Here is a 41467-nt window from a genome sequence, read left to right on the forward strand (position 1 = left end):
AGAAAGCCATGATGATTGGTGACAGTCGCTATGATGTATTGGCTGCGGTAGGAGCGGGTGTGCAATCTGTCGTGCTGGAGTGGTATGGACAAGAGAAATGGCTCTACGCTTCTCCGGATTACCGCTACGCCGATTTCGAGGCATTTGTTACGGAAATGCTGGCCGCAAAAGCACAAGGAGGGAAATAAAAACAGATGGCACGTGTGGTGTTGGAGCAGGTAACGAAAGCCTTTCAGAATCAAAGTGTGGTCAAAGGATTGGATTTGGTCATTCCAGACGGCTCCTTTACGGTTCTGGTAGGTCCGTCCGGCTGTGGGAAATCAACCACACTCAGGATGATCGCTGGCTTGGAAACAGTGACGGACGGCAAAATCATGATCGGTGATCAAACGGTGAACCAATTGCCACCTGGCAAGCGTGATATTGCGATGGTTTTTCAAAATTACGCCCTCTACCCAACAATGAACGTGTATGACAATATCGCCTATGGCTTGAGAAACCGTGGAACATCGAAAAAGGAATGTCAGGTGCTGGTAGAGGAGATTGCGGAAATCGTCGGGCTATCCGATTATCTCAAACGCAAGCCTTCTCAGCTCTCAGGTGGTCAAAGGCAACGTGTTGCACTCGCTCGGGCTATGGTGAAAAAGCCAAAGGTCTTCTTGATGGACGAACCGCTCTCCAATCTCGATGCGAAGCTGCGAAATCAGATGCGTGTGGAATTGACCAGCCTGCACAAGCAGCTAGGCAGCACCTTCATCTACGTGACACATGATCAGGTAGAGGCGATGACCATGGGCGATCAGATCGTCGTCATGAATGACGGACACATTATGCAAGTAGCGACCCCGATGGATTTGTATCAGGAGCCGGAAAATCTGTTTGTTGCCCAATTTATCGGTTCTCCGCCGATGAACATTGTTTCTGCGGAGGGCAAGAGTGAGCACGTATGGGGATTCCGCCCGGAAAAAGCAGTGTTGCTGCCTTCTGCTGTCTCTGCCATTACGAGCGAAGAGATGTGGAACGCACGAGGTCAGGTCGTATCCAGAGAAATTCTTGGCTCAGACACGCTCCTGCATGTAGAGACGGAAAAAGGCAGGGTCATCGTCAAAGCGGACTCGGAGGTAGCGATGCAGGTCGGCTCCTCGGTCACGGTCACTGTACCGTGGGAGTACATATATGTGTTCGAAAAAGGAAGCGGAAAACGAGTGGGTCGCATGAGTGGACGAGAGCCTGTATCGACACGTGCAGGAGGGGATAGCTGATGCGAAAAGCGGCAACTGTACAGGAGTTGCCGGGTGTAAGCCAGTCGAAAACAGAAGTGCGTCCGTCGGCATTTGCATGGTCTGAGCTCTCATCCCGACTGCGTCCGTACTTGTATCTGGCACCCGCATTGATTTGCTTTGTCCTGTTCTTCTTTTACCCGATTGGCTCGATCATATATTTGAGCTTTCAGGACTGGTCATTGATCAATTTGGAGCAAATGGAATGGGTAGGCTTGCAAAACTATCAGGACTTGATGGTAGACGGAGATTTTCATCAAGTATTGGGAAATACCGCGGTCTTTACCATTGCGACAGTGGGGATCGGCCTGACGCTATCCTTCCTGCTCGCACTCTGGCTGAACAAAAAGGCGAAGGTTTACGGCATTATTCAGGCGACTGTTTTCAGTCCTCACATCATTTCGCTGGTATCTGTCTCGATGCTGTGGATGTGGCTGATGGACCCGCAGTTTGGCCTGTTGAACGCAGGACTGGAAGCGGTCGGATTGCCTGCGTATACGTGGCTGACTGACCCAAAAAGCTCCTTGTTGTCACTGATTATCGTCAGCATTTGGAAAGGTGTCGGCTATAACACGCTCATTTTCATCGCAGGCTTGCAAAGCATCCCGGGCGATATATACGAGGCAGCAGCGCTCGATCAATCGCCGTGGTGGCGAACACTGAGGCGGATTACCATACCGATGCTGTCGCCGACGATTTTCTTTTTGCTCATTATCAATACGATCTCATCCTTTCAAGCGTTTGACACGATTGCCATTATGACGCAGGGTGGTCCAATCAATAGTACGAACATGCTTGTCTACTACATTTACGAGCAGGGCATGGACTTCTACAATGGCGGAATTGCTTCGGCTGCCTCTGTCATTTTGCTGATACTGGTAGGGATTTTAACAGCTTTACATTTCCTGGTGATGTCCAAGCGCGTGCATTATCGCTGATGAACTCGTGAGAAAGGAGGAGCAGCATGTATCGAGTGGTTTTGGCTTCACGCAAGACCGTGGAATGGATTGGGCTTTTGATCGTGGCTTTCCTGTTTGTTTTCCCGTTTCTGTGGATGGCATCGACGGCTTTCAAAACGATGCCAGAGGTCCGGCAATTTCCCCCGACGCTTTTGCCTGAAACGTGGGAGTGGAGCAACTTCGCCCAAGCGTGGGAATCAGGTCCGTTCCTTATGTATACGTGGAACAGCATTCTGGTTGCAGTAGGCATTTTGATCCTGCAATTTTTAACGGCGGTGCCTGCGGCTTACGCTTTCGCACGCTACAAGTTTCCCGGTCGCAATCTGTTGTTTGGTCTTGTCTTGATTGTCTTGATGATTCCCGGACAAGTCATCTTTTTGCCGATTTACGTGCAATTGAGTGGCTGGGGACTCGTCAACACACTATGGTCGCTCATCCTGCCGTACGCAGCCAGTGCATTCGGAATCTTCCTGCTCAGGCAAGCATTCATGCAGGTGCCCGATGAAGTGATCGAGGCAGCGCGTCTGGATAATGCGTCCGAATGGAAGATCATGTGGACGATCATGGTGCCGATGGCGAAGCCTGTGCTGGTCACTTTTGGACTATTCAGCTTTATTTACCACTGGAACGACTATTTCTGGCCGCTGATTATGACCAACAGCGACGAGGTGCGCACCTTGCCGATCGGAATATCCAGCTTGCACATGTCCGACGGCGGCACATTGTGGAACGTCATGATGGCGGGCAACATGATCCTCATTCTACCGATTCTCGTCATTTTCTTCGTGGCACAACGGCATATTATCAAAGCGTTCATCTATCAATCCAAATAATAAAAGAGAGCTCTTAGGGAGGAAATCAAACCATGTTTTCAATGAAAAAGACTGGTACGATTCTATGTGCATTGACTATCGGTTTGTCAGGTGTATTGGCTGGATGCGGATCATCTGGAAAAGATCAGTCTGCAAGTACAGGCAGCACTTCTCAGCCAGCAGCGTCTACAGCATCCAGCGGCCCTGTCCAAATTGATTTCTGGTATGCGTTGGGTGGCGTTCGTGGGAAAACCATCGAGGATATGGTCAAAAAATTCAATGAAACACATAAAGATATTATCGTCAAACCAGCCTACCAAGGTGCGTATCAAGAGAACCACTCCAAAGTACTGGCATCTGTAGCAGCGAGTAACAATCCTGATGTCACGATGGTCGAGATCGCTTCGATCGCGGCATTTGCGGATGCAAAGGTTTTGGAAGATCTGACTCCCTACTCGCAAGGGGATGAAAAGAAGTACATTCCAGGTCTCATGAAAAACTCTTATTGGAATGACAAACTGTACGCAGTACCATTTAACCGCTCCACTCCACTGCTGTACATCAACCGTGATATGTTAAAAGAAGCAGGACTTGATTCAAACGGTCCAAAAACATGGGATGAGCTCGTCAGCTTTTCTCAAAAGCTGAGCAAAAAAGAGGGAGACAAAATTACCCGGTACGGCTTCTCGACGCCAGTTGATATCTGGTTCTACGAAGCGCTTGTTTTCCAAGGCGGGGGCAACATCCTGAGCGAGAACGGCAAGGAACTGACGATCAACAACGAAGCAGGAAAAGCACCGCTTGAGCTCTGGTCCAAAATGGTGAAGGAAGGCATTATGAAAAACCCTCCAGGGGAGAACTACAATGCGTGGGATGTAGCGGAGCAAGACTTCCTGAATCAAAAAGTGGGCATGATTTTTACCTCGACAGGTTCCTTGACGGAATTGAAGAAAAATGCCAAATTTGACATGGGTGCAGCTTTCTTGCCAGCCAATAAAACGTTGGGTACGCCAACGGGCGGTGCGAATCTCGTGATGCTGGCGAAGTCGACCGATGCGGAGAAAAAAGCAGCGTGGGAGTTCATGAAGTGGATGACAGATACCGAGCAAACAGTTCCGTGGTCAATCGCTTCCGGTTATATGCCTGTCACGACAGAAGCAATTGATTCGGCTGAAATGAAGGCATTCTACGAAAAAGAGCCAAACTTCAAGGTCGCGGTAGATCAACTGCAATACGGCTATCCTCGTCCAATGGCTCCAGGCTACAAAGAATTGCAGGATGTGATTCAAAAAGAACTGCAGCGTGCGATGCTCGGCCAAGCGACTGTAGATGAAGCGATGCAGGCGGCGACGGAAAAAGGCAGCAAGCTTTTGAAAAAATAACAGAATCGAAGCGATAGAGGAGCTGGCGAAATGAACATTTGTATGGCACATCGCGGGTGGTCAGGCAAAGCCCCGGAGAATACAATGACAGCGATTCGACTGTCTTTGGCAGAGCCAGCTATCAAAGCAATGGAAATTGATGTTCAACTGACGCGTGACGGTGTTCCGGTGCTGATTCATGACTTTACGCTAGAACGCACGACCAATGGCCGCGGTCTGGTCATGGATCATACCTTGGCAGAGCTGCGTGAGCTGGATGCAGGGAGCTGGTTTGGCGACAAGTTTGCGGGCGAGCGAATCCCTACACTAGAGGAAGTCCTGGTCGCAGTAAAAGGTCGCTGCACGCTAAATATCGAGTTGAAAGCAACAAGTGACATGTACCCTGGTATCGCAGAAAAGGTGCTCGCGCTATTGGAAAAGCATGAGATGAAGCAAGCGGTGCATGTGACTTCATTTGACCATGATTTGATCCGTCACGTCCGCACGCTCGATCAAGAAGTAGAGACAGGCCTGATTGTATATGGCCGCCCAGTACTCATGCTGGAACAGATGGAGGCAGCAGGTGCTACGATTCTCTCCATGGGATATCCGTTCCTGACTCGTGAGCTAACCGTAGCCGCGATCGAAAAAGGCTTCAAAGTCATCGCGTGGACGCTGGATGATCCGAAGCATATCCGCGAAGTCATTTCGTGGCATCCTCAGGTTCAAATTTGCACGAACCATCCTGACCGGATGTGGGAGTTTGTATAAGCGCAAGCAGGAAAGAGCCGCTGGGCAACATGCCAGGCGGCTTTCCTTGTTTTTGTTGTTTGGACTATATCTTGAATTTGCTTACATGCGATTGCAGTTCTTCGGCTATTTTTGCCAGAGAAGTAGCTGATGAATTGACTTCTTCCATAGCTGCCAACTGTTCTTCTGTGGCGGCCGACACGCTTTGTGTTCCGTCAGCAGAATTCTCCGCTACTCCTTCAATGACACTGACCAATTCTACCACCTGTTTGGTGCCAAAAGACATTTGCTCAGAATAAGCCTTTACTTCTTGAATTTGGCTTGCCACCTGCGTGACAGCATCTTGGATCTGTTCGAAGGACTTGCCTGCATTGTTAACAACCGTAAGTCCAGTGGCGACCTCTTTGGTGCCCTGTTCCATCGAAAGGACAGCCTGGTTTGATTCAAGCTGAATCGTCGTAATCAACAGTTTGATTTGTTGTGCTGATTGCGCGGACTGCTCAGCCAATTTGCGCACTTCGTCTGCCACAACGGCGAATCCGCGCCCCTGTTCACCAGCTCTCGCCGCTTCAATAGCTGCGTTAAGCGCTAACAGATTTGTTTGTTCAGCTATGGCGGTGATGACTTGTACGATTTGTCCGATTTCCTGAGAGCTGTTTCCTAATCGTTTGACGATATCGGCAATGTTACCGACAGTGTTCTCGATCGATTGCATCTGGCTGATAACGACCTGAAGGGCCTGATTGCCTTCCACTGCAATTTGGGAAGCGCCCAAAGCGGATTCGGCAGCTTGCTGTGCATTCGTGGCAACCTGCTGAGCCCCTGTCGATACGCCTTGCATTGCGGTGACACTTTCTTCTACACTCTTCACTTGCTTTTCCGCACCATAAGCTACTTCCTGAATCGTTATTGCGATTTGCTCGGTAGCCTTGCTCGTATGGTCGGCGTTGACTGACAATTCCTCTGCTGAAGAAGCAAGATCTGAAGCTGTATCATTTACTTGTTGAATAATCGTTCGCAGGTTGAGCACCATTGTGTTTACTGATTGAGATAGCTGTCCAACCTCATCCTTGGTTCGAATTTGCAAGGGTTGTACAGTCAGTTCACCCTCGGAAATGCGGTTAGCCACAGAGGCAACTGCCGCAATAGGGCGTGAGATTTGCCGGGAAACAGCGTATGCGATTGCGATCACGACAGCAACAACAACGATGACAATGATCGTAACCATGGTGGTAACGGAGGAAACTGCAGACGTTATGGATTCGACAGGGATATGCAGATACAAACCAAAGTTGGTCTTTGGAATGGGGGAATAGGTGACAACGTAATCCTTGCCATTGTCCGAGTAGCTGTATGAGCCCTTTTCCGTTTTTCCTGATTTAAGGATTTCCGTTAATGGTTGCGGCAGAGCGGATTCCTCAAGCGGTTTTCCGATCAGATCCTGGGTAGGATGGTACTGAATCTGGTTCTTGTTATCAACGAGAATCGGATAACCATCGTTGCCTACTTTCAAATTCTTGAGAAATGTAGCTGTGAAGTCATCTACATTGACGAGCCCAGTCAAGACACCAAGCTTCTCATTGTTTTTCGCTTTGACAGGGGAAGCGACGATGATAGAGCGATTGCCGGTTGTCTTCGCAACAAGAACATCGGAGAAGCTGGGTTTGTCCTGCATGCCGTCTTTGAAGAATTGGCGCTCGCTAAGATTGATTCCAACGCTTTTGGGGAAAGTATCAGCCGTTACTTTTCCATCGCTTGCGATATACGTATTTCCGTCATACAGTTTCATTTCCTCGGTAAACTTGCGGATGAATTCATTTTTTGCCGCTGCATCATCGGATTGAATATCTGAGGTACGGGCTAAAATCTGAATTTCTGTCATACGCCGGTCCAGATATTGATCCATAGCTATGGCCGTACTGGAAGTAAGGTCAACATAGGATGATTTTTGTTTATCAATCAGAATGGATGAAAAGCTGTTCGTGATAAACACCGAAACGGCAGTAAGTGGAATGACGGCCACGACGAGAAACCAAAGGATCATTTTGTTCCTGAGTTTGTTGAACAAAAACATAGGATTGTTCCACTCCTAAACCGTGATTAAGATATTTCTTTCTTTGTGAAAAGCTGTCTACCACAAGGAAATATAATAAAGGTAGACTGCTGAGATTAACTCAGCAGTCTGACAAAATATCAATATCCCATTGCTGCGCCTTCACCGCGAGGGTCAGCACCGCCAAATTTTACATTAGTTTGTGGGTCAATCAGGATTGCGCCGGACTGTCCCATCGTATCGGTATAAGCTGCTTCCAGCTTTTCGACTGGATGTCCACGTTTAATTAACTCGTCCAGGACGTCTTGAGGGATGCGGCTTTCCACCTTGAGATTGTTGGAAGCAGATCCCCAGTTGCGTCCATGCAGCCATCTTGGCGCTTCGATTGCGTCTTGCACGCTGAAACCAAAGTCGATGATACGCGTGACGAGAGCGGCTTGCGTTTGCGGTTGTCCTTCTCCCCCTTGTGTTCCGTAGAGAAGATAAGGCTTGTCCCCTTTAAAGAGCATAGCTGGGTTAATTGTGTGGAAGGTGCGTTTTCCTGGTTCCAAGTGATTGATGTGTTTGGGATCCAAAGAGAAATAGCTTCCACGGTTTTGCAAAAGGATGCCCGTATCTTTCGCTACGATGCCGGAACCCCAGTCAAAATAGTGACTCTGAATGATGGACACTGCATTTCCATCTTTGTCGACGATCCCGAACCAGGTTGTATCGCCTTTTGGATCAAGCGGTTCTACGGATTTAGCTGCCTGCTTCATATCAATGCGCGCTGCTAAATCTTTCCCGTGCTGCTTGGACAACAGCTCATCCACAGGGATATCCACAAAGGCAGGGTCAGTCAGCCATTTGTCGCGGTCAGCAAAAGACTGTTTCGTGGCTTCCACAATCGTGTGATAGTAATCGGGTGTTCCTTCACCCATGCTCTTGAGGTCAAAATTGTTCAAAACATTAAGAATAGAGAGCGAAGCCATGCCTTGGGAGTTAGGCGGAACGTTGTACGCTTTATAACCGCGGTAGTCTACCGAAATTGGATCTGCCCAAGTGGAGGTGTGCTTCTCAAAATCTTTCAACGTGAGCAATCCGCCGTTGGCTTGCATGTCTGCTACGATTTTTTTAGCAACTTCTCCTTTATAAAAACCGTCAGCACCTTTTTTTGCTATGATTCGCAAAGTATTGGCAAGATCCTTTTGTTTGAGAATTTCGCCTGCTGCATAGGGATCGCCGTTTGGCTTCAGGAATGTTTTGCGGAAACCATCAAAACGTTGAAGATTCTTCAAGTCATTGTCAGTTGGATCTGTGGCGTATTTCGTCCAATATACTTGGTTGGGGGAGACTGGATATCCGTTCTGGGCGTATCCAATGGCAGGCTCAAGCAGTCTGTTCCATTGAAGCTTACTGTTGCCCATGCTTTTATGGGCGTAGTTATACGCCTCCCACCAGCCGGAGACGACACCAGGGACAGTGTTTGCCGATTCATAACCGCGGGACGGGATTTTTTCGTAGCCTTTGTTTTTGTAATAGTCGATGGTTGCCTTTTCGCCTGCGCGACCACTGCCGTTCAGCGCCTTCAGCTCTTTTGTTTTGGCATTGTAGATGAGCCAGAAGTTATCTCCACCAATGGTTGTGTAATGAGGATAGACGACAGCTAATGTGGAAGCGGCTGTAATAGCAGCATCTACTGCATTTCCACCGTCTTCCAATGTCTTCAGGGCCGCAGCCGTAGCCAGATAGTGAGGAGTTGTCACCATTGCGTTCGGTGACATCGATGTTGGACGGTTAGCAGCTTGTGCCCCAGAGAATGTTGATAGCCCGATGACAGCAGTCAGCGCGACGGTCGAGAGTTTCTTCCAGAATGACATTCCTATGAAACCTCCTTCATGATGAACAGAATAATGATTCATTAAACCGGCTATCCGCTGTTGCCTCACCTCCTTTAAAAACTAAAAGTACACAAACATACAAAAATAGACAAAAATAGACATTATGAGCGCGAAAAAAGACCAATGATATAGGATCATTGGTCTCGTCCTACATCAATACTTCGGTAGCTGGCAAGCGTGTCCGCTGTTGCGGAGGTAGCCCCTGTAGCTTTGCGTCGCCGGATTTCCCCGGGTATGCCGTTTCGATATCAATGGATGAAGTAGAAAATTGACACAGATACTGATTCGATCGTTGTGGGAAAATGTTCCTAAAACTCCGTTTGCCAATAATATAGACTATTTACCATTTGTGGTAAATAAGAAAAAATATTTTAATCCAGAAAAATAGTGAGAAATGTTATGGGGAAGGTTGTTTTTCGCAGACATTCACACACCTCCTGGGGCTGAACTGCTTATGATGATAAAAAGGCACATTCGCCAAGGAGTGAAACAAAGACCATGATGCATCCCGATACAGAATTGCGCTATATCAACGATGAGATCGGGTACGGTGTGTTTGCGACAAGGTTTATCCCAAAAGGAACGATTGTATGGGCACAGGATAATTTGGACCAGGTATTGGACCCTGTATTTGTGGAAAGACTTGACTCATTACGAAAACAGGACGTACAAAAATATTCGTTTAAGAACCAGTTCGGAAAGTACATTCTTTGTTGGGATAAGGCAAGGTACGTGAACCACAGCTTTCATGCGAATTGTGTGCCGACCATGTATGACCTGGAATTGGCTGCACGGGATGTATTGCCGGGTGAAGAGTTGACTGATGATTATGGGACGTTGAATCTGGATGAACCTTTTGATTGTTTGCCAGAGTCCGACACGGACCGCTCCCGCGTAATGCCCGATGACTTGCTTCGGTATTACCCGCAGTGGGATCGGATTGCTGCGGAAGCATTCCAACGTTTCAATCATGTTGAACAGCCTTTGCTGCATCTGATTTCCCCGAAGCATCTCGAAACGATTCGTGGGATCACGGAGCAGCGCTTAGCCATTGATTCTGTCATTCATCTGTATTGCAGGTCACAATGGCAAACGAGGCAGCAATGGAAGACGTGAGCGGGTCGGTCAACGACCCGATTTTGTTGAACTCTGGGTAGAGAATCAGTATTATGGAATGTAAAGGTGAAGTGAAAGGTTGATTTCATTGGAAAACAAGGTAGCGGCATCCAATTTTATCCGCAATATCATGATTGATGACTTGCAAGAGGGCAAAGTAAAGGAAATCATTACCCGCTTTCCCCCAGAACCGAACGGGTATCTTCATATTGGACATGCAAAAGCAATCTGCCTCAACTTTGAGTTGGCACGTGAATTTTCCGGCAAGGCCAACCTTCGATTTGACGATACCAATCCGGTAAAGGAAGACATCGAATACGTAGAGGCCATCAAAAGGGACGTTCAATGGCTGGGTTTCGAATGGGACGGGCTGTTTTTTGCATCTGATTACTTTGAAGAGATGTACAACCGTGCGGTGCTGTTGATTAAAAAAGGTTTGGCTTACGTAGATGATCTGTCTCCTGAAGACATGCGTAAAATGCGTGGAACATGGACAGAGCCAGGCACAGATAGTCCGTTCCGTAACCGATCTGTGGAGGAAAACCTGGACCTGTTTGCACGGATGCGCCAAGGGGAATTCAAGGACGGAGAAAAGGTGCTGCGTGCGAAAATCGATATGGCTTCTCAGAACTTCAACATGCGTGATCCGGTTCTGTATCGAATCTCCCATGCAACGCATCACAACACGGGCGACAAATGGTGCATCTATCCGATGTACGACTTCGCTCATCCGTTGGAGGATGCCATTGAGGGCGTGACACACTCCCTGTGCTCACTGGAATTCGAAGATCATCGTCCGTTGTATGACTGGGTTGTCCGCGAGTGCGAAATGGAGAAGGTACCACGCCAGTACGAATTTGCTCGCTTGAACCTGACCAACACCGTTATGAGTAAACGCAAGCTGAAACAGCTTGTCGATGAGAATGTAGTAGACGGCTGGGATGACCCGCGCATGCCAACCATCGCAGGCTTCCGTCGTCGCGGCTATACACCAGAAGCGATTCGTACATTCGCTCGTGAAGTAGGGGTAGCGCGCGCTAACAGCACGGTTGACGAGAAAATGCTGGAGTATTTCATCCGTGAGGACCTGAAGCTGAAGGCACCACGTACGATGGCTGTTTTGAATCCGTTGAAGGTCGTCATCACGAACTATCCGGAAGGACAAGTCGAGATGCTCGAAGCGGAGATCAATCCAGAGAACCCAGAGATGGGCAATCGTCAAATTCCGTTCTCCCGCGAAATCTACATTGAGCAGGATGACTTCATGGAAAACCCGCCGAGCAAGTATTTCCGCTTGTTCCCGGGAAATGAAGTGCGTCTGAAGCACGCGTACTTCATTAAGTGCAATGACATCGTGAAGGATGCAGATGGCAACGTGATCGAGATCCATTGCACGTATGACCCTGAGACGAAGAGCGGCAGCGGTTTTACAGGTCGCAAGGTAAAAGGTACGATTCACTGGGTGGACGCGACCAATGCAGTTCCTGCTGAATTCCGTCTGTACGAGCCATTGATTATGGATGATGAAGACGCAGAGGGTACTTTCCTCGACAACGTTAACCCGAATTCGTTGGAAGTGCTGCAAGGCTATGTGGAGCCAAATATGAAAGAAACCAAGCCACAAGACAAGTATCAATTTTTCCGTCATGGCTATTTCAATGTCGATCCGAAGCATACGACAGATGACAAGCTCGTATTCAACCGGATTGTATCGTTGAAGAGTTCCTTTGAACTGCCAAAAGCATAGGGAATACCCATATAAATCAAGCGCTGCTGTGCATGGAGAACCCGTGTGCAGCAGTGCTTTTTTCTTTCGTGATTATAAACCAGCGTGTATAATTATTCTGTTACAAAAAGGGGGACAGGCAGTGAACGGGAGAGCAGAACTAACACGTAGTTTGAAGTTGCGACATATTGTCGTAATTGGACTGGGCTACATGGCCCCGATGGCCGTTTTTGACACCTTTGGCATTGTTTCTGGAGATACGGGGGGGCACGTTCCTGCTGCTTATGCAGTCACACTTCTTGCGATCCTGTTTACGGCGGCAAGCTACGGAAAGATGGTACGGCTATTCCCTTCAGCAGGGACCGCGTATACGTATACGCAACAAACGATTCATCCCTATGCAGGATTTTTGGTAGGATGGGCATCCTTGCTGGATTATTTATTTTTACCGATGATTAACGCCTTGTTGACGGGAGTATACCTATCATCCGTGTTTCCAGACGTGTCGACAGCGTGGTGGATTATTGGCTTCATTGCTTTGGTGACGGGACTAAACGTATTTCGCGTAACAGTGACCGCATCCGTCAACTCGATTCTGGTACTGTTTCAAGTCGTGGTCGTCGTGTTGTTTGCAGGATTGGCTATCCGTGGTCTTATGCAGGGTGACGGGCTTGGGCAAGTATTCAACTTGCGTCCATTTGTGTCACCGGATATGTCTGTAATTGCACTGCTTTCCGGTGCGTCGATTCTGTGCTTTTCCTTCCTTGGCTTTGATGCAGTAACCACGTTAACGGAGGAAACCGTCGATGCGAAAAAGACGATTCCTCGCGGGATTATGCTCGTAGCACTCGCAGGAGGAGCGTTGTTTATTACGGCATCTTATTTCATGCAATCATTATTTCCTGATGTTTCGGTATTGTCTGATCCAGAAGCGGCCTCTGCGGAGATTGCTTTGTTTATCGGCGGGACGATCTTTCAATTTGTGTTTTTAGCGGCAGCGTTGTCTTCGACACTAGCTTCCGGGCTTGTATCTGTCACGAGCGTAACACGCTTATTGTACGCAATGGGACGAGATGGATTTTTGCCGCAACGCTGGTTCGGTTATGTACATCCGAAGCTGAGAACTCCTTTGCTTAACGTCTTGCTGGTCGGAGCGTTGATGCTGTTGGCTTTGTATATGGATTTATTAACGGCAACTTCCTTTATTAACTTCGGAGCACTGATCGCCTTTAGCTTTGTGAACATCAGCGTAATGGCGTACTATTTTCGCAAACAAAAGAACAAGCATATCAAGGACTGGTGGGGCTTCGTGTTGTCTCCATTCATCGGGACAACGTTCATCGCCTTTCTGTGGGTGAACCTAGAAGCAACGTCCATGATGCTCGGCTTGCTCTGGACCTTCGTTGGATTGATCTATTTGTTGTACTTGGTGAAGGTCAAGAAAACCAATTTGGAAATGGTGAAGTTTGAGGAGTAGCTGTCGTGGAGAAGAAGTGCATTTCCAGTCTTCGCTTCGGCCTCCGCCCCGCAAGGGGGATTGACTGTCCGCTCCGAAATAAATGACGGGAGCGCTTCAAACGTAGAAGTTTCGAGGAAGTATTTCATAAGTGAAGCTGAAATTACCCGCCATTTATTCCGGAGCTAAGATGGGCTCCAGAGGCGCTTGGACTGGAAATGCACTTCTTCTAACGTGGGATTTGAATAATATTTGAAAGTGAATTCAGGAGGGAGAGAACAATGATTCTCTCCCTTTTTATTCTCGCCAATTAATACAAGAGGACAACAATCAGCTCGCAGAGGAAACAGGAGAAATAAGCGAAGATCTTAGGGACACCGACCGAGACGGAATGCAAAAAGCGAAACACGCCCTTAAGCGTCCACCTCTGAAATACATCCTGAAAGGACAACTTTGGACGCGGTTTCGCTTTTTGCATGGAGTCGTGCAGTCAATCCTCCAGGGGGTGGCCCTAGAATCTGAGCGTTTTCTCCTGTTTCCTCCCCACCACTACAGCCAGATCAATGTGATGTTTTACCCACCCTCTTCTAGACGATCAAGTAAAGAGAGAGTAAACTGGCTACAGGAATATTCCAAACATTAACACTTGACACAAGGAGGGTTTATTCTGATGTTTTCGACTCTATTCCGGCGGAAATGGACGACAGTAGATTACGTCCTGATTGTCGTCACTGCCGCGCTCTACGCTGTTGCCATTATTATGCTTGCCAATATCAAGCTCATTCCTTCCGTACCGATTCGTCCGGCCAATGCCCTTCAGCCCGTATTTGGCATGTTATTCGGCTTGCCGGGATGCATTGGTCTTGCCTTTGGAAATATGGTCAGTGATTTATTAACCGGTAGCGCACCGCCTCATGCGATCGCGGTCGGTTTCTTTTCTAATTTTATGGGTGGCTTTATCGGGTTGCTTGCTGTGAGTCACCCTGCACTAAAAACAAAGCGAAGTGTCCTTCAATATATCGTGTTTGTTGTCTTGATCAGCTCGATTGTGGTAGCGTGCGCGATTTTGATTAACGTGGCACTGGGTCTGACACCAAAAGAAGTGGCGGTATGGTACATTCCAACCGTGTTCTTGAACCAAGCCATTTCAACGGCGATTCTGGGACCAATCCTCTTGAAGCTGTTGTACCCATTCGTGAAGCGCTCTGGACTTTATCGGGGCCGTCCCTTGCAGGAATTCAACTATCTCGGGAATGAAAGCAGGATCGCAAGGTGAAAACAGAACCATTGCTGCGAGTAAACGGAGTCTATTGGCACTATGAAGAGGGAGCACTGCCTGCGCTAACGGACATTCATCTGGCTCTGTATCCAGGAGAAGTAGTCGGCGTAGTCGGGCCTGCTGCCGCAGGGAAAACGACGCTGCTATTGACGATGTCAGGTCTGATTCCATCTAACTACGGTGGACACTTCGTGGGGAGTGTCGATTCCACAACGGAGCAAGGCATCGTCTTTCAGGACCCGGAAACCCAGTTCATCGGGCTGACTGTCGAAGAGGAGCTTGCCTTCTCGCTTGAGAATGCCGGGTGGTCGGACGAGCGAATTGAAAAAAGAATGGCAGAGGTGCTCGATCTGATCGGATTAAACGGCTTTGCTGATCGTTCACCTCTTGAGCTATCGGGAGGAGAAAAGCAGCGGGTGGCAATTGCATCCGCTCTTTCCCACAGTCCGCAGGTGCTCATTTTGGATGAGCCTACTTCCGAGCTGGACCCTGTGGGAGCGCGGGAGGTTTTCTCGCTTCTTGCACGGCTGAAGCAGGAAAAAGAAATGACGATTGTGGTATCGTCTCATGCGACAGAAGAGCTTGCGGCCTTTTGCGATCGAATGATTCTGATTGCCGAGGGGAAAATCGTTCTGGACCTGCCGACTCGCCAATTTTTTGCTCAAGTGGACGTGTTGGACGAGCATGGCATATTGGTCCCGGATGTCATCCGACTCTATCACATGCTATGCCAGGAAGGCGTCATGTCGGCATCCTCTGCTGGTGTGCCTCTGACTGTTGAGGAGCTGGCACTCCACTACAATTGCGAGTTCAAAAAATCGACTTTTCAGCACCGAGAAAGTGACGAGAAGCTGAAGAGGGAGGAGCGGAGTGTAGGGGCACCTACATGAGCACCGGACATCGAAGGTGAACGTCACTTTCGATGTGACAAAGCATTTAGAGTTGCTTCGTGATCAAAAGACGATTTTTTGAACAACCACTACCAGGAAGCACAGCTCGTTCGGGAGGGAAGCATGTGAGTGTCGTCATTGAGTTCGATGAGGTCTGGTATGGCTATGAAAAGGAAAAGTCGGTGCTGCATGGCGTTTCGCTCCAATTGAAGCAGGGAGAATTCGTCGCGATCATCGGGGGAAATGGTTCTGGTAAAACGACGTTGGCCAAGCATTGTAACGGTCTATACAAGCCGGCACAGGGTACCGTCAAAGTGAATGGTCTCGATACCAAGACGATGAACGTTGCCCAACTATCGAGAATCGTGGCGTATTGCTATCAAAATCCTGATCATCAAATTTTTCATTCGACCATAAAGGCGGAGGTAGCATTTGGGCCCAAAAACATGGGCTGGCCGCCTGAAAAAATAGAGCAAGCTGTCGCGGAGGCGTTGGCAGCAGTGGGGTTATCCGACAAGGGTGACGAAGAGCCCCATTTTTCGAGCAAGGGCACGCGGCAAAAGATTGCGGTGGCTTCGATTTTGGCGATGAAGCCGCAAGTGATCGTGCTGGACGAACCTACGACCGGTCTCGATTACCGTGGCATGCAAGAAATGATGGAGTTGGTGCGGCATTTGCACGCGGAAGGCCATACAATTATCGTCATCACGCATGATATGCGTCTGGTAGCGGAGTACGCCCAGCGAGTGATCGTTATGCATAAGGGAAAGCTGCTATGCGACGGGGACCCACAGCACGTATTTTCGCAGCCGCAAGTATTAGCTGCTGCCCAAGTAGAAGCGCCTGCCATGTATCGTTTCGGGAAAGCAGTGGATGTCCATGATCCGATTCCACTCACGCTGACAGCGATGATAAAACAGCTGCTGGGAGAGGGGAATTAAGATGAAGAATGCCCATCCGAGCTACACGCTGCTTGTATTCGTGCTGCTGGGCTTGCTCCCTTTTTTATTCCAGGACCCACGTGCGCTAATTGTTCTGTTGGCGATAAAAATCGTACTGATTGCCAAGCTGGGCTGGGAGCGCTCCATGATTAAGGCGTATGTATTGGTTGGTGGAATCGGTTCGTGCTTTGCTGTGATTACGTGGCTCCCTTTTACCAATGTAGGCACTCCGTACTGGAGCAGCACCATTCCGTTGATCCACTATCCCGTGCAAATCACGGATATCGGTGTCTTATGGGCATTAGGAATGGGACTTCGACTGGCAAATGTCGCGTTATTGTCGATGTACTATATGCTTACAACTTCGCCCAGAGAAATAGCGATGGGACTTCGCGGGATTGGCGTTCCGTTTTCGATCAGCTATTTGCTCTCGCTCATTTTTCGCTTTATTCCCCTCGTTAAAAATGATTTGGCGATCATTCGGGAAGCGCAGATGGTACGAGGGATGTCGACGAGCGAAGGGAATGTTCCAGAACGCATCAGGAAATACAGTTATTTGCTCGTACCGCTCATCTTCAACTCACTCAAGCGTGTGCAACTGATCGCCAATGCATTGGATGCCAAAGGCTTTCGCATGCGTAACAGCCAGCATCGGTTTTACCGCAGCAAACGGTGGAAAAAAACAGAAGTACTCACACTAGTGGCTGGTGTATGTATCGTCGCAGCACTGTTTTACATCGCCAGGCTACATTCAGATCATATTGGCGTGCTGATTCCGGGGCGTATTTAGTAAGGAGGCAGGCAAAATGAACGAAGCATTGTTTTCGCATGTGAATCGTTTGCAGGTAGTAGGGGGCACGCTGGAGTACGGAGTAACAGGAAAGCCACATGCACCTGCACTGCTGCTTTTGCATGGCATTCGCAACACCAAGCTACTGTTTGCGCCCATCCTGCCAGCATTAGCAGAGCGATATCGGGTGATTGCGGTAGATATCCGTGGTCACGGGAATTCTGTGAGCCAGGGTTCCTTTTCGTTTGAGCAAATCGTAACAGATTTGATTCAACTCTTGGAGAAAGAACAGCTCGAACAAGTAACGATTGTCGCAGCGTCCTTTTCTGCTGTGCCTGCCCAGATGCTTGCGATTCGCGAGCCCAAGCGAGTAGCTTCGCTCGTATTGCTGGATGGAGGCTATTATTCCTTGGGAGAAGTGCCCGGGTTCAATAGGGAGAAGGTTGTTGAGCGGCTGGCTACCACGCGGTTTTCTTCCGTAGAGGAAGCAGAAAGGCAGTTCGCAGAGCGGTATGGTACGAGCGTGATGCCAGAGGGGTGGATGCGAGAGGAGCTTGTGAAAAAGGAAGACGGAAGCTACGGATACCGTTTGCCGAAGGAGGCGTTCTCGGCCTATTTCCAAGAGTACAGTATCCATTGCCAACCGGAATTGTTCCAACAGCTAACATGCCCCGTGCTATTACTGCTGGCTGACGACAGCTTATTGTCAAAAGAAGAGCAGCAGTTTCATCGACAGGCAGTTGCCACCTATCAAAGAATGGTAAAGCAGGCCAAGGTGAAAATGATACCGGAGGCACTGCATTTGCTGATGGTGACGCACCCGCAAGAGACCGTGAACGAAATCCATGATTTTTTATCGAAATAAGGAAGGGACAAGCGAGGATGCTTGTCCCTTTTTCTTTGTTTACCGCTTTGCTTCACGAATGAGTACGTTCAACTGTTCTGCCATGGCTTGATGATTCTTCTGATCCTTCATTTGCTTTTTCACCGTTTCTAGCGCTTTGATGCCTTTTTTCGAACTCACGACCTTTACGGGTGTATCCGTTCCATAGATACGCTCGATTTGGGCGCGTGCTTGTGCGAATGTGCTCTGATGATCGCTCGTACCCAATGTCCCTGCGGTTCCGCTCCCTGATTTTGTATGGGCGGCATCATGTCCTCGACTGGAACTACCGGAGTAATTGCTGATGAGATGGGACTGCATCGGGTCCATTTGATTGATCGATTGTGCATTGGCAGTAGAAGGGGCCAAGTAGATGGCATCATTCACAATCAACGCCTGGACGCCGTGGACGCCCGCTGCCTTCAGTTGGGCTTCCAGCTTTGTGGAAGGACCACCCGTGTGCAGGTGTGAGCTGCCCATGGAGCTGTAGAGAGCATTGCCCATTCCGCTATACGTATGGCCGTGCGCGTTTGTCGTGAGTTTCTTATCGCGATCCACGCTTGGAATAACCGTTGCGCCTTTTGGGGCTTGTGCAATGGACTGTGTACGTGCTGGCGGATGTGGCTTCGTAGGCGGAGCAGCCTGATTCATACAAGCTGTCATGAAAAGTACAGTCCCTAATCCTACGGTTCCTACCCATGTATGGAAGTGCTTCATCACGATCCCTCCAAGTCTTCCTGCCTAGATATACTTATCCTTTGTTCGCGGCATGAAGTTATGAGTGGAGCTTGTTGGAAAAATTTCTGTTAATCACGATTATCTTGTGGAAAAAATGCACAAACCAAAGGAAGGAAATCACTGGAGGTGGTAGATTTGGCAGATTCAAACAACGTGAAGGAGCAGCCAGTATCGCGAAGGAACTTCTTGAAAAACTCCGGCCTGGTTCTCGGTAGCTTAGTCGTAGGTGGCGTGGCAGGGAGCTTGCTCCGCAAACCAGAACCTCCGGCGCAGCCAGCAGCACCGCCCGCTGCGGCCGATTACAATCAGGCGCTCATGTTTTTTACGCCTGAGCAATTTAGGGTGGCGGATGCCGCTTGTGAGCGCATTTATCCTGAGGATGAGCTGGGTCCGGGCGCGAAGGCACTCGGTGCAGCTTATTTCATTGACCACCAGCTAGCGGGTGATTGGGGCTTTAATGCTCGAGAATACATGCAAGCCCCCTTTTTTCCGGGTGAGATCACACAGGGCTATCAAGGCAGGTTGAAACGTAGGGAAATATTCGATATTGGCCTTCAAGAGATGAACAACTACAGCAACAGTACCCACGGAAAACGGTTTTATGAGCTCCCGGCGGAACAGCAGGACGCTGTATTAAAGGCTTTTGAAACCGATGAAGTAAAATTGACGACCATTTCGGCAAGCACCTTTTTCAATATGTTGCGGGCCAGTACGATCGAAGGCGTATATGCAGACCCTCTGTACGGAGGCAATAAAAATATGGATGGCTGGAAAATGAAGAATTTCCCAGGTAATCAGATGGCGTATACACAGCTGATCGATAAGCCTGAGTTTGTGAAGATGGCTCCCTTAAGCTTGCGGGATCATCAACATTGAGGGAGGACTGTACACATGGCCAAAAAGTTGCCCAAGGTTGACGTTGTGATCGTGGGGGTGGGCTGGGGTGGAGGCATTATTGCTTCCGAGCTAACCAAGCAAGGTCTGACCGTAGTGGGGCTAGAGCGAGGCAAGGAGCGCAAAACCGAAGACTACTTCATGGTACACGACGAATTGCGTTACGCCCTTCGTTACGAGATGATGCAAGATTTGTCCAAGGAAACGATCACGTTCCGCAGTCAAACGAACGTTCGTGCGCTTCCCATGCGGTCATACGGTTCCTTTTTGCTCGGGACAGGACTCGGGGGATCTGGTATCCACTGGAACGGACAGACCTTCCGCTTTCTACCGTATGATTTCGAAATTCACTCCAAGACGATTGAACGGTATGGAGCAAAGAAAATTCCAGATGGAATGACGATCCAGGATTGGGGCATTACCTACGATCAACTGGAGCCGTACTTCGATAAGTTTGAAAAGATGGCGGGAATCGCAGGCGAGGAGAATCCGTTGGGGGGGAAACGCTCCAGTCCGTATCCGATACCTCCGATGCGTACTACACCGAGTATGAAAATGTTTGCGGATGCGGCGAAAAAGAAAAACTTGCATCCATACATTCTTCCATCAGCAAATCTCTCGCAAGCGTATACCAATCCAGACGGGGTGGCACGGGCAGCTTGTCAGTACTGCGGCTTCTGTGAAAGGTTTGGTTGCGAGTACGGAGCAAAAGCCGATCCAGTGGTGACGGTGATCCCGGTGGCTAAGAAGACAGGGAAGTTTGAAATTCGCACGCATTCCCATGTCCGCAGAATTTTACATACAGGGAACAAGGCGACAGGCGTCTTGTATACGGATGTCACGACAGGGGAGGAATTCGAACAGCCCGCCGATATTGTGGTGATGACCAGCTATGTATTCAACAACACGCGACTCTTGCTCATGTCCAAGCTGGGGAAACCGTATGATCCAGCAACGGGAAAAGGCGTGATCGGTAAAAACTACGCTTACCAGGTCATAAGAGGAGGCGCGGTCGGCTTCTTCGACGACAAGGAGTTTAACAATTTTGCAGGCGCAGGATCGTTGGGAATGTGTTTGGATGACTACAACGGTGATAACTTCGATCACGCCGATTTGAAATTTATCCATGGCGCGAATATTGCTGTCACACAAACCGGCTTTCGACCAATCGGCACGAACAAGGTACCACCGGGGACTCCTAGCTGGGGCAAGGATTTCAAGGCTGCATCGATCAAATATACGAATCGGTTCATATCCGTAGGCGCCCAAGGAGCTTCGATGCCATTTCGACAGCACTTCCTTGATCTGGACCCGACGTACAAGGACGCATTTGGTGATCCGTTGATACGCATTACGTATGATTTCGTCGATCAGGACAGGGAGCTGGCGGCTTTTTGTGCAGATAAGTGCGCGGAAATTGTGAAGGAAATGGGTGCGAACGAGAAGCTCGAAATCAACCGCAAGCTCGGGCCCTACGATATCACACCCTATCAATCGACTCACAATACAGGCGGCGTTATCATGGGAGCCTCTCCAGATACGTCGGCAGTTAACAACTACTTGCAAATGTGGGATGCGGAAAACGTATTTGTCGTCGGTGCTTCTGCCTTTGCGCACAATAGCGGCTACAATCCGACAGGAACGATGGGTGCTCTCTCCTATCGAGCAGCAGAAGGCATTTTGAAATACAGGAAAAGCGCGGGCGGCATGCTCGTATAAGCTGTTTTTCTAGTTATGCAAAACACAATTGCAATTATGCGAAAAGTCGTTGGGGCAACTAACGGCTTTTTTTTGCGTGGATCTGAAAAAGTTCATTTGCAAGATTGCGAATGTCTATGAGCGCAAAAAGCAAAAAGCACTGGAATGATGCGGTTTCTCGCCTTGGCATGTTCCTTGCTACATGCTTTGGTAACAGCAAAAGCCAAAGGGAGAGACGAGAAATGATGACAAACAAGTGGAAGATGGACACCTCCATTATTCATACCGCACAAACGCCTTGCCAAAAAACAGGAGCAGTCGTATCCGCGGTGGTGCCCGCTGTGGCCTACGCGTTTCCAGATGCAGATTCCGCAGCGGCGTGCGTGGCTGGCGAGCGAGAAGGAACGTACTACGGAAGATACGGCAACCCTACCATTACCACCTTGGAGCAAAAAATCGCCGCATTGGAAAATGGCGAAGCTGCCTTGGGCGTAAGCAGTGGGATGGCAGCTATTTCGGGAGCTTTGCTCGCCTTTTTGAAGCAGGGTGATCATGTCGTGTGTACGCGAGATGTGTACGGAGGGAGCTACAAGTTTCTTACTACGATGGCCCCGCGGTATGGCATTGCGACAGACTTCGTCGATTGCACCGATTTGCAGGCAGTCGAGAGAGCTTTTTTGCCGAACACCAAAGTCCTGTACATCGAAACACCCTCGAACCCGTGTCTGACTGTTTTAGATATCTCGGCGTTGTCACGTTTGGCGCACGCACATGGCATTGTGGTAATCGTCGACAACACCTTCTTAACGCCGTATTTGCAGCGACCGCTTGAGCTAGGGGCGGATGTCGTCGTGCATAGCGCTACCAAATATTTGAACGGACATGGCGATGTCATCGCGGGCTTCATCGTCGGGAAGCAGGAACATATCCAATTCATGCGCAAAAACGTCATGGGAGACTTGGGACAAAATTTGAATGCTTGGGATGCTTTCTTGATCTTGCGTGGGATGAAAACACTCGGCTTGCGTGTCAGACAGCATGGGAAAAACGCGCAGGCAGTGGCGGAGTTTTTGGCGCAGCACCCTGCAATCTCGCATGTCTACTACCCTGGTCTACCTTCACATCCACAGCATGAGCTGGCCAAACGGCAAATGGCCGGAATGGGCGGGATCGTTTCTTTTGAAGTAAAAGGCGGCTATGAGTCAGCCAAATCTTTCATTAACGGTCTGCACTTGGCTATGATATCGTTTAGTTTAGGAGATCCCGAGACACTGGTACAGCATCCTGCCTCGATGACACATTCCTCGATTCCTGCCTCTGAGCGGATCAAGTTCAACATTACGGACGGTCTGATTCGCTTATCGACTGGCTTGGAGGATGTGGAGGATATCATCGCGGATTTGGAGCAGGCGCTAGCTAGTCTACCAATGGCGGCAGCGTCCAGGGGATAAAGGAACGTGAAACTGGAGGATTGGGCATGACAGAGTTTTCCCGGATCGAGGAATTCATTCAATCGTACGCCGACAATATTTCCAAGGTACTGGGACTCGATGTCACCATCCTGGATGAACAAGGGATACGTGTGAGCGGAACCGGCTACTATCAGGAGTTGATTGGATTGCCTGCCCCGGAGGGATCGTTTTTCCGAATGATCCTGCAAACCGGACAGCCGGGAATGATTTTTGACATGAAAAAGAACGAGTCGGAGTGCGGCAATTGCAAGTTTTTGCAGCAATGCCGAGAGCTGGCGACGATTGGATTTCCGGTGCACAAACGGGAGAAGACGGTAGGGGTCATCGGAATTATCGGCTTTTCCCCCGAGCAAAAAGAAAAAATGCTGCACCATTCGGAAAAATGGATGCCGTTTTTGCAGCATACGAGCTCCTTGATTGAGCACAAGCTGCTAGAGCTGGATGCGGAGCGGGAGAAGAGCTGTAACATTCAAGAGGAAATGCCGCAGGCCTCGGTTCATCCGGTGTATTTCGCCCAGCTAATTGGGGCAGAATCAGGCTTGCGCGATGTGATTGCCAAAGCGAAAAAAGTGACGAACAGCATTTCTACTGTTTTGATCCGAGGGGAGAGCGGAACGGGCAAGGAGCTGTTGGCAAAAGCCATTCACTGCGAGAGTGGGCGCAGCAGACAGCCATTTGTGGCAGTCAATTGCGCGGCGATTCCCGAGACCTTGTTAGAAAGCGAGTTGTTCGGGTACGAAGGCGGTGCATTCACGGGCTCTAGACGCGAAGGGAAGCCGGGGAAATTTGAATTGGCCCACAAGGGAACGATTTTTCTGGATGAAGTAGGCGATATTCCGTTGTCCCTCCAGCCCAAGCTGCTGCGCGTCCTACAGGAGAAAACAGTAGATCGGGTAGGCGGCGTAAAAACGCTGGGCGTCGATGTACGTGTCATTGCGGCTACACACAGAGATTTGGAGAGCATGGTCAGGGAAGGGACATTTCGCGAGGATTTGTATTATCGACTCAACGTCATCCCCCTGCGGTTAAAGCCGTTGCGTGAACGCACGGAGGATATTGCGCTTTACCTACAGCATTTTCTGTACCGGTACGGGACGTTGCTGCAAAAAGGCAGGCTGGAGCTCGAAGCTCAACTCGTCCAACGACTACAGACATACGAGTGGCCGGGAAATATTCGTCAGCTGGAAAATGCCGTCGAGTATATGGTCAACATGGCGGAGGGGCAAGTCATCGGCAACGAAGAGCTTCCTGAGTATCTGCTGTTCGAGGATGAACCGGCGACAGTAGGCAGCGATTTGGGATTGGAAAAGCTGGTGGCAGAATATGAACGCTCCATTCTCCAGCGTTACTTGCATGCAAGCAAGTTTGGCCAGGACAAAGCCGCGATTGCCAATGAGCTGCAAATCAGCTTGTCGACCTTGTACCGCAAGATGGAGAAGTACGGATTGGAAAAAGGATAGAGGGAAAATAAAAAACCAGCCTGGATTGATCGGAGTTTTCCGAGGTCCGGGCTGGTTTGATTGTATTTACGAAGGCTGCGGTTCTTTTTTCGCTTTCAGCTCGTAATGGCCGGTATTGCCGCTAATGTACCACTCAGGAGTTTTTTCTTCGCGCGCTTCGCGGTGACCTGCCAGATGAACATCACTCAGCTCCCACTGCTTCCACGCTTCTTTTGATTCCCAGCGGATTATGACGACCACTTCTTCTTCACCTTTGCGTGGCTTCTGTACCAGCACGCTCAAATCTACAAAACCAGGAGCCTTCTCAACAGCACCAGGCTCGCTAAAGCCTTGTATAATTTTGTCAGAATGACCTTCCTGGACGACGTATGTTTTTATTTCCATCATCATGAAGTGCGACACTCCTTATATACCATTTCCCTACTTTTCCATATTATTGAGAAATATTATCATTGTCAACCAAATATTAGCAAATGGTAGGACGATCGAGAGCTTCGTTTTCAAGTGGGACTTCTTCTTTTTTGGGAGCAGTGAAAATATCAATACCACGTTCGAGCAGGATTTCTACCGCCTCGCGAACAGGGAGAAGTGGCAATTGCATTTCATCGGCTACGGCAGCTTCTATATCAGAGACAGTGTGGAGGGGGGTGATCTGGTCTGTGCCATCTGAATAACCGATGTGGAGAGTGTTGTTTTTCAGGGCCACGAAGCGATCTTGCTCCAGCTGAAAACGATGTATGTGAAGTCGATTCAAAAAGAAGGCGTCTGGTAAAAAAGAGGAGCGGATGACTTCCGACAAGTCGGACAGTTCCTTTCGTTCATTCGGATGAAAATCCCACGGAGGAATTGCCACTTTTCCGTTTTCATACCGCGTAAAGCGATAGTGTTCAGGATGATCGGGACTTTTGGTCAAATCCATCGAAACAGTGCCAAAAGGCCTGGAATGGTTCCCGTCTTCCAGAAAATGAATCGGCTCAAAGATAGGAGCGGTAGCCCCCGTATCCACATAGACGGGTGTCTCTCCTGTGTTCGGACCGTCGATCAGGATGGCAGTATGTCCACCGCCTGGCAAGATGAGGTGACCGAAGAAGCCAAGGGAGCGAAGTAGCGCGAGAAAGCTGTGATTGGTGGTATAGCATGTGCCGCCAAAATGATGGTGGATCGCATTGTGCACATATTCCTCAGGGGTCGGTGCCACATGTTTTCCGTCACGGAAGAAGAGCAGCTTGCTTACATTTTCATAAGGGAAGGTCTGTAGATGCGCGCGACAGAGCTCACTGAGATAAGAGAGGTTAGGGGACTTGCGGTCTAGCTGTAGACGTTGAAGGTATAAACTCGCCCAGTTCGGTAAGGTAGACATAAACAAGTTCACTCCTTACATAAAATAAATAGTAAATGAAAATGTCTGTTAAGTGTCGGTAGGGAGATCGTATCACATGGAACAAATGGTAATCAACCTAAATTTTTCCAGAAAACAAAAAAGGCACCGGAAGGATATCCTCCGGTGCTAGCGGGTCCCTAGTCCGCTGTCTTTTTCGTACGAATAGATAAGTGCAGAAGAAATTATAACAACGACTTAATTTCCCCGGAATTCGGGTTCACTACGAACCAGCCATACGTACTGGTGTAGCTGTCGCCAGATTGGAAGTTGTTTACGACTGTTTGGTACACCTGAATGACATAGTGACCTTTTTCGTCGTCGTGAGCGTACTCGACTACATGTGTCGGCGAGAGTTTGCCAGCGAATTTCTTTTTCACCAGCTCGATCGCTTCCATTTTGGAGTACATTTTTGCTGTTGGAATTTTACCAATGAAAATCGATTTGGTTCTCGCGTCGTAAATGACCGGCTTGTTCAGGTTCTCTGCTACGAAGCGGATTGGCACATAGACGGAGTTTTTGTACATGATGCCTTGTACGTCGCTGCTTGGTGATTTCGGCAACCCGTCAAAGTAGTAGGTGAACGGTGTTTTCATGCCTTCTTCCGCGTCTGGAAAAGCGGGTGCTGCAATTGCAATTCCGGAAAAGAGCACCGAACCTACAACAATGCCCCCCAAAAATGACTTGATGTCCCATTTCATGATGTGAAACCCTCTCCCTTTCTCTTTTCTCTAAATCTTCCCAGCAATCATTATGTCAAAGATCATAGGAGAAAAGCTATCAAACGAGGGTACTAGGAAACAAAGACTAGGAATCTTGAGAAAGATAGGACTAAATCAGAATGGTCCTAGTTCTCGAATCAGTGGTTCAGTGATTGGACGGTTTGTGGTAAGGTAGAAAAAAACAGCGGACAAGGTGAGGAACATGACTACCATATTGCAAAATGACTGGGCCCCCGTATTGGCCGATGAGTTCGAGAAGCCCTATTATGTAAAGCTTCGTCAGACGTTGAAGGAAGAGTATCAGACGCAGACAATTTACCCAGATATGTTTCATATATTCACAGCGCTGCACCTGACTGACTATCAGAATGCAAAGGTTGTGATTTTGGGGCAAGACCCGTATCACGGACCGGGACAAGCACATGGATTGAGCTTTTCCGTCAAGCCGGGAATCAAGCCGCCTCCGTCTTTGGTCAACATTTACAAAGAGTTGAAAAGCGATGTCGGTTTTGAAATTCCCCAGCATGGTTACCTGAACCATTGGGCAAAACAAGGCGTCATGATGCTGAACACCGTTCTGACGGTTCGTCGCGGCACCCCGAACTCGCACAAGGACATTGGGTGGGAGACGTTTACAGATCGAATTATTCATTTGTTGAACGACCGGGAGACTCCACTCGTATTCATCCTGTGGGGAAAGCATGCGCAGGAGAAGGCGGCATTCATTGATCGAGACAAGCATTTCGTCATCGCCTCCCCGCATCCGAGCCCATTTTCGGCGAATCGCGGCTTTTTTGGCAGCCGTCCTTTTTCGCGGACCAATGAGTTTTTGCGTTCGCGCGGTCTTCAAGAGATTGATTGGCAGTTGCCGATGCAGGTAGAGGAAGAGTAGCCTGTATTTGTGCAGGTAAAAGGAAAAGGATCTCCATTGTTTTGCAGCATGCAAAGGAGATCCTTTCTTTTTCTAGCGATTAGTCTTTGCTTTTGACAACGAGCAGCTTGCCCGTTTGAATCGTGATTGTTCCAGTCTGTTCCGTTAGCAGATTGCTGATGCCAAGCGTGTCACCGATCCGCAGGGTAGCGTCCTTCAACGGATAGAGGAATCCGGTTAAGGTAATCCCTGTGACTTCTGGTGTAAAAGGCAGCAGGGAGATGTGATCAAAATGATTTTGCTCTATCGTGCTATGGCGGTCAATCAGACGTATTTCATTGGTCTCATCGAGGATGCGGCAGTTGGTGCCCGTCTGCAATGCTTTGTTCAGTAAGTGTACGTTTGCCAGCATATGGTCAAAACGAGAGCCGAGCACACCGAGCAGCACAATTTCCGCGGGCTGTTGCTCGATTGCCCAAGTAAGGGCCATCTCTGTATCGGTTAAATCTTTCATAATGGGATCGCAGGAGGAGACGTGCATACTGTGGCTTTCGATTTCTGCCATTTCCTCGGTGCTGACAGAATCAAAGTCCCCGATCGACAATTTTGGCACAAGACCGTTGCGAACGAGGAATAAGGAACCTCTGTCAACGCCGACGAGCCAATCATTTTCACAAATCTCTTGGATCGCCCAGTTGCCCAGATTGCCCCCAGCGAATAGTAGGATGCGTGTAGGATTCATGCTACGGTCACCTTTTTCTTTTATAAATATCCTCTATGTAGGAATCGAAGATCGAAATGTGCTCTGACAAGCGAGGCGATAGCCTGTAGCGAGTTTTTCTCCCAGCTTTGCTTTTTCCTGTCCGGTTGGGGTGTCGAGTAAGGATGCACCAGCTACGATCTGTACACTGCACTTGCCGCAATGCCCTTGTTGGCATTTGTACGCGATGGGTTGATCTTGCATGAGCGCAGCTTGTAATAATGTCTGAGAGGGAGTGTACCGGACTGGCATCGTTTGTGAGCGTTGCTTCACCTGTACGTGCTTCTGCTCAGATTTGGGGCGAGCCGGGCTCATTTCTGTTTTTTTCAACGACGTATGCGTATGCACGGGAACGGGAGCTGGACTCGACATCTGTACGTCAGATCGTCCAGGAATGAGCGAGCCGACAGTAAGCTGTTTGCGCATAGGAACCTCCCGAGTAAGTGATTTTTTTCATATTACCATGTCAGGCGTGTGGGTGACAAAGCTAGAGAAAGTGTCTTGAGATGATTGAATTTTTAGATTTTATCGATTAAAATAATTTTATCAAAAACCAGGAAGGTGATACCATGATTACCATCAAACGGATGAGCGACTGTACCTTTGCAGAAGTGACCAAAGCGTGGAACCGAGGATTTGAAGGCTATTTTATCGAGTTTACGATGACAGAAGAAATGCTTGTCCAGCGACTGGGGGGCGAGGGATACGTGCTGTCCCTGTCTGTGGTTGCCTTTGACGGCATGGAGCCGATTGGCTTAGTGGCCAGCGGGATGAGGACCGTTGCAGGGAAAAAAATCGCGTGGAATGGTGGAACGGGTGTCGCCACGGAATATCGTCGACAAGGAGTAGGGAAGCAACTGATTGAGGCGACATTGGATTTGTACCGGGAAGCTGGGGTGGAAGTAGCTACCTTGGAGGCATTGAGTCAAAATACTAAAGCGATTGCCTTGTATGAGCAAAAAGGCTATGACGTTGTGGATCGTTTGTTGTTTTTGCAGCAGAGTGGACCGCTTGCGGAGAATGCCTTTCAGACAAATGTGCAGGCTGATTATCGGGTTCGGCGCATTTTGGCCCAGGAAGCTGCCTTGGTGCCGTTTTACGTGACCGATGTCCCGTGGCAGAATTACTGGCTGAACTTGCGAGATGCGCAGGCTCTGCTCGTAGAAGACAGAGAGGGTCAGGCGGTCGGCTATGCGATGTACAAGTGCTCGGTAAACGAAGAAGGCAAAGTGAGTGGGATCGTGCTGCGTCAATGTGTAGCACAGCCAGAGCATCCTGATGCACAAGACATTTTGAAAACCGCACTCGTGCATGTGTATGGGCCACTTGAGCAAGATTGCCGCCGTTCTACGTTTAATTTGCGAGCGGCTGATACCTTGCTTGTCGAAATACTGCAAGCGGCGGGATTCAGTCCTTCCGAGACAGAGCAGGTGTTTATGATCAAGCAGATGGAAGCCGCAAAAACTCCTGTCGTCTAGGGAGTAAATACGCTTCTGTCAATGCTGGCAGTTCGTGCAGGCGAATACTTTGCGGGAGGAGAGCTCACTCTTTTCGATAGGCTGTCCACAGCGCGGGCAAGGCTCTCCACCGCGATCGTACACCTGGCAGCGCTCATCGAAGCCACCTGTCAGGGAATCGCCGGAAAAGAGCGGCTGCATGTAACCACCGAATCGAATGGCTTCTTTGAGCACGGTTTGCATGGAATGATACAGTCGTTTTTGTTCCTCGAAAGAAAGCGTCGGGATCGTCCGGGTAGGCAGGATGGCAGCATGAAAGCAGATTTCGTCCGCATAGCAGTTGCCGATGCCCGCGAGCCAATGCTGATTGACTAATGCTGTTTTGAGGACGCTGCGCTTGTCAGCGAGCAGCTTCGTAAATCGGGTAAAGGTAAACAGTGGGTCCAATGGCTCAGGCCCAAGAGGAGCCAGTCTTTCGTCTATCTGAACGTTGGTGAGTAAATGCAGGTATCCCAAACGGAGGCCGTGAAAATATAAAATACGTTCTCCAAAGGCAAGAGTCACTTGGGCGGTTCGCTTTAGCTTGTCTTCCGCAGAGCCCAGGTATACAAAGCCGCCGAGCATTAGGTGAAGCAGCAGGACATGTCCACTTTCCAGATGGAAGAGCAGATGCTTGCCACGTCGGTCGACAAGTGTCAGGCGATTGTCTTGCAAAAGACGAGCAAATTCCGTAGGCGGGAGATTAATCGTTTTTTCCCGCTGAACGTGTGAGGCTGTAATCGTTCCGCCACCGATTTTCTCCTGTAGCAGTCGGCGATAGGTCTCCATCTCAGGTAATTCTGGCACGCTGACTCCCTCCCGTAAGCAAAGTTTTTCGTAGGATTTCCCATATGGATGATCCACATGCCGTACCCGTCACTGTTTTTCGGTGATGGGTCTTTTGAATTTAGACAAGATTACCAAAGCTATTAGGAAATGGGGTAATATAATATGTAAGGTAGTAGGATGAGGGCATTGCCCGAAGGATTATTGGACGGACAGGAGATTACATATGCAAAAAGTAGAATTGATCGCTACGGCGACTTTTGGTTTGGAATCAGTAGTAGCAGAAGAGGTAAAGTCCCTCGGTTACGGACCGGTACAGGTAGAAAATGGAAAGGTAACGTTCACCGCAGATATTTCTGCGATTCCCCGCACAAATTTGTGGTTACGAACTGCCGACCGCGTGCGTCTAAAGATAGGGGAGTTTAAAGCGACTACGTTTGACGAGCTGTTTGAAAAGACAAAAGCGCTGCCGTGGGCTGATTGGATCACAGAGGATGGGACGTTTCCTGTGGAAGGGAAATCGGTCAAATCTACCTTGTTCAGTGTGTCGGATTGCCAAGCCATCGTGAAAAAAGCAGTCGTAGAAAGTCTGAAAAAGACCTACAAGCGCGAGTGGTTCGATGAGCAAGGGCCGCTGTACAAGATCGAGGTAGCACTTCTCAAGGATGTGGCGACACTGACGATTGATACGTCAGGACCGGGCCTGCACAAGCGCGGCTACCGGGAATTGATCGGACAAGCGCCACTGAAGGAAACCATGGCTGCGGCGATGATTATGCTGTCTCGCTGGAAGCCTGATCGGGTATTCATGGATCCATTCTGTGGATCGGGTACACTTCCGATTGAGGCAGCGTTGATTGGACAAAACATCGCTCCGGGGATGAACCGGGAATTCGTTTCTGAGACGTGGCCTATCATTCCGAAAACAGCTTGGCGTGAAGCTCGCGCAGAAACGCATGATTTGGCGCGCTATGATCAAAAGCTGGAGATTATCGGGACAGATATGGATGACGAGATCCTGAAAATTGCCCGCCACAATGCGACTGAGGCTGGTGTAGATGACCTGATTCATTTTCAGCGCATGGATGTGCGGGATGTGCGAACCAAGCGCAAGTACGGCTACTTGATTTGCAACCCACCTTATGGGGAGCGCTTGGGAGAATGGAAGCAGGTTGCCAAGATGTATGGCGAAATGGGGAAAACCTTTGCTGCCATGGATACGTGGTCATTCTACGTTATTACTTCCGACGAACAGTTTGAGGAGCATTTTGGTCGTACAGCAAGCAAAAAGCGCAAGCTCTACAACGGAAATATCAAGGTAGATTACTATCAGTTTTTCGGACCTAGACCGCCGCGCGGGCCAATGGTTACCCCGACCGAATAAACATAAAGAAGGGGCATAATTGGAGGAGAAAATGCAATGAGCAAGAAACGATTCGGGAGCAGAATGCTGGCTGCGCTATTGGCAGCAACTACATTACTGGTCCAAAGCACGCCGTTGACTCATGCTGCGACAGAACCAGAGAAACCGGCGGTGGAGAGCGGGAAACCAGCAGAAGAGACCAAGAAGCTGGAAGATCAGTTCAAAAAACAAGAAGAAGCGCACACGGAGTTTACGGATTTGGGCAACAGCTACGCCAGTAAAGCCGTAAACAGACTTGCAGCCCTTCATATGATCAGTGGTCAGGGAGAAAACCGTTTCAACCCACAAAACACGATTTCTCGACAGGATATTGCGGTGCTTTTAACAAAAGTAATCGGTCTTCAACCGACAGAAATTGAGGATGCGGCTTTTGAAGATGTGCCATTGGAAAGTCCTTATGCACCGTACGTATATGGACTCTCTGAGTTGGGTGTGATGAACGGCAGAAGTGAGCATGCCATGGGTGCTCTAGACCCGCTTACACGACAAGAGCTGGCTGTTATGCTGTCTCGCTTGATGAAAGAGGGCTCTGTGACCAAAGTGGCAGGTCAGACTCCTGTTGCATACAGCGATGAAGAAGAAATCGCAGACTACGCCAAAACGGCCGTGGAAGAAGTAACGAATCAGCGCTGGATGCAAGGTGCAGGCGGCAAGTTTAATCCGTCAGGAACCGTCACGCGTGCGGAGGCTGCTGTGATCGCTGAGCGCGTCTTGGATGCACGCTACCAGCAAGCAGAACAGGTGAAATACAAGGTAGATGTAGAGCGGCTGAGTTTGGCTGCTGGCACGAGCCAACGCTTGAAGGTAGGCAGTATCAGCGGAGATGAGCTGCCGTTTACACCTATTTTCGCTTTTGATCGTCCCGAGCTGGGAACCATTTTAGCTGACGGAACCTTTGTTGCTGGCCCCACTGCGGGAAAAGGCAATCTCACGGTGACAGTTGGCTACAAAACGACGACGATTCCGGTTGAGATCAAGGACGACGGTAAGCCAGCTGTCGAAAAGGCAGAGGACACGCCAAAGACTGCACCGGTGATTTCCTCCAATGATTCGACAACGAAAGTCGATGAAAGCAAGACGGTAGTAGAGGGAGAAAAACCAGACGCAGACAAAGGAACAACAGAAACGGATGCAACGAAGCCTGCTGATCCAAAGGAAGAGTCGGAGGAGCCAGCAAAGAAGGACGAACTGGTCAATATCGCACCAGGCAGTTTTACAGCGGTTACTACATTTGGAGCGCCAGACTCGTATTTCCAAGAGCTGGAGAAGCAGTATCCGGGTCCAGTAGGGGGGCTTGTTACGCCTACAGAAGACTGGACGGGATACCACCGTCAGTTTGGGCGCAAGGTGACCGTTGAGCTCGACGAGGCGAAGCCATTGGAGAGAGTTGCGCTGACGTTTAAGCAGCAGAAGACTTCGGGCATCACGATGCCAGAATACATGGAAGTCGAGGTATCTCGCGACGGGAAAGTGTGGTCATATGCGGGAAGAGCCGTTCACGATGTTTCCGCTAAAGAGGACAAGCTGGTTACACGCACATTGAGCGTGACCTTGCCTGACGTCAACACTCGCTATGTCCGGGTATCCTTCCCGGTGAAAGTATTTACGTTCGCTCGCCAGCTGGAGGTATGGGCAAAAACGGATAGCGAGTGGAACAATGGCGCTGTCTTGCTGCCGCCACCAAACCCGGCGAAGCTAGAAGAGGCTAAACAAGCAGGGCGTCGTGTGGAAAATATGCTGCTCGCTTATAGCGGAGAGCATGGCGAACTCGGGACATGGACCAAAGAGGATTTCCTCCCGATGGTTGGCTACCGCACCGTAGATGGTTATATGCGTGACCAGATGTTTGACACGATTCTGTTCTTGCCGTACCAGACCATTCCTGCTACGAAGGAAAGCTGGACAAAGTACATGAATGATTTGTTCGGCTCGAACAAGCAGCTAGACGCTCTCAACCAGGCAATGCGGGAGTACAACCGCCTGCGCGGAACGCTGTATACGACACCGACGCAGGAAAATGTCGTGTTGGCACTGCCGTATCCAAATGCTAATCAGACCAATTTTGGTCAGCTGGATGAAAAGAAACCATCCCTCTCCTTTAACCCTGCAGGAATTGGGGAAGAGCAAGCGTATTTGAATCGCAAAGCTGCGTTGGAATGGTACTTCCAGGAGCTCATGAAGCGCTGGAACAAGGAAGGATACGCTTATCTGAAGCTGGAAGGAATCTATTGGTTCCATGAACTGGTGGAGGATGGCGCACCGAAAGAACGCCAGCTAATTCGTGACATGGGTAGCATGGTGCATGACGAGGCGTTGCGCTACTATTGGATTCCGTATTTCGGTGCACCGGGAGTGTCCGAGTGGAAATCTCTTTATTTCGATAAGGCATTCCTGCAGCCGAGCTATTACAGCGACAAGCCGGTAGGAATTGACCGTATTCAAGGGGTACTGGACGTCGTCAACAAGTACGACATGGACATCGAGATCGAGGGCGACTGGAAGATGTACAATGATCCGAAGTTCTATCAGACCTACTACAATCAGTTAGTTGCCACCCACAAGCTGGGGATGGATAAAGACAACGTACACGCTTACTACTTCGGCTCCAAGACATTGCTAGAGTCTGTCAAGAGCACAGACCCTGTCAAACGCGCCATCTATGATGATACGTACAAATGGATGCGCGGTCGTTTTGACAGAACGGAATTTTTCGAGGGCAGCGAGATGCCGTAGTGAATGGAAAAGAGTCTGTTTCCCGCTTTGTGGGGAGACAGACTCTTTTTTTTATCTAAATAGGATGGGCAGATTTTCGCTCAATCGTTTTCCGATAGATCTCCACCAGTTCCTCCACGATCATTTCTTTCGTCGCATGTAGAGGGGGACTGGGATGGTAGTAATTGATTCCTTTGGGGCAGGGCTTGCCAAAAGTCGGTACCCCTGCTGCTGCGATCCGTTGTTTCCACAGTTTCTTGAGTGAAGAAAAATGCTGCCAGGAATGGTGGTGTGAAAGCCCCCAACCGAGCAGGAGCCACGGATGCTTTTGCAGTTCCTGCGTAGATACGAGCTGAGCCTCGAGCGTTGTCTCTTTCTCGTGAATGAGTTGCTCGAAATGAGAAATGGCACTCACGGCAGCAGCATTTTGGACGGAAAACAGGTTGTAAATATGAAATCTGCCTGCCAATGCCCGTTTTCCGTAGATCGCCTCCACCAACCGGATCAATTGTCGCATGGTGGGATCGAGTGTGGTTTGACCCATGACGCTATGACCGGATGCAGGTCTTTCACGAAAAAGCTTTGCACTACCAGGGTTCAATAAGAGACAGCTCCCAAGAGAACGATGGCCCTCTGAATTCGGTCCCCATTGAAGATAGGTAGAAGTTCGGTAGACGACTCCTCGATGTTCTCTAAATGCTGCAAAGGCATTCGGCTGGTTCATGACGATCCCCTCCTGGTCAAGCTATCTATGACCCATTTATATGAGAGGAGGGGATTTGGTAGAACGGACATGCTCTACTCTAGCTACTCTTGCTAACTTCGTTGGCACCAATCATCCGGAACAAAATGATATACAGATACGCACTGACTAAGGTTAAGCCCAGGATGACACCGAATACGCCAACAGGAGCGAGCCATTGGGATAGACCGATTGTCAGGGGAGCGATGAAGCGACCAATCGAGAACTGGAGCGAAGAGGCTCCCATGTACTGACCGCGTGCATCCTCCGGCGAGTATTTACTGATGAAGCTCTGGGCAACTGGTGTGCGCATCAGCTCGCCGAATGTCAAAATCGCCATACAGCCGAACAGGAGCCAAATATTCGTTGTAAAGGCCATCAAGAACAGACCGAGACCGAATAAGATGGAGGAGATGACGAGGCTGTTGCGATCGCTCCAGTTTTCAAACCAGCGTGTGACTGGCAGTGTAAACAAAACCACCAAAAAACCATTTAAGGCCATGAGCCAGCCGAATGCGCTGGTTCCGCCGACAGAATAAGTCCAATTGCCCCACGAAAATAATGGTTGCTGCATAACATGCTCTTTGACATACAACGCCATGTAAATATCCAACTGCATGAATCCAATGGCGATCAAAACCCCTGCGCCAATGTACAGGGCAAATGCTTTATCTCGAAAAATAATGGCATAACTCTTAAATTGCTGAATCAGGGAAAAACGCTCCTTTGCCTTCTCCTGACGGACGTGTTCAGGCAGCGTTTCTTTGATCAGGAAAAAGACGGTGATCGCAAAAAGCAACTCAACGATGGTACAGAACATCAATAGCTGCGGGCGATAATGAACAAAAAAGACAGAACCCAATACGGGACCCGCAACCACCCCGACATTCATCGCTGTGTAAAAGGTAGCAAAGACAATTCTTCGATCTTCTTCTGTGGTCAAATCAGCCACCATGGCGGAGCTGGCAGGCCAGTAGAGAGCCCCAGCGATCCCGATCCCGATGAAGGCAATATAGTCGACCCAAGGAGACGGGGAGAAAGCAAACAGCGCGAACATCACGGTCGATGTACAGAGCGAGAGCAGCATGGTAAACTTGCGCCCTACCCGGTCAGCCAAATATCCACCAAACAGGTTGGACAGCATCCCGAGCAGCGGCGGTACCATCAAAAGAAGACCCGCTACATCCTTCCCGAACGTATCGCTAAAATAAATCGCCATAAACGGAAAGTACATCCAAAAAAAGGTGTGCGTAATCAATTCACCAAAGAGACGTACTTTCAAATTAAGATCCCACGAACGCCAAATCATGACAAGAATTCCTCCATTCATTTCGGCAGGTGCCTTGACCTCGATTCGCTTCTTGGGAAAATTCCACGTAAAAAAGCACAAACGGGGTAGAGACACTGCTCTTCCGCTTGCGCTTTATCAAACGATACAAGGGTGGCGGGAAATTACCAGTTCAACGGGGTACAAAAGAGAGACGGTTACCTACCTATGGTTTTAGGTACAGTAAACCGACTGTTCACCCGAGAACATGGCCCGCAATTCATATCGAGAAAAAGACGGAAGCGGTTCAGGCATCCTGCAGCTACTAGCTTTTGAAAGGGTTGTAAGAGGCAGTGCCCCTTAAGAGAGGCCCCACCTAAGCGAAGATAACTACAGAAAACACCATGAACTCAGCACTCCCGTCTTTCAAATTTTTTACATAGGTAAACTCTTGTTGATTAGAATACTCGAAATCGTCGAATTTATGCAAGATAATTTTTTGGTTTTTTTTGAATAGTACCAAGAACATCGATATTTGAAAAAGGGGCTTTCATTCGGTAAAATATTTTTTAACATAACCAAATCATGTTAGGAATGTGGGGGATATCGCATGCGGGATGAACGCATTGTCAAGCTGGCTACAAATTTGCTGAGCCATTCTGTACGCCTGAAGGAAAAAGAAAGTTTGCTGGTTGAAGTTCGTGGCGAGGGTCACGATTTGGCGAAGGAATTGGTTAGGCAGGCGTATGACCTGGGAGCTTATCCGTTCGTACGGATCATTGACCCGTCAATCCAACGTGAGCTGATGCTCGGTGCAACTGCAGAGCGTGCGACTCATTTGATGAAATGGGAAGAGCCAATGTACAAAGATTTGGATACATATATCGTCATCAATGGTCCGTCCAACGACAGTGAGATGGCCGATGTTCCGGTAGAGCGTCGTCGTGCACACCAAAGTGTGATGCAAGAATTGAATGACTACTTGACCAACAATGTACGTTGGACACTACTCAACTACCCGACAACTGCTTTGGCACAAAATGCCAACATGTCTACAGTCGCTTTTGAAGATTTTTATTTTGATGTATGTTCCGTGGACTATAAAAAGATGCACGAAGCCTTTTTGCCTTTGCAGCAGTTGATGGATCGCACGGACAAAGTGCGTCTTGTTGGACCTGGAACAGATCTTCAATTCTCGATCAAGGATATCCCTAGTATCATTTGCTCTGGCCTGCGCAACATTCCAGACGGCGAGATTTTTACAGCCCCAGTGCGTAACTCCGTGAATGGAACCATTACGTACAACGCAGCAACAAGCTACATGGGTACGAAATTCGAAAATGTGTGCCTGAAGTTTGTAGACGGAAAAATCGCCGAAGCAACTTCTAACAACACCGAGAGACTCAACCAAATTTTTGATACGGACGAAGGAGCGCGCTACATCGGGGAATTCGCCATTGGCGTACATCCGTATATCCTGCATCCAATGAATGATATCTTGTTCGATGAGAAAATTGCTGGCAGCTTCCACTTCACTCCAGGCCGCGCATACGACAACGCAGATAACGGCAACCGCAGCCAAATCCACTGGGATATGGTAAACATCCAGCGTCCTGAGTACGGCGGCGGAGAAATCTGGTTTGATGATGTGCTGATTCGCAAAGACGGTTTGTTCGTTTTGCCAGAGCTGCAAGGACTCAATCCGGAAAACTTAAAAGGGTAAAGCGAAATGACAGGGCCATCATGCTTAGCGTGGTGGCTTGTTTTTTTACGTAGCTGTCGTGAGGGAAGAAGCGCATTTCCAGTCTACGCTTCGGCCTACGCCCCGCAAGGGGAATGACTGTTCGCCCCGGAATAAATGGCGGGAGCGCTTCAAACGTAGAAGTTTCGAGGAAGGATTTCATAAGTGAAGCTGAAATTCCCCGCCATTTATTCCGAAGCTGGGTTGGGCCCCAGAGGCGCTTGGACTGGAAATGCGCTTCTTCCTACGGGGCTGTTGTTTCACTATATAAACTCCCCTGAATATCAACGAAAACGCTGGTAAAAGCACTAAGTAATCACAAGCTGTACGCAAGCACTGTCACATGTCTGGAAGGAGACCGCCCGAACGAAGAGAGGATACAGGCGACTGGAAGACATGTGGCAGGGCTTCCCCGACCACCACAGTTGGAGGACAACCGTCTTTAGAGCAGGACAGACGAGCATCTCAGGCATCCTTTTGCTACAATAAGAAAAAAGCATGGAACAGAGGGATTAGACGTGAGCCGCAAAGATTGGATCGAATACATCGTCAGTGAACAAGACACGGGAATGAACGTGGAACAAATCGTCCGGCAAAAGCTCAACGTGTCGGGTCGTATGATGCAGCGGCTGACGAGAAGCAAGGGGATTTTGCTCAATCGCAAGCAGCCCTTCCTGCAAAGACAAGTAAAAGCAGGAGATACAATAGCTGTTCGTGTCATCGAGAGACAAGAGCAAGCGCCTAGGCAGCCCCAGCATGATACGAAGCCCGAGGGACCGATCACACCAATGCCGTCCATCGATATTTTGTACGAGGACGATCATCTTTTGATTGCAAACAAACCGGCAGGCATGATGGTGCACCCGATTAAACAGGAGACCGACACATTGGTACATGCACTTGCTGCACGTGGTGAGCAGACGAGTGTACATCCTGTACATCGGCTGGATAAAGATACATCAGGAGCTATACTCGTAGCCAAGAGTAGCTATGGCCATCAATTGGCTGACAGGCTGCTGCGCGAAGGGGGCATTCATCGCGAGTATCTTGCGGTTGCCAGTGGGGTGCTGTCAGAGGGAGTTGGAACGATTGATGCGCCAATTGGCCGAGATGCGCGTCATCCTACGAAGCGCCGTGTCGTGGAGAGTGGCGATCCTGCCATCACGCATTACGAGGTACAACAGACCTCTGAGGGAATGACGCTCGCGCGCGTCTGGCTGGAAACGGGTCGTACCCATCAGATTCGCGTTCACTTTGCCCACCTTGGACACCCGCTTGCTGGCGATACGATGTACGGGGGAGCGAGAGGGTTGTTACGCCGACAGGCTCTGCATGCTTCGAAGTTGTCTTTTTTGCATCCGCTTCTCGAAAAAGAGATTATAGTCGAGGCACCGATACCAACGGATATGAAACGCTTGATGCAAGCGGAGTTTAAATAAGAATGGACAACAAGCTGAAACCACCTTTAATAGGTGGTTTCAGCTTGTGTATTTTGGTAAAGGGAGATTGTGTCCGGCCAACGTCCAGTTTCCCTAGTTAATCAAGCCATTTTCCGGCGTAACGGCGAAATCATAGAAGACTCCTTTATGATTGATCGATGCCGTAACAGTCGGTTTCCCCTTTTTCGTAAACGTATATACGTTATATTTGGACGAAACATTGTATCCGGTCAAATCGAGGTTGAAAACTTTTTTCATCATCGGGTTGGCAGCAGCAATCGCCGTTTCTTTTGTAAAGAATGGCTTGGCAAACACCTTGGGAATATCTTCGTCCGCGGTATAGTTCCCATCTCTGAACCCACTGATCATGGTCGCTGCCACTACTTTCCCTGTTTTCGCCCCTATGACGATTCTGTATTTTCGTTCGGTATCCATGAAAATCCATACTTGATCCAAGCGTTCTTGCAATTCTTTCACCATTGTTACGTCAGGGAGCAGTGCCGATGCTTTACCGTTGGAAAGAGACTTCAGCGCCTTTTGCGCTGTATCGACCACTTTGGGGTTCATTTGCTTGTTTGTATAATTCAATGTCGCAGCGTTGACCTTCCCGGTGGCAGCGTCAATGCTGACCGATGCATGTTGCCCTTTGAACAACCAAATGTTTTCTTTTTCCCTGATCCGTTCTACCCAATCAATCGTAAAGGCATGCTGATTATCCATACCTTTTAACGTGCTCGTAACTGTATTTTGCAAATCAGCAGCCACTTCGCTCCATTTTAATTTCACGGATACGGATACAACCTTGCCCTCCTGCTTGGTAACGAGCACCTCACCTCTGTTGTTTTTGGCCGTAATCACCCAGCAATCTGCCGTTTCTCCCATAATCTCGTCCAGTTCGATCGGCACGCCGCCAGCTTGTTTTTGCATCGCTTGTTTCGCCGCTTCTACGACATTGTTGTTTAACTGAGCAAGGGTTTTGATTTCTGGCTCTACTGCTGGTGCCTGACCAGCTGCATATGCTGGCGCTTGTGTGTTTGTAAATGGAGATGCAACGGATAACAGCAAGGCAATCATACTTGTCACGGCTAGTGTTTGTTTTTTCATATGTCATGCTTCCTTTCTTCAATTAAATCACTTATTTGATCCAGCTAAAGGGATTTTGTGACAGTACCCCGGGTGTCAAACAGTCTGTAGTTGAATAACGTAACAGTGTTATGTTACATTGTTTTTGGAGGTGCTTCACTTGGACACAAATCATATCTCGAAGAAGGACCTGCTGGAGCTTACTGGCATTTCGTACGGACAATTGTACCGTTGGAAACGAAAGAACTTGATTCCAGAGGAGTGGTTCATTCGCCGAGCGACTTTTACAGGGCAAGAAACCTTTTTCCCACGTGAACAGATTTTGGCTCGAATCGACAAGATTCTGAACATGAAAGACGACTTATCGCTGGATGAATTGGCGGACATGTTTTCACCAAGTATGAGTGGAACTTCGTTGACCGCAGATGAATTATTGGCACGAAACATTGTTTCGACTACTTCTTTAGAAGTGTTTAACGTTTTTCTCGGTAGCTTACGGACCTTTACCTTCCAGCAGGCACTATACGCCTATGTTTTGGAAAAGCTTTTGGCAGCTGGAGACTTGAGTGTAGAAGAAGGCGGCGGATTGCTACAGGTACTGGCTAGCCA

General features: G+C 49.1%; 36 protein-coding genes, 1 pseudogene and 1 riboswitch. Of the genes and pseudogenes, 25 read left to right on the plus strand and 12 right to left on the minus strand.

Annotated elements, in window-relative coordinates; translation table 11 throughout:
* The 6 genes and pseudogenes from PMI05_RS09770 to PMI05_RS09795 form a co-directional block, all read left to right on the plus strand.
* Window positions 1-188, plus strand: a pseudogene (locus PMI05_RS09770) (pyrophosphatase); the annotation flags it as partial.
* Between the two features lie 6 nt (window positions 189-194).
* The gene (locus PMI05_RS09775; RefSeq protein WP_007720513.1) at window positions 195-1262 is read left to right on the plus strand and encodes an ABC transporter ATP-binding protein; all 1068 of its coding nucleotides are present in this window, start codon (window positions 195-197) and stop codon (window positions 1260-1262) included.
* Window positions 1262-2218, plus strand: a complete 957-nt coding sequence (locus PMI05_RS09780; RefSeq protein WP_007720515.1) for a carbohydrate ABC transporter permease — start codon at window positions 1262-1264, stop codon at window positions 2216-2218. The genes PMI05_RS09775 and PMI05_RS09780 overlap by 1 nt, the downstream gene beginning before the upstream one ends.
* Window positions 2219-2244: 26 nt before the next feature.
* Complete coding sequence (locus tag PMI05_RS09785; protein WP_007720517.1) at window positions 2245-3072, plus strand: carbohydrate ABC transporter permease; 828 nt, start codon at window positions 2245-2247, stop codon at window positions 3070-3072.
* 32 nt (window positions 3073-3104) lie between these two features.
* Window positions 3105-4433, plus strand: coding sequence for an ABC transporter substrate-binding protein (locus PMI05_RS09790; protein WP_007720518.1), 1329 nt, complete (start codon window positions 3105-3107; stop codon window positions 4431-4433).
* A 30-nt stretch (window positions 4434-4463) separates the two neighbouring features.
* Window positions 4464-5183 (plus strand): glycerophosphodiester phosphodiesterase family protein, encoded by a 720-nt coding sequence (locus tag PMI05_RS09795; RefSeq protein WP_007720519.1) that lies wholly within the window; start codon window positions 4464-4466, stop codon window positions 5181-5183.
* Between the two features lie 64 nt (window positions 5184-5247).
* On the opposite strand, the gene PMI05_RS09800 is transcribed toward PMI05_RS09795, so the two are convergent.
* Window positions 5248-7236 (minus strand): methyl-accepting chemotaxis protein, encoded by a 1989-nt coding sequence (locus tag PMI05_RS09800; RefSeq protein WP_007720521.1) that lies wholly within the window; start codon window positions 7234-7236, stop codon window positions 5248-5250.
* A gap of 119 nt (window positions 7237-7355) precedes the next feature.
* Window positions 7356-9074, minus strand: a complete 1719-nt coding sequence (gene ggt / locus PMI05_RS09805; RefSeq protein WP_007720523.1) for a gamma-glutamyltransferase — start codon at window positions 9072-9074, stop codon at window positions 7356-7358.
* Window positions 9075-9255: 181 nt separating this feature from the next.
* A riboswitch (cyclic di-GMP riboswitch) is annotated at window positions 9256-9344 on the minus strand.
* Window positions 9345-9593: 249 nt separating this feature from the next.
* Between ggt and PMI05_RS09810 the strand changes: the two genes are divergently transcribed.
* The 8 genes from PMI05_RS09810 to PMI05_RS09845 all read left to right on the plus strand — a co-directional run bounded on the left by PMI05_RS09810 (window position 9594) and on the right by PMI05_RS09845 (window position 18158).
* A complete protein-coding gene (locus tag PMI05_RS09810; RefSeq protein WP_007720526.1) occupies window positions 9594-10211 on the plus strand; it encodes an SET domain-containing protein in 618 nt (205 codons plus the stop codon).
* A gap of 79 nt (window positions 10212-10290) precedes the next feature.
* The gene (locus PMI05_RS09815) at window positions 10291-11958 is read left to right on the plus strand and encodes a glutamine--tRNA ligase/YqeY domain fusion protein (RefSeq protein ID WP_039960536.1); all 1668 of its coding nucleotides are present in this window, start codon (window positions 10291-10293) and stop codon (window positions 11956-11958) included.
* 121 nt (window positions 11959-12079) lie between these two features.
* The gene (locus tag PMI05_RS09820) at window positions 12080-13414 is read left to right on the plus strand and encodes an APC family permease (protein ID WP_007720537.1); all 1335 of its coding nucleotides are present in this window, start codon (window positions 12080-12082) and stop codon (window positions 13412-13414) included.
* A gap of 649 nt (window positions 13415-14063) precedes the next feature.
* Window positions 14064-14669, plus strand: a complete 606-nt coding sequence (locus tag PMI05_RS09825; protein WP_007720543.1) for a QueT transporter family protein — start codon at window positions 14064-14066, stop codon at window positions 14667-14669.
* Window positions 14666-15562: an energy-coupling factor ABC transporter ATP-binding protein gene (locus PMI05_RS09830; RefSeq protein WP_007720546.1), complete on the plus strand. Its 897-nt coding sequence runs from the start codon at window positions 14666-14668 to the stop codon at window positions 15560-15562. Before PMI05_RS09825 ends, PMI05_RS09830 begins: the two co-directional genes overlap by 4 nt.
* A 125-nt stretch (window positions 15563-15687) precedes the next feature.
* Entirely contained in the window at window positions 15688-16503 is an 816-nt protein-coding gene (locus PMI05_RS09835; RefSeq protein WP_007720549.1) for an energy-coupling factor ABC transporter ATP-binding protein, read from the plus strand.
* A gap of 1 nt (window position 16504) precedes the next feature.
* Complete coding sequence (locus PMI05_RS09840; protein ID WP_007720552.1) at window positions 16505-17293, plus strand: energy-coupling factor transporter transmembrane component T; 789 nt, start codon at window positions 16505-16507, stop codon at window positions 17291-17293.
* A 16-nt stretch (window positions 17294-17309) separates the two neighbouring features.
* Entirely contained in the window at window positions 17310-18158 is an 849-nt protein-coding gene (locus PMI05_RS09845; protein WP_007720556.1) for an alpha/beta fold hydrolase, read from the plus strand.
* 39 nt (window positions 18159-18197) lie between these two features.
* On the opposite strand, the gene PMI05_RS09850 is transcribed toward PMI05_RS09845, so the two are convergent.
* Window positions 18198-18893 (minus strand): hypothetical protein, encoded by a 696-nt coding sequence (locus PMI05_RS09850; protein ID WP_007720568.1) that lies wholly within the window; start codon window positions 18891-18893, stop codon window positions 18198-18200.
* Window positions 18894-19040: 147 nt separating this feature from the next.
* Between PMI05_RS09850 and PMI05_RS09855 the strand changes: the two genes are divergently transcribed.
* The 4 genes from PMI05_RS09855 (at window position 19041) to PMI05_RS09870 (ending at window position 24438) form a co-directional block, all read left to right on the plus strand.
* The gene (locus tag PMI05_RS09855) at window positions 19041-19790 is read left to right on the plus strand and encodes a gluconate 2-dehydrogenase subunit 3 family protein (RefSeq protein WP_052006422.1); all 750 of its coding nucleotides are present in this window, start codon (window positions 19041-19043) and stop codon (window positions 19788-19790) included.
* Window positions 19791-19805: 15 nt separating this feature from the next.
* On the plus strand, window positions 19806-21527 hold the full coding sequence (locus PMI05_RS09860) for a GMC family oxidoreductase (RefSeq protein WP_007720572.1): 1722 nt from the start codon (window positions 19806-19808) through the stop codon (window positions 21525-21527).
* Window positions 21528-21748: 221 nt separating this feature from the next.
* Window positions 21749-22957, plus strand: coding sequence for a PLP-dependent aspartate aminotransferase family protein (locus tag PMI05_RS09865; protein WP_007720575.1), 1209 nt, complete (start codon window positions 21749-21751; stop codon window positions 22955-22957).
* 26 nt (window positions 22958-22983) lie between these two features.
* Window positions 22984-24438: a sigma-54-dependent Fis family transcriptional regulator gene (locus tag PMI05_RS09870; protein WP_007720578.1), complete on the plus strand. Its 1455-nt coding sequence runs from the start codon at window positions 22984-22986 to the stop codon at window positions 24436-24438.
* A 66-nt stretch (window positions 24439-24504) separates the two neighbouring features.
* Here PMI05_RS09870 and PMI05_RS09875 read toward each other — a convergent pair whose 3' ends face one another.
* From PMI05_RS09875 to PMI05_RS09885, 3 genes are all read right to left on the minus strand, one after another.
* Window positions 24505-24828 carry an antibiotic biosynthesis monooxygenase gene (locus tag PMI05_RS09875; RefSeq protein ID WP_007720582.1) on the minus strand — a complete coding sequence of 108 codons (324 nt, stop codon included), beginning with the start codon at window positions 24826-24828 and terminating at the stop codon, window positions 24505-24507.
* Window positions 24829-24904: 76 nt separating this feature from the next.
* Window positions 24905-25798, minus strand: a complete 894-nt coding sequence (locus tag PMI05_RS09880; RefSeq protein ID WP_007720583.1) for an arylamine N-acetyltransferase — start codon at window positions 25796-25798, stop codon at window positions 24905-24907.
* A 203-nt stretch (window positions 25799-26001) separates the two neighbouring features.
* On the minus strand, window positions 26002-26517 hold the full coding sequence (locus tag PMI05_RS09885; protein WP_007720585.1) for a stalk domain-containing protein: 516 nt from the start codon (window positions 26515-26517) through the stop codon (window positions 26002-26004).
* Between the two features lie 223 nt (window positions 26518-26740).
* Here PMI05_RS09885 and PMI05_RS09890 point away from each other — a divergent pair, with 223 nt between their 5' ends.
* On the plus strand, window positions 26741-27430 hold the full coding sequence (locus PMI05_RS09890; RefSeq protein ID WP_007720586.1) for a uracil-DNA glycosylase: 690 nt from the start codon (window positions 26741-26743) through the stop codon (window positions 27428-27430).
* A gap of 79 nt (window positions 27431-27509) precedes the next feature.
* Here PMI05_RS09890 and PMI05_RS09895 read toward each other — a convergent pair whose 3' ends face one another.
* Complete coding sequence (locus tag PMI05_RS09895) at window positions 27510-28151, minus strand: thiamine diphosphokinase (RefSeq protein ID WP_007720588.1); 642 nt, start codon at window positions 28149-28151, stop codon at window positions 27510-27512.
* Window positions 28152-28184: 33 nt separating this feature from the next.
* Window positions 28185-28595 carry a 2Fe-2S iron-sulfur cluster-binding protein gene (locus tag PMI05_RS09900; protein WP_007720591.1) on the minus strand — a complete coding sequence of 137 codons (411 nt, stop codon included), beginning with the start codon at window positions 28593-28595 and terminating at the stop codon, window positions 28185-28187.
* Between the two features lie 143 nt (window positions 28596-28738).
* Here PMI05_RS09900 and PMI05_RS09905 point away from each other — a divergent pair, with 143 nt between their 5' ends.
* Window positions 28739-29647 (plus strand): GNAT family N-acetyltransferase, encoded by a 909-nt coding sequence (locus PMI05_RS09905; RefSeq protein ID WP_007720593.1) that lies wholly within the window; start codon window positions 28739-28741, stop codon window positions 29645-29647.
* A gap of 18 nt (window positions 29648-29665) precedes the next feature.
* Here PMI05_RS09905 and PMI05_RS09910 read toward each other — a convergent pair whose 3' ends face one another.
* Window positions 29666-30472, minus strand: a complete 807-nt coding sequence (locus PMI05_RS09910; RefSeq protein WP_007720596.1) for an Fpg/Nei family DNA glycosylase — start codon at window positions 30470-30472, stop codon at window positions 29666-29668.
* A gap of 205 nt (window positions 30473-30677) precedes the next feature.
* Here PMI05_RS09910 and PMI05_RS09915 point away from each other — a divergent pair, with 205 nt between their 5' ends.
* Together PMI05_RS09915 and PMI05_RS09920 are read left to right on the plus strand one after the other, a co-directional pair.
* Complete coding sequence (locus tag PMI05_RS09915; protein WP_007720599.1) at window positions 30678-31835, plus strand: class I SAM-dependent RNA methyltransferase; 1158 nt, start codon at window positions 30678-30680, stop codon at window positions 31833-31835.
* Between the two features lie 36 nt (window positions 31836-31871).
* Window positions 31872-34607 carry a DUF4855 domain-containing protein gene (locus PMI05_RS09920; RefSeq protein ID WP_007720603.1) on the plus strand — a complete coding sequence of 912 codons (2736 nt, stop codon included), beginning with the start codon at window positions 31872-31874 and terminating at the stop codon, window positions 34605-34607.
* 55 nt (window positions 34608-34662) lie between these two features.
* On the opposite strand, the gene PMI05_RS09925 is transcribed toward PMI05_RS09920, so the two are convergent.
* Window positions 34663-35310, minus strand: coding sequence for a hypothetical protein (locus tag PMI05_RS09925; protein ID WP_007720605.1), 648 nt, complete (start codon window positions 35308-35310; stop codon window positions 34663-34665).
* Between the two features lie 79 nt (window positions 35311-35389).
* Window positions 35390-36637, minus strand: a complete 1248-nt coding sequence (locus PMI05_RS09930; RefSeq protein ID WP_007720609.1) for an MFS transporter — start codon at window positions 36635-36637, stop codon at window positions 35390-35392.
* 568 nt (window positions 36638-37205) lie between these two features.
* Here PMI05_RS09930 and PMI05_RS09935 point away from each other — a divergent pair.
* On the plus strand, window positions 37206-38318 hold the full coding sequence (locus PMI05_RS09935) for an aminopeptidase (RefSeq protein ID WP_007720610.1): 1113 nt from the start codon (window positions 37206-37208) through the stop codon (window positions 38316-38318).
* 536 nt (window positions 38319-38854) lie between these two features.
* Window positions 38855-39775, plus strand: coding sequence for an RluA family pseudouridine synthase (locus tag PMI05_RS09940; RefSeq protein ID WP_007720612.1), 921 nt, complete (start codon window positions 38855-38857; stop codon window positions 39773-39775).
* A 93-nt stretch (window positions 39776-39868) separates the two neighbouring features.
* On the opposite strand, the gene PMI05_RS09945 is transcribed toward PMI05_RS09940, so the two are convergent.
* Window positions 39869-40879, minus strand: coding sequence for a hypothetical protein (locus PMI05_RS09945; RefSeq protein ID WP_007720614.1), 1011 nt, complete (start codon window positions 40877-40879; stop codon window positions 39869-39871).
* 139 nt (window positions 40880-41018) lie between these two features.
* Between PMI05_RS09945 and PMI05_RS09950 the strand changes: the two genes are divergently transcribed.
* On the plus strand, window positions 41019-41467 hold a 449-nt coding region (locus PMI05_RS09950; protein WP_007720616.1), incomplete at its 3' end, for a YhbD family protein.

Source organism: Brevibacillus sp. BC25 (assembly GCF_000282075.1).
In the GTDB taxonomy this organism is placed as follows: Bacteria; Bacillota; Bacilli; order Brevibacillales; family Brevibacillaceae; genus Brevibacillus.

Excerpts from the sequence above, each read along its gene's own strand:
- PMI05_RS09775 (WP_007720513.1), top strand. The coding sequence starts at position 195 with ATGGCACGTGTGGTGTTGGAGCAGGTAACGAAAGCCTTTCAGAATCAA.
- PMI05_RS09780 (WP_007720515.1), top strand. The coding sequence starts at position 1,262 with ATGCGAAAAGCGGCAACTGTACAGGAGTTGCCGGGTGTAAGCCAGTCG.
- PMI05_RS09785 (WP_007720517.1), top strand. The coding sequence starts at position 2,245 with ATGTATCGAGTGGTTTTGGCTTCACGCAAGACCGTGGAATGGATTGGG.
- PMI05_RS09790 (WP_007720518.1), top strand. The coding sequence starts at position 3,105 with ATGTTTTCAATGAAAAAGACTGGTACGATTCTATGTGCATTGACTATC.
- PMI05_RS09795 (WP_007720519.1), top strand. The coding sequence starts at position 4,464 with ATGAACATTTGTATGGCACATCGCGGGTGGTCAGGCAAAGCCCCGGAG.
- PMI05_RS09800 (WP_007720521.1), bottom strand. The coding sequence starts at position 7,236 with ATGTTTTTGTTCAACAAACTCAGGAACAAAATGATCCTTTGGTTTCTC.
- ggt (WP_007720523.1), bottom strand. The coding sequence starts at position 9,074 with ATGTCATTCTGGAAGAAACTCTCGACCGTCGCGCTGACTGCTGTCATC.
- PMI05_RS09810 (WP_007720526.1), top strand. The coding sequence starts at position 9,594 with ATGATGCATCCCGATACAGAATTGCGCTATATCAACGATGAGATCGGG.
- PMI05_RS09825 (WP_007720543.1), top strand. The coding sequence starts at position 14,064 with ATGTTTTCGACTCTATTCCGGCGGAAATGGACGACAGTAGATTACGTC.
- PMI05_RS09840 (WP_007720552.1), top strand. The coding sequence starts at position 16,505 with ATGAAGAATGCCCATCCGAGCTACACGCTGCTTGTATTCGTGCTGCTG.
- PMI05_RS09845 (WP_007720556.1), top strand. The coding sequence starts at position 17,310 with ATGAACGAAGCATTGTTTTCGCATGTGAATCGTTTGCAGGTAGTAGGG.
- PMI05_RS09850 (WP_007720568.1), bottom strand. The coding sequence starts at position 18,893 with ATGAAGCACTTCCATACATGGGTAGGAACCGTAGGATTAGGGACTGTA.
- PMI05_RS09860 (WP_007720572.1), top strand. The coding sequence starts at position 19,806 with ATGGCCAAAAAGTTGCCCAAGGTTGACGTTGTGATCGTGGGGGTGGGC.
- PMI05_RS09865 (WP_007720575.1), top strand. The coding sequence starts at position 21,749 with ATGATGACAAACAAGTGGAAGATGGACACCTCCATTATTCATACCGCA.
- PMI05_RS09870 (WP_007720578.1), top strand. The coding sequence starts at position 22,984 with ATGACAGAGTTTTCCCGGATCGAGGAATTCATTCAATCGTACGCCGAC.
- PMI05_RS09875 (WP_007720582.1), bottom strand. The coding sequence starts at position 24,828 with ATGATGATGGAAATAAAAACATACGTCGTCCAGGAAGGTCATTCTGAC.
- PMI05_RS09880 (WP_007720583.1), bottom strand. The coding sequence starts at position 25,798 with ATGTCTACCTTACCGAACTGGGCGAGTTTATACCTTCAACGTCTACAG.
- PMI05_RS09885 (WP_007720585.1), bottom strand. The coding sequence starts at position 26,517 with ATGAAATGGGACATCAAGTCATTTTTGGGGGGCATTGTTGTAGGTTCG.
- PMI05_RS09890 (WP_007720586.1), top strand. The coding sequence starts at position 26,741 with ATGACTACCATATTGCAAAATGACTGGGCCCCCGTATTGGCCGATGAG.
- PMI05_RS09895 (WP_007720588.1), bottom strand. The coding sequence starts at position 28,151 with ATGAATCCTACACGCATCCTACTATTCGCTGGGGGCAATCTGGGCAAC.
- PMI05_RS09900 (WP_007720591.1), bottom strand. The coding sequence starts at position 28,595 with ATGCGCAAACAGCTTACTGTCGGCTCGCTCATTCCTGGACGATCTGAC.
- PMI05_RS09905 (WP_007720593.1), top strand. The coding sequence starts at position 28,739 with ATGATTACCATCAAACGGATGAGCGACTGTACCTTTGCAGAAGTGACC.
- PMI05_RS09915 (WP_007720599.1), top strand. The coding sequence starts at position 30,678 with ATGCAAAAAGTAGAATTGATCGCTACGGCGACTTTTGGTTTGGAATCA.
- PMI05_RS09920 (WP_007720603.1), top strand. The coding sequence starts at position 31,872 with ATGAGCAAGAAACGATTCGGGAGCAGAATGCTGGCTGCGCTATTGGCA.
- PMI05_RS09925 (WP_007720605.1), bottom strand. The coding sequence starts at position 35,310 with ATGAACCAGCCGAATGCCTTTGCAGCATTTAGAGAACATCGAGGAGTC.
- PMI05_RS09930 (WP_007720609.1), bottom strand. The coding sequence starts at position 36,637 with ATGATTTGGCGTTCGTGGGATCTTAATTTGAAAGTACGTCTCTTTGGT.
- PMI05_RS09935 (WP_007720610.1), top strand. The coding sequence starts at position 37,206 with ATGCGGGATGAACGCATTGTCAAGCTGGCTACAAATTTGCTGAGCCAT.
- PMI05_RS09945 (WP_007720614.1), bottom strand. The coding sequence starts at position 40,879 with ATGAAAAAACAAACACTAGCCGTGACAAGTATGATTGCCTTGCTGTTA.